Annotated in this window: 37 protein-coding genes and 6 pseudogenes (1 of these 43 running past the window's edge); 21 read left to right on the plus strand and 22 right to left on the minus strand. The window is 69.6% G+C overall.

The annotated features are described in order from the left end of the window. Positions 1-42: 42 nt before the first annotated feature. Positions 43-476 (minus strand): annotated as a pseudogene (locus AB0L21_RS21955) (transposase); the annotation flags it as partial. Between the two features lie 52 nt (positions 477-528). On the opposite strand from AB0L21_RS21955, the gene AB0L21_RS21960 reads away from it, so the two are divergent. From AB0L21_RS21960 to AB0L21_RS21975, 4 genes are all read left to right on the plus strand, one after another. Beyond that, complete coding sequence (locus tag AB0L21_RS21960; RefSeq protein ID WP_365785824.1) at positions 529-837, plus strand: hypothetical protein; 309 nt, start codon at positions 529-531, stop codon at positions 835-837. A 7-nt stretch (positions 838-844) separates the two neighbouring features. Further along, positions 845-967: a hypothetical protein gene (locus AB0L21_RS21965; protein ID WP_365711026.1), complete on the plus strand. Its 123-nt coding sequence runs from the start codon at positions 845-847 to the stop codon at positions 965-967. Between the two features lie 211 nt (positions 968-1,178). After that, positions 1,179-1,712, plus strand: a complete 534-nt coding sequence (locus AB0L21_RS21970) for a nuclear transport factor 2 family protein (protein ID WP_365785826.1) — start codon at positions 1,179-1,181, stop codon at positions 1,710-1,712. Positions 1,713-2,231: 519 nt separating this feature from the next. Next, positions 2,232-3,113: an aminoglycoside phosphotransferase family protein gene (locus AB0L21_RS21975; protein WP_365785945.1), complete on the plus strand. Its 882-nt coding sequence runs from the start codon at positions 2,232-2,234 to the stop codon at positions 3,111-3,113. Positions 3,114-3,489: 376 nt separating this feature from the next. On the opposite strand, the gene AB0L21_RS21980 is transcribed toward AB0L21_RS21975, so the two are convergent. Then, a complete protein-coding gene (locus AB0L21_RS21980; RefSeq protein ID WP_365785828.1) occupies positions 3,490-4,449 on the minus strand; it encodes a D-2-hydroxyacid dehydrogenase family protein in 960 nt (319 codons plus the stop codon). Position 4,450: 1 nt separating this feature from the next. After that, the gene (locus AB0L21_RS21985; protein WP_365785947.1) at positions 4,451-5,134 is read right to left on the minus strand and encodes an enolase C-terminal domain-like protein; all 684 of its coding nucleotides are present in this window, start codon (positions 5,132-5,134) and stop codon (positions 4,451-4,453) included. Positions 5,135-5,446: 312 nt separating this feature from the next. Here AB0L21_RS21985 and AB0L21_RS21990 point away from each other — a divergent pair, with 312 nt between their 5' ends. Further along, on the plus strand, positions 5,447-6,865 hold the full coding sequence (locus tag AB0L21_RS21990; RefSeq protein WP_365785830.1) for an FG-GAP-like repeat-containing protein: 1,419 nt from the start codon (positions 5,447-5,449) through the stop codon (positions 6,863-6,865). 381 nt (positions 6,866-7,246) lie between these two features. On the opposite strand, the pseudogene AB0L21_RS21995 reads toward AB0L21_RS21990, so the two are convergent. The 5 genes and pseudogenes from AB0L21_RS21995 to AB0L21_RS22015 form a co-directional block, all read right to left on the minus strand. Beyond that, positions 7,247-7,507 (minus strand): annotated as a pseudogene (locus AB0L21_RS21995) (integrase core domain-containing protein); the annotation flags it as partial. Positions 7,508-7,612: 105 nt separating this feature from the next. Beyond that, positions 7,613-8,350 carry a class I SAM-dependent methyltransferase gene (locus AB0L21_RS22000; RefSeq protein ID WP_365785832.1) on the minus strand — a complete coding sequence of 246 codons (738 nt, stop codon included), beginning with the start codon at positions 8,348-8,350 and terminating at the stop codon, positions 7,613-7,615. Positions 8,351-8,492: 142 nt separating this feature from the next. Next, a complete protein-coding gene (locus tag AB0L21_RS22005) occupies positions 8,493-8,849 on the minus strand; it encodes a nuclear transport factor 2 family protein (protein ID WP_365711018.1) in 357 nt (118 codons plus the stop codon). Between the two features lie 50 nt (positions 8,850-8,899). Further along, a pseudogene (locus AB0L21_RS22010) lies at positions 8,900-9,204 on the minus strand (IS256 family transposase); the annotation flags it as partial. After that, positions 9,201-9,332: pseudogene (locus AB0L21_RS22015) on the minus strand (IS5/IS1182 family transposase); the annotation flags it as partial. The pseudogenes AB0L21_RS22015 and AB0L21_RS22010, both read right to left, overlap by 4 nt. Positions 9,333-9,367: 35 nt before the next feature. Here AB0L21_RS22015 and AB0L21_RS22020 point away from each other — a divergent pair. Next, positions 9,368-9,844: a hypothetical protein gene (locus AB0L21_RS22020; RefSeq protein ID WP_365785834.1), complete on the plus strand. Its 477-nt coding sequence runs from the start codon at positions 9,368-9,370 to the stop codon at positions 9,842-9,844. A gap of 192 nt (positions 9,845-10,036) precedes the next feature. On the opposite strand, the gene AB0L21_RS22025 is transcribed toward AB0L21_RS22020, so the two are convergent. Continuing rightward, entirely contained in the window at positions 10,037-10,654 is a 618-nt protein-coding gene (locus AB0L21_RS22025) for a hypothetical protein (RefSeq protein WP_365785835.1), read from the minus strand. A 710-nt stretch (positions 10,655-11,364) separates the two neighbouring features. Between AB0L21_RS22025 and AB0L21_RS22030 the strand changes: the two genes are divergently transcribed. After that, positions 11,365-12,051, plus strand: coding sequence for a DUF4253 domain-containing protein (locus AB0L21_RS22030; RefSeq protein ID WP_365785837.1), 687 nt, complete (start codon positions 11,365-11,367; stop codon positions 12,049-12,051). A gap of 44 nt (positions 12,052-12,095) precedes the next feature. Here the strand turns inward: AB0L21_RS22030 and AB0L21_RS22035 are convergent. Both AB0L21_RS22035 and AB0L21_RS22040 read right to left on the minus strand, forming a co-directional pair. Next, positions 12,096-12,356 (minus strand): annotated as a pseudogene (locus AB0L21_RS22035) (transposase); the annotation flags it as partial. 209 nt (positions 12,357-12,565) lie between these two features. After that, positions 12,566-13,591: a helix-turn-helix domain-containing protein gene (locus tag AB0L21_RS22040; protein ID WP_365785839.1), complete on the minus strand. Its 1,026-nt coding sequence runs from the start codon at positions 13,589-13,591 to the stop codon at positions 12,566-12,568. 699 nt (positions 13,592-14,290) lie between these two features. Here AB0L21_RS22040 and AB0L21_RS22045 point away from each other — a divergent pair. Then, positions 14,291-16,699 (plus strand): M4 family metallopeptidase, encoded by a 2,409-nt coding sequence (locus AB0L21_RS22045; RefSeq protein ID WP_365785841.1) that lies wholly within the window; start codon positions 14,291-14,293, stop codon positions 16,697-16,699. Between the two features lie 715 nt (positions 16,700-17,414). Beyond that, positions 17,415-20,288: a S8 family serine peptidase gene (locus tag AB0L21_RS22050; protein WP_365785843.1), complete on the plus strand. Its 2,874-nt coding sequence runs from the start codon at positions 17,415-17,417 to the stop codon at positions 20,286-20,288. Positions 20,289-21,018: 730 nt separating this feature from the next. Here the strand turns inward: AB0L21_RS22050 and AB0L21_RS22055 are convergent. After that, the gene (locus AB0L21_RS22055) at positions 21,019-21,222 is read right to left on the minus strand and encodes a cold-shock protein (protein ID WP_365708026.1); all 204 of its coding nucleotides are present in this window, start codon (positions 21,220-21,222) and stop codon (positions 21,019-21,021) included. Between the two features lie 753 nt (positions 21,223-21,975). Between AB0L21_RS22055 and AB0L21_RS22060 the strand changes: the two genes are divergently transcribed. The 3 genes from AB0L21_RS22060 (at position 21,976) to AB0L21_RS22070 (ending at position 24,295) form a co-directional block, all read left to right on the plus strand. Beyond that, positions 21,976-22,611, plus strand: coding sequence for an NAD(P)H-binding protein (locus AB0L21_RS22060; RefSeq protein WP_365708028.1), 636 nt, complete (start codon positions 21,976-21,978; stop codon positions 22,609-22,611). 287 nt (positions 22,612-22,898) lie between these two features. After that, positions 22,899-23,429, plus strand: coding sequence for a VOC family protein (locus tag AB0L21_RS22065; protein WP_365785845.1), 531 nt, complete (start codon positions 22,899-22,901; stop codon positions 23,427-23,429). A gap of 221 nt (positions 23,430-23,650) precedes the next feature. Further along, positions 23,651-24,295 (plus strand): RraA family protein, encoded by a 645-nt coding sequence (locus tag AB0L21_RS22070; RefSeq protein ID WP_365708032.1) that lies wholly within the window; start codon positions 23,651-23,653, stop codon positions 24,293-24,295. Between the two features lie 81 nt (positions 24,296-24,376). Here the strand turns inward: AB0L21_RS22070 and AB0L21_RS22075 are convergent, their stop codons facing one another. From AB0L21_RS22075 to AB0L21_RS22095, 5 genes are all read right to left on the minus strand, one after another. Beyond that, the gene (locus AB0L21_RS22075; RefSeq protein ID WP_365785847.1) at positions 24,377-25,852 is read right to left on the minus strand and encodes an alpha-L-fucosidase; all 1,476 of its coding nucleotides are present in this window, start codon (positions 25,850-25,852) and stop codon (positions 24,377-24,379) included. Next, a complete protein-coding gene (locus tag AB0L21_RS22080; RefSeq protein WP_365785849.1) occupies positions 25,819-27,309 on the minus strand; it encodes a glycoside hydrolase family 43 protein in 1,491 nt (496 codons plus the stop codon). The genes AB0L21_RS22075 and AB0L21_RS22080 overlap by 34 nt, the downstream gene beginning before the upstream one ends. A gap of 157 nt (positions 27,310-27,466) precedes the next feature. After that, positions 27,467-30,709, minus strand: a complete 3,243-nt coding sequence (locus tag AB0L21_RS22085) for a glycoside hydrolase family 2 TIM barrel-domain containing protein (protein WP_365785851.1) — start codon at positions 30,707-30,709, stop codon at positions 27,467-27,469. Positions 30,710-31,057: 348 nt separating this feature from the next. Next, positions 31,058-32,818, minus strand: coding sequence for a cellulase family glycosylhydrolase (locus AB0L21_RS22090; protein ID WP_365785853.1), 1,761 nt, complete (start codon positions 32,816-32,818; stop codon positions 31,058-31,060). Between the two features lie 83 nt (positions 32,819-32,901). Then, positions 32,902-35,844: a glycoside hydrolase family 3 C-terminal domain-containing protein gene (locus AB0L21_RS22095; RefSeq protein WP_365785856.1), complete on the minus strand. Its 2,943-nt coding sequence runs from the start codon at positions 35,842-35,844 to the stop codon at positions 32,902-32,904. Between the two features lie 438 nt (positions 35,845-36,282). On the opposite strand from AB0L21_RS22095, the gene AB0L21_RS22100 reads away from it, so the two are divergent. The 7 genes and pseudogenes from AB0L21_RS22100 to yicI all read left to right on the plus strand — a co-directional run bounded on the left by AB0L21_RS22100 (position 36,283) and on the right by yicI (position 47,379). Continuing rightward, complete coding sequence (locus AB0L21_RS22100) at positions 36,283-37,968, plus strand: extracellular solute-binding protein (RefSeq protein ID WP_365785858.1); 1,686 nt, start codon at positions 36,283-36,285, stop codon at positions 37,966-37,968. Between the two features lie 80 nt (positions 37,969-38,048). Then, complete coding sequence (locus AB0L21_RS22105) at positions 38,049-39,056, plus strand: ABC transporter permease subunit (RefSeq protein ID WP_365708046.1); 1,008 nt, start codon at positions 38,049-38,051, stop codon at positions 39,054-39,056. Next, a complete protein-coding gene (locus AB0L21_RS22110) occupies positions 39,053-39,994 on the plus strand; it encodes a carbohydrate ABC transporter permease (protein ID WP_365785860.1) in 942 nt (313 codons plus the stop codon). Before AB0L21_RS22105 ends, AB0L21_RS22110 begins: the two co-directional genes overlap by 4 nt. Before the next feature lie 228 nt (positions 39,995-40,222). Beyond that, positions 40,223-42,574 (plus strand): xyloglucanase, encoded by a 2,352-nt coding sequence (locus AB0L21_RS22115; RefSeq protein WP_365785862.1) that lies wholly within the window; start codon positions 40,223-40,225, stop codon positions 42,572-42,574. Positions 42,575-42,709: 135 nt separating this feature from the next. Next, positions 42,710-44,689 carry a beta-galactosidase gene (locus AB0L21_RS22120; protein ID WP_365785865.1) on the plus strand — a complete coding sequence of 660 codons (1,980 nt, stop codon included), beginning with the start codon at positions 42,710-42,712 and terminating at the stop codon, positions 44,687-44,689. 93 nt (positions 44,690-44,782) lie between these two features. Then, positions 44,783-45,100, plus strand: a pseudogene (locus AB0L21_RS22125) (family 1 glycosylhydrolase); the annotation flags it as partial. Beyond that, positions 45,097-47,379, plus strand: a complete 2,283-nt coding sequence (yicI, locus tag AB0L21_RS22130) for an alpha-xylosidase (RefSeq protein ID WP_365785867.1) — start codon at positions 45,097-45,099, stop codon at positions 47,377-47,379. The pseudogene AB0L21_RS22125 and the gene yicI, both read left to right, overlap by 4 nt. Positions 47,380-47,671: 292 nt before the next feature. Here the strand turns inward: yicI and AB0L21_RS22135 are convergent, their stop codons facing one another. Together AB0L21_RS22135 and AB0L21_RS22140 are read right to left on the minus strand one after the other, a co-directional pair. Continuing rightward, a complete protein-coding gene (locus AB0L21_RS22135; RefSeq protein WP_365785869.1) occupies positions 47,672-48,769 on the minus strand; it encodes a hypothetical protein in 1,098 nt (365 codons plus the stop codon). Positions 48,770-49,257: 488 nt separating this feature from the next. After that, a complete protein-coding gene (locus AB0L21_RS22140; RefSeq protein WP_365785871.1) occupies positions 49,258-50,079 on the minus strand; it encodes an SDR family NAD(P)-dependent oxidoreductase in 822 nt (273 codons plus the stop codon). A gap of 198 nt (positions 50,080-50,277) precedes the next feature. On the opposite strand from AB0L21_RS22140, the gene AB0L21_RS22145 reads away from it, so the two are divergent. After that, entirely contained in the window at positions 50,278-51,723 is a 1,446-nt protein-coding gene (locus AB0L21_RS22145; protein ID WP_365785873.1) for an NAD(P)/FAD-dependent oxidoreductase, read from the plus strand. A 34-nt stretch (positions 51,724-51,757) separates the two neighbouring features. Here the strand turns inward: AB0L21_RS22145 and AB0L21_RS22150 are convergent, their stop codons facing one another. Next, a complete protein-coding gene (locus AB0L21_RS22150; protein ID WP_365785875.1) occupies positions 51,758-53,821 on the minus strand; it encodes a chorismate-binding protein in 2,064 nt (687 codons plus the stop codon). A 168-nt stretch (positions 53,822-53,989) separates the two neighbouring features. On the opposite strand from AB0L21_RS22150, the gene AB0L21_RS22155 reads away from it, so the two are divergent. Next, positions 53,990-55,150 (plus strand): FAD-dependent monooxygenase, encoded by a 1,161-nt coding sequence (locus AB0L21_RS22155; RefSeq protein WP_365708062.1) that lies wholly within the window; start codon positions 53,990-53,992, stop codon positions 55,148-55,150. Between the two features lie 31 nt (positions 55,151-55,181). Here the strand turns inward: AB0L21_RS22155 and AB0L21_RS22160 are convergent, their stop codons facing one another. Next, positions 55,182-55,385 (minus strand): tautomerase family protein, encoded by a 204-nt coding sequence (locus AB0L21_RS22160; RefSeq protein WP_030647055.1) that lies wholly within the window; start codon positions 55,383-55,385, stop codon positions 55,182-55,184. 111 nt (positions 55,386-55,496) lie between these two features. Then, positions 55,497-57,671 carry the 3' portion of an excinuclease ABC subunit UvrA gene (locus tag AB0L21_RS22165; protein ID WP_365785877.1) on the minus strand. Its footprint extends 120 nt past the window's final position, so only the last 2,175 of its 2,295 coding nucleotides appear in the window; the start codon falls outside the window, past its right edge; it ends in the stop codon at positions 55,497-55,499.

Consider the following 57,671-nt stretch of genomic DNA (forward strand, 5'->3'; position numbering starts at 1 on the left):
TCCTGCGGTAGGCACGGTGAATCGGAAGTAAGCGAGCAGGGCTCAGGAGCGGAGCCACAGCCGGATCGCGGTGACGGTCACCGTGCCGTGGAAGACGTACGCCCGTTTGTCGAAGCGGGTGGCCACGGCGCGGAAGCCTTTGAGGAGATTGATCGTTCGCTCGACCTCGTTCCTGCGGGCATACCGGGCCCGGTCGAAGCCGACGGGCCGACCACGCTTGCTGCCACGGTTTTGCCGATGGGTCCGCTGGCGCTCGGGGAAGGTGTGCTTGATCTGCCGACGTCGCAGATAGCGGCGGTTGCGGCGGGAACTGTACGCCTTGTCGCCGCCGAGGTGGTCCGGCCGAGTGCGAGGACGCCCACCGGCCGGGCGCGGCACACGGACACGCTCCAGCACGTGGATCATCCCAGTCCGTCGCCTGCCTGCCCCGGTGTGATCAGCACGGCCAGCGGATGCCGCCCGCCTTCACCCACGAGCTGCTGGTCGCGGTCCTGCGCGACCGCCGGGCGTGACCCGCTGGACCAGCAGGTGACCGAACTCATCGGCGAGCTCTCCGCCCGCAGCACCGATTTCAGCACCCGCTGGTCCAAGCACAACGTGCGCCGCCATTCGCGCGGACGCAAGGTCGTACACCACCCGGTCGTCGGCAGGATGGACCTCGCGTACGACGACTTCGCACTGCCCGGCGACCCGCACGTCTCCATCACCACCTACACCGCGGATCCTGGTACGCCCAGCGCTGACGGTCTGACCCTGCTGGCGACCTGGGCCGATACGCAGAAGCAGCCGCAGACGGCCAACGCCGAAGTACGCTCCGATCGCCCCCGTCACCCTTAGGTGCTCGATCTGCTCGGCCGGTCACCTCCCACCCGTCGTGGTCCACCGCGACGGCACGGTCCACGCGCCGCGGCTCGACTGCGATCCGCCACTGGGCGCGGCTGATCCCTCTCCGAGACGCATGAACTGAACCTGCCGGACGAGAACCTTCCCGTGTTCTTCGACGGGCTCATCCAGTCCGCCACCCGCGGCCTGCGCGGACAAAGACCGCTACCCAGTCCGCCGGCGGGCCCCGAGCAGGTGGACGTGCCCCTGCCCAGAGCCCTGCGCGGTCAGCCGCTGACCATCACCCTGACCGCTACGGCATGCGTCTCGTCCGTCGCTGCCCAGTAGAGGCGCTCATGGGTTTCGTGATCGCTCGCGCGAGTATTGAGGTCAGCCTGTTCGAGTCCGAGTTGGTCGAGCCGAAGGCCTGCGCTGTCTTCGCCGGAGTCGGGTATCTCGCCGAGGCCCGCTGCTGCTCGTCCCATAAGCTGATCTACGCCCAAGTCCTGGACAGGAAGCGTGAGATGACAGACGACGTACGAGTTCTGGCGCAGCGCATGTATCAGGCGTTCAACGCCCGTGACCTCACGGCGGCAACGGCGATCTTCTCCGCCGACTTCGTGAGCCACCCGTTGGGGACCGTCGGCGTCGACAGCGTGGTGAAGGCGTGGAGCGGGCTCCACGCCCTGTTCCCGGACATTCAGGTCATCGTCGAGGACATGCTCGTAGAGGCAGACAGAGCCGCAGTCCGTACGAGCCTGCACGGCATCCCGGCGGAAGCTGAGGGACAGGCTTTCCCTCTCCCCTCGATGATGGAGATCTTCCGGGTGCAGGACGGGCGCATCGCCGAACTGTGGGGCCTGTCTTCACTCAGCCGCCCTGGACGCTGAACTCAGCGTCCAGCCTCCTCCAGGAGCGTGGGCGGAATGGGTGATGGGGCTGGGGCATGTCAACGGTCCCTTCTCGCCGCGATCCGTTCGATGGCCCGGCGATCGACACCATGCGTGATGATCACGCCGCCGATCGAGGCGGGACGGTCTGTCCGGAGACCGGGAAGGTGCCGTCCTGGTGGTGTCGTTCCAGATACGCGACGTGGGTGCGGATGAAGGGTTCCGTCTCTTGTTCCGTGGCCGTGTAGTGCGGTGTCAGCGGACGCAGCGTGATCCTCTCCGGTTGAGCAGTGGCCGGAGAGGATCATGCCACCGTCGTTCCGTTCGGGCGGGGCCCACGGATCCGGCGGGCCGGTAAGCGGCCATCACTGCGGCGGATCGGCGGGGCTGGTCGTGTTCCGGGGGTCACCGAGAGCACGAACAGGCGAGCATTGGCGTGTGCCGAGCCACGACAGTTGGCACCTGGCCACGCTGGTTGGTAACGCCCTCGCTCATGTATGCCAAGATTCGAGGGTGGAGATGAACGATGTCACGCGTGCCATCGCGGCTGCGACTTCGGTCGCCGCATCGCTCGACCTGCCAGCCGACGACGCAATCGTTCTCCACAACTCGAACAAGCTGGCACTGCGGCTGACTCCATGCGACGTCTTCGCCCGGGTCGCCCCTGTGGGGCAAGAGGTTGCGCAGTTCGAAGTCGAGCTCGCTCAGCAGCTCGCCGAGGTCGGATGCCCGGTGTGTCCCTTGGAGCCTCGGGCGGACCCGCGTGTGTACACGCGCGATGGCTTCGCAGTGACGCTGTGGACCTACTACGAGCCCGTGACACCTCACACCTCACCAGTCGACTACGCCAAGGCGCTGGAGCAGCTGCACGCCGGCATGCGCAAGGTCGATGTGCCGAGCCCGAGGTTCACGGACCGGATCACGGAGGCGGAAGAAGTTGTCGCCGACCCGGATCGCTCGCCGGAGCTCGCCGACGCGGACCGCGTGTTCCTCAGCGGCAGGCTGGCAAGCCTGCGACGAGCGATCGACGACCGCGGCGCCGTGGAGCAGCTGCTCCACGGCGAGCCGCATCCAGGCAATGTGCTCAGCACGGAGAACGGCCCGTTGTTCATCGACCTTGAGACGTGCTGCCGTGGTCCCGTCGAGTTCGATCTCGCTCATGTCCCCGAGGCGGTCTGCGAGCACTACCCAAGCGTTGACCGAGGGCTGCTGGACGAGTGCCGGCAGCTCGTTATCGCGATGGTCGCCGCGTGGCGTTGGGAGCTTGGCGACCAGTTTCCGAATGGGAGGCGATTCGGAGAGGAATTCATGCGCTTGCTGCGCGAGGGTCCTCCTTGGCCGACACTCGACACGGTGACCAGGCGACTGGACGGTCCGCAGAAATCACCGAAGGTCACGTGAAAACGGCAAGGAACCAAGCGACGAGAGTGTCGCCGTTACCACCCCATGCGCACCGGCCTTGCTGCCGCGCGAACCGTGACGCCGATGCCAACAAGCGTCGCAATTCATTACAGACGCCAAGGATCTTGGCCAGCCGTTGCCAACTAGCGTGGCCAGGCCGTTGGGAGCGTTATCTCCTGTCGATCACCGTGGACCGGGATATGATCACCAGTAAGGCGGGGTCGTAGCACAGAGGTAGTGCGCCGCGACATCATCTCGGAGGACGTCGGTTCGAATCCGACCGCCCCGCCCCTTCCTGCATGCGCACCCCGCCGGGACGGAACGTCGCCCGCGCGCCCGGCCGGCCACCTGGCGGGTGGCCGGCCGGGGCATCCGGTCAGCCGAGCCGGCGTACCGGTTCGTCGGCGAGGAACGCCTGGATGTCCTCGACGGCGTGGCTGTAGTACGCCGCGTAGTTGGACTGCGAGACGTAGCCGAGGTGCGGGGTGGCGAGCAGCCGGGGCGCGGAGCGCAGCGGGTGGCCGGCGGGCAGCGGCTCGGTGTCGAAGACGTCGAGGCCGGCGCCGGCGATCCGGCCCTCGCGCAGCGCGGCGAGCAGTGCGTCCTGGTCGACGATGGCCGCTCGTGAGGTGTTGATCAGGTAGGCGGTCGGCTTCAGGAGGGCGAGTTCGGCGGCGCCGACCAGGCCGCGGGTGCGGTCGCTGAGCTTGAGGTGGAGGGAGACGAAGTCGCTGCTGCTCAGCAACTCCTCCTTGGACGCGGCGAGTTCCACGCCCACCTCGTCGGCCCGTTCCTTGGCCAGGTTGTGGCTCCAGGCGCTGACCCGCATGCCGAAGGCCAGGCCCACCTGGGCCACCCGGCTGCCGATCTTGCCCAGGCCCAGCAGGCCGAGCCGGCGGCCGTGCAGGTCGGCGCCGACGGTGGACTGCCAGGGGCCGCCCGCGCGCAGCGCGTTGTTCTCGGTGACGAGGTTGCGGGCCAGGCCCAGCAGCAGCGCCCAGGTCAGCTCCACCGGCGGGGTGGAGGAGCTGGCGGTGCCGCACACGGTCACCCCGTTGCGCTCGGCGGCCTCGTAGTCGATGACCGAGTTGCGCATGCCGGAGGCGATGAGCAGCTGGAGCCGGGGCAGCCGGTCCAGCAGCGTGGCCGGGAACGGGACCCTTTCGCGCAGGGTGACCACGATCTCGAACTCGGCCAGACGGGCGGCGAGTTCGTTCTCGTCGGCGATGTGCTCGCGGAAGATGACGACCTCGACACGGTCCTCGACGGGACTCCAGTCGGCCGAGTCCAGAGCCGCGTTCTGGAAGTCGTCGAGGACGGCACAGCGCAGTCGCATGTCAGTTGTCTCCGTACTCCGTGCTGGTCGTGGTGGCGCCGAGACCGGGAGCCGTCGGCAAACCGATCACACCACGGTCGACGGCCGCGCCGGTGAACGGGTCACTCACCGGTCCGAGACGGCCGTCCAGGTCCAGTTCGTCGGCGAGCGGCGCCAGTTGAGCCATCGCGGTCACACCGAGGGCGCTCTCCAGCTTGCAGCCCAGCATCACCCGCAGCCCGGCGCGGCGGGCGAGTGTCACGGTCTCGCGGGCGGCGAGCAGCCCACCGCACTTGGCCAGGTTGACGTCGACGCCGCTCACCCGGCCGCGCAGCCGCGGGATGTCCTGCGGTCCGGCGCAGTCCTCGTCGGCGTAGACCGGCACCGGCGAGCGCTCGTGGACGTACCGCGGGGCGTCCGGATCGCCGGACGGGACCGGCTGTTCGAGGAGTTCTACGCCGTGCTCGTGCAGGGTGCGGGCGACCCGCACCGCCTCCTCAAGGCTCCAGGAACCGTTGCCGTCGACGCGGACGCGGCCGCCGTAGACCGATCGCAGCAGCCCGGCCCGGCTGCCGTCGTCCCGGGTGGCAGTGGCTGGGCCGACTTTCCCGCAGGTGGGCGACCGGAGGTTGGGATGCCAAGGGGGGAGCGCGTGGCCAAGGCGGTGGCGACGAGCCGCCTCCGCCGGACGACGAGTGCGTCGCAGGGCTGAACATGGTGGCGGGTTTCGACGACGACTTGGCCAGTGAGGTAACCCGCGTCAAGAGCCGTCTGCACGGGCTGCTGACTTCGCTGCGCCCTGGAGCGGGTCTTGCCCACCTCTCTCTGACCGGTCACAGCCCTCGTGCGTGGTGGGACCGGTGCATGGTGGTCGCGGTACAACCATCGGTGGCGGTGAGGCGTCTGTTGTTCGTCACGCATCGCGTGATCGAGCCGCTAGCCCGCAGGACACGGGGTTGCCGGCCATCATTCCGGTTCGCGGGTGCCGTCGGCGTCCGCGGTGAAACAGGAGGTCTTCGTGCGTCACTCAGTCCGTCTTGCCGTGGCAGCGGCCCTGGCGGCCTCTCTGACCGGCGCTCTGGTGGCCGTCTCGGCCGGCCAGGCCGTCGCCGCCGGGTCCAAGCTGGCCGATGACTTCAACGGCGACGGATACCGCGATCTGGCCATCGGCATGCCGGGTAAGACGATCAGCGGGAAGCAGGACGCCGGTGCTGTTCTCGTCACCTTCGGCTCCGCCCACGGCCTGACCGGCAAGCACGTCTCCATCACGCAGAACTCCGCCAACGTCCCCGGCACGCCCGGGTACCAGGACTTCTTCGGCAGCAGCCTCGCCAGCGGCGACATGAACCGCGACGGGTACGCCGACCTGCTGGTCGGCAGTGAAGGAGATGCGTCGGGGAACGGCTCGGTGACCGTGCTGTGGGGCGGCACGTCACCGTTCAGCAGCGCCCTCGCGCTGCCCTCGGGACCGTCGTACCCCTCGCGCCTGTTCGGCTCCGACATCGCCGTGGGCGACTTCACCGGAGACTCCCGCCCGGACATCGCCGTCAGCGGGCAGACATCCCTGCGGCTGTACTCCGGCACGTTCACCCGCAGCAAAGCCCCCGCCGGCGACGACGTTTTCGGCCCCGACTCCACCAGCGGCGGGCACCTCGCAGCCGGCGACTTCACCGGCGACGGCAAGGACGAACTGGCCGTGGTCCAGCAGAAGACCACCGTCGTCTACGGCCAGGAGCCTGGCACCACCGACGCCGACTCCTTCACCGCCCAGGCCAGGCTCGCCGGCGGAGACCGCGTGGAAGCCGGAGACCTCAACGGCGACGGCCGCGACGACCTCGTCATCGCCCTGTCCGACCCCCGTCTCAATCCCAACGGACTGGCCGATCCCAGCAACGGCTCCGGCTACATCACCGTCCGCTACGGCGACCCCCGCATCAACGGCGGACTCGCCCCCTCAGGCCGCGTCTACCACCAGAACACCGCCGGCATCCCCGGCGCCAACGAGAAGGAGGACGAGTTCGGCGCGGCGATGTCCATCGCCGACATCAACGGCGACCACCGCGCGGACCTCGCCATCGGCATCCCCTACGAGTCCCTCGGCCGAGCCTTGAGGGGAGGCGACGTACTCGTGCTGCGCGGAAGCGCCGGCGGGCTCACCACCACCGGCGCCGCACGCTACTCACAGGACACCACCGGCATCCCCGGCAGCGCCGAGTTCAACGACGTCTTCGGCTCCCAGGTCCGCCTCGCCGACTACAACCGCGACGGCAAGGCAGACCTCGCCGTCTCCGCCCCCGGCGAAAACGAGGACGACGGCGCCGTCTGGCAACTGCGCGGCACCAGCGGCGGCCTGAGCACCAGCAGCGTCAGCGTCTACGGTCCCAAGGAATACGGCGTCTCCTCCGGCTCCGGCATCGGCGAAACCCTCCTCGGCTGAAGCTGGAGCATGAAGAGGCCGACGCAGCCCTCACGCACCTGTTGAAGGCGAGCGAGTACGTCATCGGCCATCTGGCCGTCCACGATGCTCGTCAGCACCGCCGCTGGGACCTGTTCCGGGTCCCGGTACGCTGCGCCCGCGCATCATCCTGATCCGGGTTGCAGTAGAGGTCGGTCGTTGAAGTTGCCATGAGGTCAATGGAGGCGTCCGACCCAAGCTGAGGTGCCGTCATCGCAACCTGTCACGGGATATTGTCGCAGCCTTCTGGTGGAGGACGATGCCGACCCTGAACTGCCACCTCTTCGCTGCCCGCCGGCCTGGCGGCACGGCTGCATCGACGAGCTGCTCCGAAACATCGCCGGCGAAAAGATGGCGGGCGTCCGAGTGTCGTCGGCTGGTGTTGGATCGAGTGGTCCAGCGGAAGAAGGACCGCCAGGCGGCAGGCGCGGGCTCCGTCGAAGCGGCGGGCGCCACGGAACGTCTCGCGTTTGAGGGTCGCGTTGAACAACTCGGCGAGAGCGTTGTCCGCGCTGGTGCCGACCGCACCCATGGACTGCTTCTCTCCCAACTCGGCACGGGAGCCGGCGAATTCCCGGGAGCTGGACTGGCTCCGTAATCGCTGTGGAAGACGGCGCCGGCCAGGCTGCCGCGGACCCAGCCCGGGCAGCCTGAAGCGCGTCGGCGGCCAGCGAGTGCGCATGTGGACCGAATGAGGCTTGCTGAGGTGGCGGGGCGGTTCACTCCGGTTCAGTCGGACGTCCGGCGCAGGATCAGGCAGAGGAAACCGAAGGCGTCCCGGTATACGCGCAGCCATTGGTCGCGGTGGGTGGTGGCTGCTGCGAGCGCCTGGGAACTGTCCGGATCGTTGGGGTGGTCCAGGGCCCATGAGGCCAGTGCCCCCGTCCAGGCCCATTCGTAGTCGTCAAGCTCTCGGCGTGTGCTGATGTGCCCGTAGACGGGTGTCCACCCATCGGCGATGACGCGGTCCACAGTGGTCGGCAGGTCGGCGAGGTTCCCGAGCATCTCGACGGCCTCGGAGGAGGGCTCGCGGGCCCAGAATCCGTCACCGATCAGGACGCGTCCCCCGGGAGCCAGGTGCTTGCGTGCCGCCGTGAGGGTAGCGAGCAGGCCACCGAAGGCGTGCGTGGCGCCGACGCTGAGCACCAGGTCGAACGCGTGGGAGGCGGCGAAGTCGGCGGCGTCCTCGTGGTGGAGGACAAGGCGCTCGTGCACGCCAAGGGTGCGCGCGGTCTCAAGAGCATGCGCCAGCGAGCTCTCGGAGACATCGACGCCCTCGGCCCGCAGTCGCAGATGCGTGGTCAGGGCACGCACGAGCCACTCTCCGCCGCCGCAGCCGAGGTCGAGTATGCGCTCATCGCCGCGTGAAATGCCGCGGTCCAGCAATCGGCGCACCGAGTCGTCGTCGAGCGGGGCCGCAATCGGATGATCCGCATGGGCAAGCCTGGAGATCTGTTCACGGTTCACCGGCCGAGCCTGACAGGGGCGGAGGCGGCACGCACCTGCTTTTCCTCCAGAGCCGGAACGCTGCGCCGGCAGCCACCGATCCACAGGGTTTGAACAATTACTCGGGGCTGGAGCAATCGTCAAGAATTGTGGATCAGGAGCGTCAGGGAGTGCTCCGGCGGTAGGTCCACATCTCGGTCATCTGACCGTCGAGGAGCCGGATCAGCCAGATGAGATGGCTGTCGATCGTGCCTGGGCGACTTTCGTGGCCGACACCACCGACCACTGACAGCAAATCGTCGGTGCCGAGAATCGTGTCGATGTGGAACCGGAGTCCTGGTCGGCTGGCGTGGGTCTGCGTGACGGCGCGTTGAACGTCGGTGGGCCCGGTCACCTCTGGGTGTGCATGGTCGGTCCAGTCCGGGCTCAGCACTTCCGAAGCGATCGAGATGTCGCCCGTGTTCCACATCTGGAAGTACCGCTGCACGACGCGGTGGGAGGGGGCCGCTTGCGCGTCCATCGTGTTCTCCTCTGCTCCTGGGGGGACAGCCTGCGAGATGAACCGTAAGATCACGCGGCTGGCGTGTCTGTGCGTTCGGCCAAGACGCCGTTCTCGAATCGGGCGCCGGAGCGGACCAGGGCGACGAGGTGGGCTCCCGTGATCGCGCGCCAGCGGGCCTGGGCGGAGTCGACGAGCTTGAATACCATTGCGAGGGCCGCGGCCGGGCTGCCGGCGCCCCGGGTGACCTTCGTTCGCGGCTTGACGGGGGAAGAACGTCGACTCGATCGGGTGTCCGCAGGTGGACCCAGTGCTCGGCTGGGAAGTCGTAGAACGCCGGCAGCTCTTCCCGGTCGTTGGTGATCTTCGCGACGGCCGGCCCTTGCGGACCGGGTCCACGCCCTCGCGTCGTAACGCGGTGATCGGGTTGCCGAACTGACGTCGGCTCAGCCCGGTGAACGGGGCTGTCCAGGACGGCTCGGACGCCGTGATCACACCAGCCAATGCCAGATCGTCTCAAAGATCGGCGGCATGGCACGATGACCGTCATGTCAGGTCAGGTCTGGGTGTCACTCATATCGCTGGGCGGCGTTGTCCTCGGCGGCGTGTTGTCCTACCTCGTTCAGCACAGGACTCAACTCTCGGCGGAACGCGCTGAACAGCAACGGCAGCAGATCGCCTTGTCGGAGGCCCGGCGCGGGGAACGGCTCGCGCTGCTGGAGCGGTTCATCGAGGTGGGGGCCGAGGCCGAACGCTGTGCCTTCAGCCGGCCTTCCGAGTGGGAGCGCACCGACGCCTGGTTCCTCACGGCCCGGGACGTCATGAACAGGCTGTGGGTTGCGGAGCGGCTCATCCGCATCCACTTCCCCCTGCCCGTACACGACGCGGCACGCGCGTACTTCCTCGACCTCAACCGGACGGTGTGGGAAGGCTTGCCTGACGGCGAGAGCGTGCGGGACTACTTGGAGGACAACCGGCTGGCGTTTCTGGACGCGGCCCGCGCGGTCATGGGGTAGCACACTGCCGACCCCGGAGATCTTTTACGGGACAGGCCTTAGGTGATTCGAAAACCGGTGCGTTGGTGTGAACGGCGCGGAACCACCAGAGTTGGCGCCGCGTGATTTCCGGGAGACCGCGGAGGCCCCCCGGGGGCCTCCGCCTGCTGCCGCTTGCGTCCTGGTTACCCGAGCTGTACGGCCGCGACATCCTCATTCTTCATGGGTGTACCTGCCGGGCTTGAGTTTGAAAATAAACTGTCCGGTGCCGTAGCAGTCTCCACGCTCTCCTCTTTGGCCGCCGTCTTCCCAGTTGACGGCGAGCTGAATGGGCTTGTCAGGCCGTACAGGAACCGTCTTGTTGACCTTGAATTTGGTGATCTTCAGCCGGTTGGGCCGGTATCGGGGAATTTGCCAGTATTCCTTGAGCCAGACCTGCTTGCCGTCGGTCCCCCTCGACAACTTGAGTGATCCATAGGTAACTTCTCGCCCCCCTTGCTGCCAGAGATCGAGGGACCTGACTTGGATACTCTTCTTCGTGACCTTGCCGAGATGCCAGACGACGCTCTGGAAGAAGTACGCCGTGGACCTGCAGGTCCGCAGGTTACGTCGATCCCGGCCGACGAGAGCGCTATGGATGGTGTTCGGCCTTGAGCGGATCTCGGCGACGGTGGTCGTACCCGGCTTGGACGGCCTGGCGGTGATGTCGGCGGTGGTGGTCGGCCCCGGCTTGGACCCGGCTTCTGCGATTCCACTTGATGCCAGTAGGGTCGTTGCCGCGATGAGGAAGCTGCCGCAGACTTGGACGCCACGCCCAGTTACCTTATTCATGTCATCCCTTCGTGGAAATCTTCATCCGATATCGAAATCAGTTCGAGTCCACCTGCACGGCCTTTCGGCTCCGGTCCGGCTGACACGACGGTCGTGCAGCCAACGCGTCCGTCAAGGCAAGGTTGCTCCTCAGCTCGCGCATGCGCCCTTCCGTGATCCCCTTACATCTCCGGGAGAGGGGGAAACGAAATTTCAGGTCAACCCGAATGCCATTCCGATGCCCGACTCTGCTCATAGAATTCGCCATCACGCTGGTATCGGTCCCGTTCGCCAGCGCGCGCTTTCACGATAGGTGACAGCGGCATGGATTTCGTTAGCACTGAGTGCACGCCTAATTGGCGATACGTCTACTACTCGGCGATGCGTGGACTGACTGGGCCGCGGTACTCCTTGGGTGGCAGGCCGTAGACGGATCGTGCGCTTGCAACGCCTAACACAATGGGGTGGATCAAGGCTGACGGCCATGCGGAGGGGCAGCTCAGACAGCGCTGAAGCCCACGGCACGCTGCGGACGTTGCCGTGCGGGCATACCTCGGAACCCGCGTCTTCCCGGATCAGGGACGGGCGGTGTCAGTGACCGCGGCTAACGTGCGCGCATGTTCTCATCACTGCCCGATGGGCTTCCGCCAGGCCGTTGCCTCCCCGAAGTCGTCCGAGGTGACGCCCCGCCACCGCGCATGTGGCTGTCCGAGGAACCAGTTTCGGATCCCGTGGAGTCGTGGTCGCACTGCCAGAGTGCACGGGAGGAATCCGGACTGTGGCCACTGCTCGTCTCCACCCTTTACGGACCTGGGCGGCCCACCGCCCTCGCGGCCGTCGACGCCCTGGACCTTCAAGACGTGCTGGAACGGGACTGGCGCTCCTATCGAGCCTTCCAGCTCAGGCAGCTTGCGGCGCCGCAAGAACCGGAAGACCTGCCAGAGGGCGTCGAACCCTGGGACGAGGATCCCGGGGCGCCGTTCGACCGCTGGCCCGGCCTGGCGGCCGGCATCCCCTCCCTGGCCGGAGCCGACTCTGATGCCGCCGCCCGCACCGCCATCGCCCGGCTCATGGCCGGCCCTTACCGACTGCCCAAACCTCACCTGGCCCTTGTTCCGGCCACCCGCTCCGCCGACATTCCCGCGGTCATGGGCTGGCAGGCGGAGGCTCCTTTGCCCCTGCTGTGCGCCCTGCTCCGCAGTTGGGAGGACCGCTTCGGTGCGCGGGTCGTCGCCTTTGACGGCGCAATGATTCACGTCTCCGTCGCCCGCCCGCCCCGGGACGCCGATCACGCCACCCACCTCGCTCTCGAACACGTGCTGACGGGCGCCGACAACGTCAACGACGGCACCGTCCCGTATCCCGACTACGCCGCCTCACTCCTCAACTCTGCCCTCTGGTCCTTTTGGTGGGACTGACAACGGCCGACGCAGCGAGGTGAGCTGTCGGTGTGTGATCAGGTGCGGCCCCACACGCCGGCCCGCGACCAGATCATGAACCGACGGTGGGCGGTCGACTTCGATATGCCGAAGCACGGCGGCTAGGCCCGCCATGCACAGCCGCAGACCAGCACGTAGATGATCGCAGCGAACAGCGTCTCATCAGGCGTGTTCTGTTTCCCGCCGCCCTGCGGCCGTACCTGTTCCTCCGGAATCAACGGCCTCGCAAGCTCCCACAGGCCATTGGGAACAATCCAGCTCCATGTACCCCGCCCCGCGCCCAACTGCCATGGAGGACACGGTCAAGACGCCATCTCGTTCAACGAGTTCGATAGGTTGCCGTGGTGGGGATCGTTGGGCGGCTGGTGCCGGATGAGTTGTGGGAGCTGTGCCAGCATGTGGTGCCCGGAGGCGCTTTCACGGCTCGCTGGGACGAGCCACTCGTCGTTGACCTGTCGCCGTAAGAACATCCTTCGCCCCTCGATCGCGATCGTCATTCCCCTTCGCCCTCGTTCGTGGGCTGCGTGCATGCCGAAGGCTCCTCCAGCCACCCCCGGCGAGCAGCCTGGACCGCGGCCTGGAAGCGGGTGGTGGCGCCCAGTTCGGTCATGAGATGGCGAATGCGGCGCTGGGTGGTGCGCTGGCTCCAGCCCTGGGCGCGGGCGATCGCCGTGTCCGAGCAGCCTGCGGCGAGCAGCTTGACGAGGGCGAGGTGGTCGGGATGGCCGGAGGTGGCGGGTGGAGCCGTGGGCGGTGTGGGGGCCTGAAGGGGGGATCCGCGGTCCCACTCCGCTTCGAAGAGTGCTTCCAACGCGGTCAGCATCGGTGAGCGGTTGATCAGGTACGCGGCGAGGTGCCCGCCCGGGGCGAGGCTGAAGGGGATGACCGCCTGCGCGTCGTCGACGATCACGAGTTTGATCGGCAATTGTGGTCGCACGCGGGCCTGTTCGCCGGTGCGTATGCTCGGCAGGATGTCGTCCCGGAGGCGGCCCGGCCAGGCGACCGCGCCCCGGTCGTAGAGTACGCGGTGGGTGACGCCCGAACGCTGTCTGCGGCGCTGGTCGTCCAGATTGCTGCCGGGGCGGTCCACGTAGGGCGGCCGGTCGAAGGTGCGGATCTGACGGCGGGCGCCGGCGGTGAGCCTGCGGACGGCGGCGCTGATGTCGTCACGGCCACGGAGCACTTCTACCGCGACGTCCGGGTCGGCGATCCGCTGCGCCTCGCGGTGTCTGTCGGCCAGTTGGCGCACCAACGCGCGAGCCGTGTCGAGCTGCCGTTCGCGTTCCTTGATCAGTTCGGTGACCGCGACGTCGGGGGCGGTGGCGGCGAAGCGTGGAGGGCGGCCGGCCGATCTGGTCGCGAGACCCTCTTTCACCAGGATGGACAGCAGCCGTCCCGCCGCGCTCGTACTCGTCCCGCATGCGCTTGCCACCTCGGAGGCGGTGCTGTGGGGCAGACCGATCAGCGACGTATAGACACGCTGTGCTTCATCGCCGAGTCCGACGACGTCAAGTTCCATTTTCCCTCCGGTAGTCCGGCCGTCGACCGCGGGACCGCCGTCCTTGTCGCATGTCTGCGCGACGGAGCCAGTCCCACGGCCCGACCGCCGTTCTGAACGGAGACCGGCGCTGTCTTGTTCCGTTCTCGCCGCTGATGCCCCCATGCCGGTCATGGCCGGCGGTCGGCGGGACACCACGGACCTCGGCCTGGGACCAGGGGCGCGGACTGGACAAGCCGCTCCGCGGCCGTTCGGCGCTCCTGGCGCGCCGACGCGTAAGTGCCACGTCCGCGCTGCCGAGGGCTCGGCCTGTACGCAGCTCTGCTTCCTGCCCGCCGACAAGAGCGGGAGGAGTACCGCCGTGATCTCGACGCCACTATGGCGCGGCAGCTCGATCCGAGCCGTGTATACCCTCTCGGTTTCCGGCGGCGTCATCTTGTGTTTCCGCTCCGCCAGTTGCTGGCCGATAGCTGCCACCTGGCGGTAACCGGCCACCTCGACACCCTAGCGCCGCTTCCGCGTGCATTGGCATCTTCACTCCGGTGAGGCGGCGTTGACCGTCAGATGGCGCTCGATGCACATCCCTTGGAATGTGCATGGCGAGTGTGGCGCGCTGGTGCGCCACGCGTCTGACGTCCCGCTACCGAGGCTGTGGCCTCCTGCCTCCCCGTATCAGCGGCCGTCCGCGCCGGCAGACGGCCGAACGGAAGGACTCTTGGGTTGAATCACTCCCGTGACAGGGCCGCGTCCCCGCAGGGTGCGCGCGGGCCCCGACTGCGCCTGGCCGCGACCGTGGTGATCACGGCCGCGGCACTCGCGTTCTCCGCGCTGCCCGGCTCGGCCGGCGCCGTCTCCATGTCCCACGCCCCCGAAAGCGCCCGCACAATGGGAGCGCTCCCGCAGATCAAGGCGGCATCCCGGCCGGGGTCCGGGACCGTCCACCTGTCGCCTGGGCAGCGTCGGCGGCTACTCGATCAGGCGGCCAAGGCGGCGCCAGGCACCGTCCGCGCACTGGGGCTCGGCCCTGAGGAGAAACTGATCCCGAAGGACGTGATCCAGGACGCCGACGGCACGGTCCACACCCGCTACGAGCGCACCTATGCCGGGCTGCCCGTCATCGGCGGCGACCTGATAGTCCATCAGCGGCGAGATGCCCGCACCGTCACCTACGCCGCCAAGAAGAAGCTGACCCTGCCGACGACCGTGGCCAAGGTGCCGGCCGCCACGGCGAAGAAGGCGGCCCTGAGCAAGGCTATGGCGAAGGGCACCCGCAAGGCGGCCACGCACGCGGCCCCTCGCAAGGTCGTCTGGATGATGGGTGCCCAGCCGAAGCTGGCTTGGGAGACGGTCGTCACCGGCGTGCAGCAGGACGGCTCCCCCAGCGAACGCCACGTCGTGACGGACGCCGCGAGCGAGGCCACCCTGCAGAACGCCGAACACGTGGAGTCCGCCCAGGGCAACAGCCTCTACAGCGGGCAGGTCACGATCGGCTCCACCCGCCAGGATGACGGCACGTATGCCTTGATCGACCCCCAGCGCGGTGGTCACCGGACACTCGACTCGAGTGTCACGTCCAACGGTGTCCTGTTCACCAGCAAGGCCGACGTGTGGGGCGACGGAACGGCGGCGAACCCCCAGACCGCGGCGGTGGACGCCGCGTACGGCGCACGGACGACGTGGGACTTCTACCTCGACCGCTTCGGCCGCAATGGCATAGCCGACGACGGCCGCGGCAGCACCTCCCGAGTCCACTACCAACAGCAGCCAGGGATCCCCCTCGCCAACGCCAACTGGCAGGACGGCTGCTTCTGCATGAGCTACGGCGACGGCGCGGACGGGCACCACCCGGTGACGTCCCTGGACATAGCCGCCCACGAGATGACGCACGGAGTCACCTCCTCCACGGCCGGACTGGGCGACTACGGCGAATCACCGGCGCTCAACGAGGCGATCAGCGACATGATGGCCGCCGCTGTGGAGTTCTACGCCGACAACCCGAACGACGTGCCCGACTACACGATGGCCGAGCTGGACGATCTGCACGGTGACGGCAAGCCCATCCGGTACATGGACCTCCCCTCCAAGGCCGGCGTCAGCGCCGTCGGCTCCCCACCCCTGGACTACTGGACGCCTCAGGCGAAGTCGGACGAACCGCATATGGCGGCCGGGGTGGGAGACCACTTCTTCTACCTGCTCGCCGAGGGCAGCGGGAAGAAGACCATCAACGGCGTGACCTACGACAGCCCCACCTATGACGGGTCGCCGGTGGCGGGCATCGGGCTGGCCGACGCCGCCGGCATGGTGTACCGCGCGCTCACCGTCTACATGACCAGCACCACCGACTACGCCGGTGCTCGCACCGCGACGCTCCAGGCCGCCGCCGACCTGTACGGTTCGGGCAGCGACGCCTACGAGGCCGTCGCCAACGCCTGGGCGGCCGTCAACGTGGGGACGGGCTTCGTCCATCACATCGCCGTCGAGCCGCCGCCGACCGAGCCGGTGGCGGTTGGCCAGCCCGTCAGCCGCCAGATCACAGCATCCAGCAGCCGTCCCGGCGCGCTGACCTACTCCGCCAAGTCGCTGCCCCGGGGCCTGACTATCGACCACGCCACCGGTCTCATCACCGGTACGCCCGACAAGGCCGGCGACTACAGTTCGGCCGTCGTCATCACGGACGCGACCGGGGACACCCGGAACCTCTCGTTCACCTGGACCGCTCTTGAATCGGGCGGACACTTCTTCGTCAACCCCACCACCTACGTGATCCCCAGGTGGGGCACCGTCGAGTCCCCGCTGATCGTCCGGGGGAAGCCGGGCGACGCGCCGAGTGACCTCAAGGTCACGGTCGATCTCGACCACGGGTTCAGCAACGCCATGGTGATCGACCTGATCGGCCCCGACGGCACCGTCATCCACGTCAAGCCCTGGGGCCCCTGGGTGCTCACGCCCGAGCTGCACGAGACCTACACGGTCGACGCCTCGGCGGTCACCACGGCCGGCACCTGGAAGCTGCGCGTCACCGACGGCACCCCGGGCTTCTACAACCTGGACCCGGGTCATCTCCAGCGCTGGAGTCTGGACTTCTCGGGCGCCGGCCCCGCGGTCGCAACCGGCTCGCCCGCCCGGTAGAGCGCGTGACGGCCACCGCTTGACAACCAGGGGTCGCTCCCCCCCCTGACGATCACGCGGTGGCCGCGTGCGTTGAAGTGGGCCGCGCGGTTCGAGGAGCGAACTCCGGTCCGGTGCGGGCCACTTCGGCACCGGTACCGGTTCTACGAGGCGTGGCGCCTGCGCGAGCGGAAGGCACGGCCCGTCCCCCGTTCGTGATCAGCAGAAGCTGCTCGCACGAGAGTGGCGCGTGGGCCGTGACCGGCGCCGAGGTGAAGCACCCCGTCCATAAGCCGGGTGCGCCCTCGACGGGGTCCCCCTGCTTCCCGCAGAAGTACAACCACTGTGGCCACGTGAGCACCGGAAACAACCCGTAACACCTCGTTAACTGACGTCAAGTTAGGTAGGTCGCGCTCCCCCCTCACATCCCGGGAGAGAGCGTCGACGTTCATGGGATCGCTCCCATCAGGGAGCTACTGGAAGGAGTCTCGTGGCCAGGAGCACACGAACTCAGCGACGGAGGCTGGCCATACCCCTGCTGGCCTTCGTCCTGGCCGGCGGCGGCACGGTCGCCACCGGGGGTACGGCAGCGGCGGCACCCGCCGAGCCGGACACCTCGGTGGGCAGCGGTGTCAGCTCTGGATTGCGACCCGAAGGAGATCGGGTCGACCTGACCGGGGGCGCCGGCCGGTTCAGACCGCGCCAGACCGGTAAACCCGATGCGAAACACAAGGAAATGCCCTCCGGCCGCGCTCCGTACATCGTGGAACTCGCCGAGGCACCGGTGGCGACGTACACGGGCCGGCTCTCGGGGCTGGCCCGGACCCGCCCGGCACCGGGCGAGCAGCTGGAACCGCAGTCGGGGGCGGCGAAGGCGTACCGGAAGCACCTGGGTACCCAGCGGACGGCCGTGGCCAAGGCGGCCGGCATCACGGTCAACGAGGTCTACACCACGGCCTTCAACGGATTCTCCGCCACGCTGACCGCCGCTCAGGTCGAGGAACTGAAGGCGGACAAGCGGGTCCGTTCGGTCACCAAGTCCCGGGTGGTCAGTACCACCCAGGCGCCCGTTGGTGACACCACGTCGCAGCCGACGACCGGCACGGCGACGGGCACGGTAAAAAACGCCAGGACCGGGGCATCGGCCACCGGCGCCCGGGCAACCGGCTCGCCGGCGACCAGCGCGCAGAAGTCCGCCGCGCGGAAGCCGGGCAGAAGCACCGGCGCCGGGGTCGTGATCGGCGTCCTGGACACCGGGATCTGGCCGGAGAGCCCGTCGTTCGCCCAGCGGATCCCGACGGCCCCGGCGGGCTGGCACGGCACCTGCCAGACCGGCTACACATTCACTGCCCAGCACTGCAACGGCAAGATCGTCGGCGCCCGGTACTTCGCCGACACGCTCCTCGCGGCGTCGGGCGGCACGCTGCCCGAGGGTGAGGTGCTCTCACCCCGGGACATGGTCGGGCACGGTACGCACACGGCGTCCACCGCGGCCGGCCTGCCCGTCGACAACGTCACCATCTCGGGACGGAACTTCGGTTCGGTCTCCGGTGTGGCCCCGGACGCGCAGATCGCCGTCTACAAGGTCCTCTGGGGCGGCTCGGGATACGACGCCGACATCATCGCGGGCATCGACGCGGCGGTCGCCGACGGCGTACAGGTGCTCAACTACTCGATCGGAACGCAGTTGGGGGACAGCGAGCCCAACACCCCGATCGGCAACGCCTTCCTCAACGCCACGCTGGCCGGAGTCTTCGTCACGGCCGCGGCCGGCAACAGCGGCTTCAGCAGCGCGGTCAGCAACACCCAGCCGTGGGTCACCACAGTCGGCGCGGCGGTGACCCACGTGAACGAGGGAACCGTCCGGCTCGGCGACGGCACCTCGCTCACCGGCGCCTCGCTGGACGTGCTCCCCGGTGGCCGATCCCTGCCGCTGGTCTTCGGCGAGCAGGCCGGCACATTGGAGGAGGGCTCGGCGTACTGCGAGCCCGGCAGTCTGGACCCGGCGAAGGTGAAGGGGAAGGTGGTCGCCTGCGCCCTGGACAGCCCCTACGGCGCGGTGGAGGAGCTCAAAGCCAAGCGCGCGGCGGCCATGGTCCTCTTCGACCCCAACGGCAACTTCCGGGTCAACAGCATCTACGACTTCCCGGTGCTGTATCTGAACACCAGGGACCAGGCCGGCAAGATCTTCAACTACCTGATGAGGCACCCGGCCGACGGCACCGCACAGCTGACCTCGGGCAGCCACGGTTCCGGAGCCCCAGGTGTGCCGGCCATCGCGGACTACTCTTCGACAGGGCCGGACAAGACGCACCCCGGGCTCATGAAGCCCGATCTGGTCGCCCCCGGCAGCGACATCATCGCGGCCGTCTCCCCGCCGGGAAACTTCGGCCGGCAGTACGACGCGTACTCGGGGACCTCGATGGCGGCCCCGCACGTGGCCGGTGAGGCCGCGATCCTGCGGGCCGAGCATCCCGACTGGTCGCCGGGCGCGGTTGCCTCGGCGTTGCACACCACAGCCGGCACCGTGGGCAGCACCAGCCCGCTGGCCCAGGGCAGCGGGCTGCCGTCACTGAAGCGGGCGGCCGATCCGGGGCTGGTCATCGAGCCGGACGCCAAGAGCCTGACCGCCTTCAGTGAAGCGGCTCAGCCCGACGGCCGCGAGCTGAACCTGCCGTCGATCGGGCTGCGCGAGTACGACGGCACCAAGCCGGTGGTGTTGACCCGCAAGCTGACCAACGTCGGCAGCAAGCGGGAGACGTACCATGCCTCGACGAGCGGGCTGGGGGGCATGCAGGTGAGCGTCGCACCAGCAACGGTGACGGTGGCGCCGGGCGAGACCGCCTCGGTCACCATCACCCTGCGGCGCGGCAGCGCACCGTGGGACCGCTACGTCACCGGCGCGATAACCTGGCGCGGCACCGCCCACCAGGTACGGATCCCGGTCGCCGCGCGTCCGTGGGGCATCTCGCCCCGGCAGTACGACGACAACCTGGAAGAGTTCGGCCGGCTCGCCGACGGCACCTACGGCATGTTCGAGCCGGGCTTCACCGGCCCGGTCTCCGGCCGGTCGACCGGCTACGCCCCCATGCAGCGGGAGTCGTACTCGATGCAGACCGGGGTCAGCGGCGGGGTCTTCGACCGGAAGGCCCTCGGGGTGCAGGCGCACTCCTTCAAGGTGCCGGCGGGCAGCGCCGGAATCGTCGTGGACACCGCGACCGACGACCCGGACACCAACCTCGACCTCTGGCTGTACAAGGGCGACAAGCTGGTCTACCGGAGCGCCGCCGGCTGGAGCAGCTCCGAGAAGGCCTGGGTCTTCATGCCGGAAGCGGGCACGTACACGGCGTACGTCTTCGCACAGGACTCCGGCAGCCCGGTCGTCGACTACCGGCTCGGCCACGTCGTCCTCAGCCGTAACGGCCACTACAAGCCCGCGACGCTGGAACTGCCGACCGCGGTGGAGCGCGGCACGACACCGCAGTACAAACTGCGGCCGGGCGCTCCGCTGAAGCCTGACGTCGAGTACTGGGCGTACACCGAGCTCCGCACCAACGGGCAGGTGATCCCAGGTCAGTTGGTGTCCACGAACCAGTACTCCTGGGAGTGACGCGGTAATCCCCCGGGGGCCGTGGCTCCCGAGCGGCCGGTGGGGCGGGGCCGAGCGGCTCCCGCCCCACCGGCTCGCTCACGTCCCGCACTCCCCGGAGCCGGCATCCTGCTCCTCGGCACGGCGGGGCGCAGGTGGTGGCGCATGGTGGCTGGGGAGCGGGCCAGGCTGCGCGGGGGTTCGGTGCGGCCGTGCAGGCGGGGTGTGAACCAGTAGGGGGTCAGCCGGCCCGGCCAGGCCGGCAGCCGGCGCCGGACCGCCGGCGCCAGACCCTGGCGCAGCGTCACCGCACACGCCGGCCGCAGACCGCCGCCGGCAGTGTCACGGCGCCGGCGGGGCAGCAAGACCGCGTGGCCGCCGACGAGGTCGTCGCCGAACTGCCCGCGCACCTGGGACGTCCACCACGTCAGCAGCCGCTCCACCCCGCTGCGCGCCGTTGCCGCAGCGCACGTAAATGCCGCAGGTACCGGCGTGCGGGTACCAGTACCCGACCTCAAGGCGGACGGTCTCGTTGATACGCAGGCCCACCCGCCGCCACAGCGACGCCGCCGTACAGTCGCGCGCCGCCGCCAGGAACCCCTTCTCTCCGGCGGAGGGCGGGACACGCACCCCGATACGGGCCGGCGCGGCGAGGCCGGTCGAACTCGTCGACCGGCCGCACCACCGGCCGGCCCGTCACCTCCTCGATGTCCTGTGCGTGGCGGGCCTGGAGAAGACGGGCAACGCGGGATCAGACGGGGCGGATGTTCTCCGCCTGCGGGCCCTTCTGGCCCTGAGTGACGTCGAACTCGACCTTCTGTCCCTCGTGCAGCTCTCGATACCCCTGGCTGGCGATGTTGGAGTAGTGGGCGAAGACGTCGGGGCCGCCGCCCTCCTGCTCGATGAAGCCGAAGCCCTTCTCGCTGTTGAACCACTTGACAGTGCCCTTGGCCATGACCGTCTCCTTCGAGGGAAACCGGGCCCGCACCCTGCGCGCCCGGGAGGTGATCGCCCTGGTCCGGAGAGGTGCTGAACAGCAAGAACGCCCGTGATGGCGATCACGGGCGAACGGGACTTCGGAACCACGACTGCTGAATCACCACGCTATACCGGCGTGGCGGCAGCCGCTACCGACGACACGGCATCAACGCCCGCCGTGTCGGGGCACACCTGGCATCGACCCCCGCTTACCGCGACCCGGACCCGCCGGAGCCGCACGCGTCGATCCACGGTCAGCCGTCCAGTCGATCAGCCCGGCCGCCCGCACCGTAAGCACGGACCTGCGCCACCAGCCGGCGATGGCCGGCCACCCGCTGCCGCGGGCGCCCGTCCGCAGACCGCGATGCCTGAGCCGTTCCAGCGGGGGACGGCACAGCCGGCGGGGTCGGCTCCAGGACACCTTCACGGCGGCGGCGGGCCGGACCGCGTCAAGGGCCCCAGAAGCACGTCGACCCCTGCAACCCGCAGTTCCTCTGCCAGGGCCTGTCCCCCGCCTCCGTCACCCCGGGCATGCCTCACCACCTTGAGGAACCCCCAGCCGCGCGTCGGCTGGGGTTCCTCTCTTACCACGACAACGACACTTCGTGATGGAGTCGCACCGAACTGGTGCACCGAGCTACCACGCGGCAGCTCGTTCGCCTGGATGCGTCCCGCACCTCCCCATGTTTGACTGGACACACCGCGCGTCCTGCACAACAGGAGCCCTGATATGAAGATCCTTCTGCTTGGCGCTACCGGCATGGTCGGCAGTGCCATCGCAGCTGAGGCCGCCGCTCGCGGCCACGACGTGACGTGCGTCAGCCGCTCCGGCGAGGCTCCCGTTCCCGGCGTGACCTCGATCGCCGCCGACGCGACGGACGGATCCCGGGTCGCCGCTCTGGCCGCCGGACACGACGCCATGGCCTCCGCCTTGGTCCCACTGCGTGACGGCAGTGACCCGAAAGAACCCTTCCTCGCCCTGAACCGTGCGCTGGTCGAGGCCGCGCGGACCGCCCATGTCTCCCGGATGGTCGTCGTCGGCGGTGCGGGAAGTCTGGAAGTGGCCCCTGGAGAGGCACTGGCCGACCAACCCGGCTTCCCTGCCGAGATTCTCGGTGAAGCACTCGCCCACCGTGACGTACTCGCCTTTTTCCGTACGGTCGATGATCTTGACTGGACGTATGTGTCGCCGGCAGCAGAGATCACCTCAGGTGAACGCAGCGGTAACTACCGCGTCGGCGGGGATCAGTTGTTAAGCGACGACGAGGGCCGCAGCCGCATCGGCATCGGGGACTACGCTGCCGCCTTCATGGATGAACTTGAGAGCAACGCACATCCGCGCACCCGCATTTCAGTCGCCTACTGAACGCGGGCGAGGTGGGTGCCCGTGGGAAATGGCGCACTGTCGCTCCAACGCTCCCATCCCGGTAGGAATCGAGACGACCAGACTCCCGGCGCCACCGCCGAACTCAGCCTCCACGCCGGGCGACTCGCCGTGCAACTGCGCGGCAGTCGTCCGCCACGGCAACCGGTGGTACCGCGTTGCCGACCCGTACGTCAAGGTGTGGACTGGAGGTCTACCGCTTCGCGAATGGCTCGCGGGTGGTGCTCGTTCATCCACACTTCCGACTGCCAGACTCACCGGAGGCATTCATGAGCGACGCACAGACAAGCACAAACACGGAAAGCACGACAAACACGGAAAGCACGACTTCCGACGCCACGGCCATTCCATTCCGTCTCGAGGTCATCGTCATCCCGGTGGCCGATTACGACCGGGCCAAGAACTTCTACGTGAATCTCGGCTGGCGGGTGGACGCCGACATCGACCTGGACACCGGTTACCGGATGATCCACCTCACTCCCCCGGGTTCGCACGCCTCAATCGTGTTCGGCACCCAGGTCACCGCCGCGCAGCCGGGGTCCTTCGATGGTCTGCTCCTCGCCGTGGACAACCTCGACACAGCACGTGACAAGTTGATCTCGCAGGGTGTAGAAGTCAGCGAAGTGTTCCACGACGCCGGTGGCGGCCTCGGCGGCGGCTTCCACATCGGTGAAGAGGGGCGCGCCTACGGGCACGACCCAGAGCGCCGCTCCTACGCCTCGTACGCCTCTTTCCACGACAGCGAAGGTAATCGCTGGATACTCCAGGAGATCACCGAGCGGCTGCCGGGCCGCGTCTGAGGCGCGAAGCCACGGTCACGTCAGCCGACTGCGAAGGGCCGGCCACACCGAGTTCCGTGGCGGCCAGTTGCCGCTGTCGGCCTGCCTCGTATCGGCACTCAGCCCGTGACGCCTGGTTCAGCGGCGGCCCGAGGCAGCCCTGAGGAGCCCTGTGCGCAGTCGCCCTCGCGTGCGGTTCGACGCGGCACAGGCACCATCTCAGGTAGGCCGGGAGGAGAAGCATGAGCAGCCATGACGCCACGGAGTTCGCGGCCGGGGCCGCCCGGCTGGGTTGTGCGACCCTGGTTGATGCGATGGGTCGCGTTCACAGCCACCGCGCGCACATTCTCGCTCTGTCCAGTCCCGACCCCACCAGGCCGCTGTTCGGCCCAGCTGCCACCATGGCATACCTGCCCTACCGGGATGATCTGCCACAGGCTGACATCGGCTTCGGTGAACTCTTCTACCAGGCCGTTGGCGACGACCCTGCCGGCCGGGTACTGGTGCTCTCCAGTGGTGGTCACCGGGACGCCTCACACGGTGGCGGTATGAAACTGTCCCGGGTCCTTCATCAGGGCCTGGCGGGCGTGTTGGCGGACGGCAGACTGCGGGACTACACGCAATTGCGCCACCATGGATTCGCCACGTGGTGCCAAGGCGAGGCAACGCGCTGGGGCGGCGACACCGTCGTACCGTACGCGGCCGGCGTCGCCATCGAAGTCGCCGGTGTGTGTGTCGTTCCCGGTGATTACGTCTACGCCGACTCGGCGGGAGCCGTAGTGATTCCGCGGACCAGTGTGGAGCGGGTCTTCCAGGAGGCGAACAAGATCGAAGCGGAGGAAGCCGGGTTCGCCGCACGGGTCCGCGACGAACGCCGCCGGCGGTGACCGCGCGCGGACATTCGTCCGGGCACGAGGGCGGAGGCGCGCACCGCGTCCCCGTGGCGCTCGCCTTCGCCGCGTCGCTGGTCAGGACTCCCCGGGGCTGACCTTCAGCACCGGCATCGCCGGGATCGGTGTGCCTTCGGGGAGGCGCACGGTCAGTTCGTGCGGGCCGCGCTCGAATTGCAGCGGATCGGGGTGGCCGAGCAGATGCACGGCGCCGATCCGCTGGTTGTAGAGCGTCAGGTCCTGGCCCAGAGAACGCACATGGATCCGGCCGTCCTGGGCGCCGCCGAGCGCCGTGACGTACAGGTGCTCGGCCCGCGTCGTGAACCGCAGGTCGGCGGGGCCGTAGCCGGGCTGGTCGTTCTCGGTGAACTGCCCTTCCTTGACCCGCGCCGGCCCTTCGCCGTAGACGACCCACGGCCGGCTGGCGTAGATCGCCTCACCGTTGACCGCGAGCCACGCGCCGATCTCCCGCAGCAGCTCGGCCTCCGCCTCCGGAATGCTGCCGTCCGCCTTCGGGCCGACGTTGAGCAGCAGGCACCCGTTCTTGCTGACCACGTCCACGAGGAAGGCGAGCAGATCGGCGCCGCTCTTGTAGTCGTGCCCTTCGACATGGCCCCAGGAAGTGCGCGAGACCGCGGTGTCCGCCTGCCACGGATCAGGACGCAGGTTCGCACTCGCGCCGCGCTCGACGTCGTAGACCGCGGTGCCCGGGGCGAACGCGTCGTGCTTGTACGCCAGCACCGGCCCGCGCTGCCACGAGGCGGCCTTGTTGTAGTAGTAGGCGGCGAGCTTGGGCAGGTAGGGCTTGAATGCGGGCTGGTGGATCCACCAGTCGAAGTACAGAAGCTGCGGCTGGTAGCGCTCGACCAGTTCAGCGGTGCGCGCGAGCCAGTCCTCGAGGTACTGCGGGCTCGGCGGCAGCTCCTGAGGCTGGGCCGGGCCGTAGAGGTCGGCGTGGCGGCCGGCACGGACATCGGATTCGAACCCCATCCCGCCGTTCAGGAACCACCAGTGCTCGGCACGGTGCGTCGACAGGCCGAACGCCATCGACTGCGCCCGCACCGCGGCTGCCAGTTCCCCGACGACGTCCCGCTGCGGGCCCATGGCGACGGCGTTCCACGGGTTGAGAGCGCTGTCGTACATGGCGAAGCCGTCGTGGTGCTCGGCCACCGGTACGACGTACTGGGCTCCCGCCTCGCGGAACAGGGCGGCCCAGGCGTCCGGGTCGAAGTTCTCTCCGGTGAGCTTGGGGATCAGGTCCTTGTAGCCGACCTTGTCCTGCGGGCCGTAGACCTCCCGGTGGTGCTCGTACTCCGGGGAACCCGGTATGTACATGTTGCGCGGGTACCATTCGTTCCCGAAGGCCGGGACACAGTACGGACCCCAGTGGATGAAGATCCCGAACTTCGCATCCCGATACCAATCAGGAACCTGATACCTGGACAGGGATTCCCAGCTCGCTCCGTAGGGGCCCTCCCCCAGGGTCTGGTCGACGGTGTTCAGAACGTCGGTCACAGTCGTCATCGGGATCCTCCGGAAACGTAGTCGAACCATGCGAAACGAACCGTGCCGGCCGTCGCGTACATGCCGATCACCCGGCCGGTGAAGCCGCCCGCCACTTCGGTCGACAGGTATCGGCCGTCGAGGGTGGCCAGGTCCGTGGCGGCGCCGCCGGGCTGGGCCACGCCGAACGACACGGTGTCCGGACCGCCGCGCGCGTCCCGCGGCTGCTCCTCGGCGGTGCGGACGGTGAGCTCGACCGGGCCGGCCGGCAGGGGCCGGGATGCCACGACCGTGCGCAGCGGGCCGATGCGAGCCACCACCCGTACCTCGCCGTCAGCGACTTCGATCCCGTAGTGGTGGTGCTCGTCGAGCCGGACCGCCAGGCCGCCTTCGCCCTCCGTCGCGTCGATCAGGGCGCTGGCAGAGCACGACAGGTGCTGCTGGCGGCGGCCGACGAAGACGACGTCATCAGCGTCCAGCGACTCCCCTCTCGCCCGCAGGGTCAACCAGCCGGGCCGGTCCCGCGTGGTGACGAGTTCCTCGGGCCGGTCCCGCAGCGAGATCCACTGCGGCCGCAGCGCGCTGCCGTCGAAGTCATCGCGGACCGGCTCGGCCACCGGCTCTTGGAGCGGCCACGGGATCCCCGACAGATCTGTGACGACCTCGCCGACGACCGGCCAGCCGTTGATCCACTCGACGGGGGCGAGGAACGTTTCCCGGCCCAGGACGTGCCATCCGGGCGTGCCGCCGCCGGGCCGGGTCCCGAGGAACACCAGCCACCACGAGTCGTCAGGGCCCTGCACCAGATCCGCATGGCCGGTGTTCTGCACCGGATGCTCGACGCCGCGGTGGGTGAGGATCGGGTTGGCCGGGTTCGGCTCGAACGGTCCGCTCGGCGACGGCCCCCGCGCGATCGACACGGCGTGCCCGCGCTCGGTGCCGCCCTCGGCGATCATCAGGTACCAGTACTCGCCGATCCGGTACAGGTGCGGGGCCTCCGGCGCCTTGGCACCGCGCGTTCCCGACCACACCCGCGCGGGCTCACCAAGGGCTCTGCCGGTCTCAAGGTCCAGACGCACCTGCCCCACACCGGCCACGGTGCACCAGCAGGTGCCGTCCTCGTCCCACGCCAGGTCCGGGTCGATGCCGGGCACCCCGGGCAGCATCACCGGCTCGGACCAGGGGCCGGCTGGATCGGTGGCGGTGACCAGCAGGTTCCCGCCCTCGCTGACATTCGTGGTGATCAGCCAGAACCGGCCGTCGTGATGCCGAAGCGTCGGGGCGTAGATCCCTCCGGACGACGGGGCCCGCGACAACCGCAGTTGGCTCGGGCGATCCAGCACGTTGCCGATCTGCCGCCAGTTCACCAGGTCGCGGCTGTGGAAGATCGGCACCCCGGGGAAGTACTCGAAGCTGGAGCACGCGAGGTAGTAGTCCTCTCCCACCCGGCAGATGCTCGGGTCGGGATGGAACCCCGGAACGATCGGGTTCGAAGCGGTGTTGCCCACGATCAAGCCCTTCGGAGAGCAGTGAAAGTCTCTTGGGAGTGGTGATTGAAGCGGTTCGACAGCGCGCTTCAGACAGGATTCATCGGTAGGTCTCGCCTTCAGGGCGAGATTCGGGGATGCGAAGAGCCTCGGCGTCGAGGCGCTTCGCAGCCCCTCGTCAGTCGTCGTCGGGCACAGGCGTGAGGGTCAGCGCGAACTCGGCCGCGCGTGCGGTCAGCCGGTGCTGTGGCAGCACGCCCGGCCCCACGGCCGCGGTGCCGAGCCCCTGGACCGCGTGGTCCGTGTGCAGGTGGATCACGGGTTCGGGGATGAGGCCGGGCTGGTGGCGGGCCTCGGCGAGGTGCTGGTCGCTGTACCGGCGGACCGAGATGTTGAGCACGGGATCGCCCTCGATGCGCACACCGGTGCCGGCCGTTGCGGCCACTTCGGCCCAGCGCACATCGGCACGGTTGCCGTTCTCCTGTGGGCGCACGTACGGCGTCTGGAGCTCTTCGACCGTGGCGTGGAACCGCCCGACGCGCATCGCACGGCGGGAATCGGGGTACGCCTCGCCGGGACCCGCGCCGAACCAGGTGACCTCGCTCCAGCTCCCGGGCAGCAGCCAGCGCAGCCCGAGCCGGCCGAGGGAAGGGGCCTTGTCGCGCAGCCGCAGTTCTTCCTGCCGCTCGGCGGGGAGGTCGGGATCGACCATCGGTTCGCTGAAGGTGTCGCCGCGCTCGGGCCAGTGGCCGACCGGTTCGGTGGCCACGTGCAGCCGGAGCGCGTCGGCGTCGGCGGTCCAGCGGTACGTGGTCAGGTAGGCCGAGCGCCCGGCGGCGCCGGCGCTGCGTACGACGACGGTGAGCGTGTGGGAGCCGGCGTCGAGCGATACGGTGCGGTGCCGCAGCCGGTGCAGGCCGAGCCCGTGCCAGTAGTCCGCGTCGTGCTGTGGATAGCCGCGGTCGTTGTCGGTCGGAGCGCGCCACAGGTCGAGCCAGGGCCCTAGCACCGGCTGGCCGCCCAGGCTGAGCAGCGTGCCGGTGTGCGGGTCGAAGCGCCCCGGGCCCAGCGCGATCGCGTCGTCGCCGGGCTGCACGGCTGCCGGAGAACCTGCCAACACGGCGTAGGCCGGGTGGCGCGACGCCGCAAGCCGGACCTGCTCCCAAGCCACGGCGTGGCCGCGGGGCGCCCACGCCGTCGCGGCGGCCAGTTCGGCGCGCACCGTGAGCCACAGTTCGCCGTCGTGACCGGCCAGCGCCTTCACCTCGGAAAGCGGTACGTCGATGCTCTCACCGGCAGCGACCGGCGGTATCAACAGCTCACCGTCCGCCACCGGTTCCCCGTCGGCCTCGACACTCCAGACGAACCGCAAGGAGGAGAGGTCCTGGAACTGGTAGCGGTTGTGGACCGTGATCACGCTGCCGTGCTCGGCAATGCTGAAGCGAACCGGCTCGATGACCTTCTTGTATTCGAGCAGTCCGGGCGAGGGCGTGCCGTCGGGGAAAACCAGGCCGTCACAGATGAAGTTGCCGTCATGCAGGTCCTCGCCGAAGTCACCGCCATAGGCGAAGAACTCGCGCCCCTCGGCGTCGACGGTTCGCAGGCCCTGGTCCATCCACTCCCAGACGAACCCGCCTTGGGCGCGCGGATACCTGTCCCACAGGGACGCGTACTCTTCGAGCCCGCCAGGCCCGTTCCCCATGGCGTGGGCGAATTCGGTGAGCAGGAACGGCTTGCGATTGCGCGGCTCGTCTGCGGAGTCACCGTGCCCTTCGCGCCGGGGACAGAAGGTCTCACCGGGCAGCACACCGCCTTTCGCGATCCGGGCGACGTCAGCGGGCGTGCGGTACATCTCGCTGTAGACGTCGGTGTAGCGCGACAGGCGGTCGCCTTCGTAGTGGATCGGGCGGGACGGGTCGCGGTCGCGGGTCCACGCGGCCATCGCCTCCAGGTTCGCGCCGTCGCCCGCCTCGTTGCCCAGCGACCACAAGACGATGCTCGGGTGGTTCTTGTCCCGTTCCACCGTGCGTTGCATGCGGTTCAAGCACGCCTCCCGCCACGCGGGATCGTCCGACGGATTGCGTGCCCACAGCTCGGGCCCGGGCCGCTCGAAGCCGTGCGTCTCCAGGTCGCATTCCAGGACGACCCACAGACCGAGCTCGTCGCAGAGGTCGAGGAAGTCCGGATGCGGCGGGTAGTGAGAGGTGCGTACCGCATTGATGTTGTGCTGCTTCATCAGTTCCACGTCGCGGCGCATCGTCTCGCGGCTGACCACCCGGCCCCGGTCGGGATCGAACTCGTGCCGGTTGACGCCGCGCAGCACGACGCGCCTTCCGTTGACCGTCAGCACACCCTCGCCGCCGATCGCGACGGTGCGGAAGCCGATCCGCAGCTGGACCCGTTCGCTGTCGGTGGCTACTTCGGCGTCGTACAGGAAGGGGTCCTCAGCGCTCCACGGACGAACCCGGTCGAAGGTGAAGGGTTCCTCGACCGGCGCGGCTTCGATGCCGAGCTGCGGGATGCTGACCCGCGCCTTCGCGCCCGCGTCCGCATCCACATCACAACGCAGTCGTCCCTCGCCGGTCGCCGCGTCGTAGTCGGCGTGCACGAACACGTCGCGGATTCCGCCGACCGGCCGGGCCAGCAGCGTCACCTCGCGGAAGATTCCGGACATCCGCCAGGTGTCCTGATCTTCCAGGTAGGTGCCCGACGAGTACTGATTCACCCGGACGGCCAGCACGTTGCGGCCGGCGTGCAGCACGCCGGCCGCGTCGAACTCCACGGGCAGTCTGCTGCCGCGGCTCACGCCGAGTTCGACGCCGTTGAGCCACACCCGTGCGCAGGAGTCGACGCCCTCGAAGCGCAGGACCGCCGGGGAGCCTTCCCACGACGGCGGAAGGTCGAAGACCCGCCGGTAGTCGCCGGTCGGGTTCTCGTCCGGGACGAACGGCGGGTCCAGCGGGATCGGGTAGTTGATGTTCAAGTACGCGGGCCTGCCGTATCCGTGGAGCTGCCAATGCGAGGGCACCGGCAGCCGGTCCCACATGGCGTCATCGAACTCCGGTCCCTCGAATCCGTCCGTCTCGACCGCGGCGCTCGACGCCAGTCGGAACGCCCACTCACCGCTCAGATCCATTCGATCGGCATCGGAACGCAAGGCCGCACGCGCCGTCACGGCGCCGCGTCCCGGTGAGTACTCTTCGAAATAGCGCATCGAAGTGCGACTTCCCTCTCTGTAGTCAATCGCTGGCAAGTCCCGAGCGCGGCCATGACGCGGCACGGCCGGGGGAAGCGATGGTCGTGGCGGGCTGGTGCCGCCACCACGTCGGCGTTTGCTGCTGGGAGGTTTTGACCTGCCTGTCAGTAGATGCGAATGCCGGTCAGCGCGGCGCCGGGGACCGGGCAGGAATTGGTCCTCCACATCCCACGCGGCCTCGTCGGCGGGGAACTGGAAGAAGAGTGGCCGCTCGGGGGCTCGCCCGCGGTGTGGGCCGCCTCCGCGAGTCGGTGGATGTACGGTCGCAGGCGTTCGCGGCTCGCCGAGGCGGTCGTCTGCCGGCGACCACCGGCCTTCCCGTGAGCCGGGTGGCGGCGGATTCCGGGTTCGGGACCGCTCAGCCGGTTCGACCCCGTCTTCACCGACGCGTGCGGAGCCCTCCCACACCCTTTCGGCGCGAGCGGCGAGATTGGGGCCCGGCGCTGTGCAGTGGCCCGGCTCCTGATCGGGAGCCGGGAGCCGGGCCATTGCGCTGAGACGAGGTGGTCGAGGTCAGGCGGTCGAGCCGGTGACCGTGGTGCCCGACTTGGTGACGGTGTACGTCGTCTTGGCGCCGCTCCAGTAGTAGAAGGTGAGCGTCACGGTCACGCCGTCGTTGATCGCTTTGAGGAAGTCCGGCGTCATGGTGATGGTGTTGCCCGCGGCGTCCGGAACGAACGAGTATCCGTACTCCTGGTACGTCGTCCAGGACGCCGGGCCGGCGCCGCTGCCGTCGGCGTACGTGGCTTCCATCTCCGCCAGTATGTCGCCGTTGAACCGGGTAGGGATGACCAGGCCCTTGGTGGTGTCTCCGGTCGCGTTCGCCTGAGTCACCGGGCCGTACGTGATGACGTTGATGGTCCAGGGCACTCCCTTGGAGAACCGGACCGTCAGCGTCGAGTCGACGCCGTACGCCTGGCCGCCGACCAGCCGGGCGACCGTGGCGGCGGTCAGTGTCAGCTGGTCGCCGTCGATGGTGTAGTCCGTGTCCTTGACCAGGTTCCAGTCGCCCGCGCTCAGTCCCCTGAGGGTGGTGCCGTTGAGGTTGAGGCTGATCGTCCGCGCCGTGATCGGGCCGGACTCGGGTATGAACAGCTGGTCCGAGGACGCCGTGCCCGAGCGTGTCTTCCAGCTCGACCGGATCAGCGCCCACAGGGCCGGGTCGCGGGGCTGGAGCGTGCTGCGGTCGATGAAGTTGCCGACGTCCCACAGGGCGGTGGTCACGTGGTGGATCCGCGCCTCGTAGGCGAACATCTCGAAGAACTTCTTGCCTTCGCCCGGCTCGATGGCGTTGTAGTTGTTCCACCAGATCGGGTACTTGAACGTGCCGTACTCGCCCATGTACACCGGGACGCCCTTGGCGACGAACGTGTGGTAGATGCGGGAGTAGAGGTCGAGCATGTCCTGCTGAACCCGGGCGTCGAAGGTGTCGTATCCGGCGATGTTCACGGTGAACGGCCAGAAGCCGTAGTTGTGCACCGTGGCGACCAGGTTCGCGTCGTGCAGGGACGCGATCTCGGCGGCCAGGGCGTCCATTCCGTCCTGATCGTTGTTGATCGGGAACAGGACGAGCAGACGGGTGTCATTGCCGCCACCGGAGTGGCGCACGACGTCGAAGAACTCCGTTTGCAGCTCGTCCAGGAGCTTGCTGCTCTGGGCGGGCGTGGCGTTCTTGAACTGCGGCTCGTTGACGCCCTCGAACAGCAGCCTGCGCGGCTCGTCCTTGAACGTGGTCGCGATCTGGCTCCACGTCGCCTTGAAACGCGCCACCACGTTGTCGTGGTCGGTGGCCATGTTCTCGATCCACTGCCACGAGTCGTGATGCACGTTCAGATCGACGTAGAGGCCGTCCTCGACGGCCCAGTCGACCACCTGCTTGACTCTGGACATCCACTTCGGGTCGATGGTGTACGGCGCGGTGGCGGACTGGTGACCGCTCCAGGTCACCGGGATGCGGACGCTGCGGAAGCCCTGCGCCTTCAGGGTGTCGAACAGCTGCTTGGTGATCAGCGGCTGGTCCCACGAGGTCTCGTCCGGTATGGCGTCCATCGTGTTGCCCACGTTGAAGCTGGGCTGCATGGCCGCGACCGCGTCCATCGCCGGGTTGCGGGGTGCGGGCAGGACAGCGTCCTGCGTGGTGCTGTCGGACGCGGCCGACGCGCCGGCGGGAAGCGTACCGGCGCCCAGGACCGTACCGGCGAGAAGGATGACACTGGCTGTGCCGGCGGCGAACCGCCATCGGGTCGCTGTTGCTTGTCGTCGAACGTGCCGCACGATTTCCTCCATCGGGGTCGCGTCATGTCAGAAGATGTGGAACGCGGTGGTGCGGATCGTGTTCTTGCCAGGTCCCTGCGTACTCACCGCGTCCCGCCGGCGATCGCGGCCAGGTGGACACCGCCCCGCAGAACGAGATGCAGATCGTGCACCCCGGTCACCTCCGCGGGCATCGGTGCGCTGACCGTGCGCCAGTCGTACCGGCCGTCGGTGCCGACGGGGACGTGGAGGCCGGCGAGCAGGGTGCCGGTACCGGGACCGCCGTCGGCGTAGATCTCGACGGTCGCGTCCTCTTCTGACGCGCGGGACACCTCGGCCGTGATGACGCGCGGTCCGTCTGCCGGGCCGCCCAGGTCGACCGAGCGGTAGCGCAGTCCGCAGCAGGTTTCGCCGGTTGCCGGCGTGACGGCCTCGCCCTTGTCCCGGGTGGCGTCGACGAGCGTGCCGCCCACGCACTCGTCGAAGTCGACGGCTTCCAGTCGTCCGCCGATGAGCCTGCGGACGGGCAGGGCCGGCCCCGTCACGGTGAGGGGCGCCGTCAGGGCGATGACTTCGGCCGAGTGCCCGATCAGGATCTCGTACTGTCCCGGCTCCACGGCGAAGGCGCCGGTTGAGACGGACCAATGGGCCAAGGCCGCGACGGGCACACCGAACTCCAGCCGCCGCCGTTCACCGGGGGCGAGGGAGACCTTGCGGAAGTCCGTCAGTCGGCGTCTGGGCGCGCGGTGGCGGGCGGCGAGTGCGCGGGTGTAGAGCTGGACGGTCTCGGTGCCCGTGCGCGTTCCGGTGTTGGTGAGTTCGACGCTCACGGTCAGGGTGTCGTCCTGCGCGGCTTCCCGGGCGGACAGCCGCAGGCCGGAGTAGGCGAAGCTGGTGTAGGACAGGCCGTGCCCGAAGGGGTACAGCGGTGCGGCGTCGTGGTACTGGTACGTCCAGCCGGCGCTGATGATGTCGTAGTCGAGGCGGCCGGGCAGCGGGTCGTCGCCGCGGTACCAGGTCTGTGGGAGCCGTCCGGAGGGTTCGGCCTCGCCGAGCAGGATCGCGGCGAGTGCACGGCCCGTCTCCTGCCCGCCGTGGGAGGTCCACACCACGGCGGGCAGGTGCTTGTCGGCCCAGTCGACGGCGTACGGGTAGCTGCTCATCACGACCAGCACCGACTCGGGGCGCTCGGTGGCGACGGCGCGCAGCAGTGCCTCCTGCGCGGGCGGCAGCGCGATGCCCGTACGGTCCTCGGTCTCACGGCCGTTGATGTGCGGGTCGTTGCCGAGGACGACCACGGCGACGTCCGCTGAGGCGGCGGCCTCGACGGCTTCGGCGATTCCGTCCCTGACGACTGTTCGGGTCCAGCGTTCCGCCTTCTCGGGGGCTTCGGCAGTGAGGGTGACCCGGCCGGTGGCGGGGTCCACGGCGGCGTAGCGGCCGTTGCTGATGTTGCGCAGCAGTTCCGTACCGTCCGGCTGTGCTTCCAGCCGGAAGGTCTCGTGGACGAACCAGCCGTTCGGCTGCGTCTGGTCGGCGGCGAGGGTGAGGTCGTCGTCCTTGAGGGTGACGTAGCGCTCGGTGCGCGCGTTGCGGAGGGTCAGCACGCCTTCACCCCAGTCGAACAGGTCGTGGCAGGCGTTGTCGCCCGCCTCCTGCTCGTCCGAGGGAGCTCCGGCCACCATGGGCCCGCCGGGGCCGAGCGCCGGCACGCGCAGGAGGCCTCCGGTGGAGGCGGCGCGCAGCGTGATCCGGTCGACTCCCTCCGCGCGGACCGCTTCCGCGCCGCGCTCCCTGAGTGCCGCCCCGAGGCCGTTGGCGATGGTGATCCGGTACGGCATGGTGCCGCTGTACCAGTCCTCGAAGAGGGTGTCGGCCAGCGGGCCGACGAGCGCCACGCGCCGGCCCGGGGCCGGTGACAGCGGCAGTGCGCCGTCGTTCTTCAGCAGCACCACCGACTCCGTGGCGGCGCGCAGCGCGAGCGCACGGTGTGCGGGGCTGTCCACGACGTCGTCACGGATGCCGGCGTAGGGGTCGAGGTCCGGATCGAACTCGCCGAGGCGGAAGCGGATCGACAGGTGGCGTCGCGCGGCGCGGTCGATGTCGGCCTCGGTGAGCAGCCCGCGGCCGACCGCCGTGCGGAGTCTGCCGAGGGTGATGCTGCCGTCCTCGCGCTGTTCGGTGATGCTGTCGACGCCGGCGCGTACGGCCGCCGCGTGGGAGGTGGGGTGGTCGTCGAAGTAGTGCTCCGATTCGACGAGGTTGGTCACGGCTCCGGCGTCGCTGCAGACGAACAGCTCGTGGCCGGTGGGCTCGGCCCAGCGCCGTACCTCGGTCTTGAGCAGTGGACTGACGTGGCAGGGGCGGCCGTTGATGAGGTTGTAGGCCGGCATGACGCCGGTGGCGGCGCCGGACGCGATCGCCGGGCGGAAGGCGGCGAGGTCGTATTCGTGCAGCACCCTGGGCGGCACCACGGAGGAGGTGATGTCGCGCTCGTCCTCGTTGTTGTAGGCGAGGAAGTGCTTCAGCAGCGGTGCCGTGCGCAGATAGACCGGGTGGTCCCCGGCCAGCCCGCGGCAGTAGCTGACGGACAGCCGGCCGGTGAGCAGCGGATCCTCCGCGTACCCCTCCTCGTTGCGGCCCCAGCGCGGGTCGCGCAGCAGGTTCACCACGGGGGCCCAGACCTGGAGGCTGTGCCGGTGGCCGTCGACGGCGGGGCGCTGGTGGAAGGCGCGGGTCTCGGTGCCGACGGCCGTGGCGACCTCGTGGAGCAGTTCCTCGTCCCAGGTGGCTCCCAGGCCTATGGCCTGCGGGAACACGGTGGCCGGCCCCAGCCAGGACACGCCGTGCAGCCCTTCGGTGCCGGTCTTGAAGGGGGCCAGCCCGAGGCGGGGAACTCCTGGTGAGTACTGGTAGAGCAGCTCGATGCGCTCGTCGAGCGTCAGCCGGGAGACCAGGTCGTCGACGCGCTGTGCGAGGGGGAGCGCGGGGTCACGGAACGGCAGGTCGGTGACGGGCGGCTCGGGGCCGGTGGCGGCGGTACTCACCTGAGATGTCCCTTGCAGGAGGTCGAAGGAGAACGCGTGGGAAGCGTGGGCGACTGCGGGCCCGGGGGGCGTACGGCTTTCCTCGATCGCACGGTCGCAAGTCGAAGCGCTTCGACATTGGCATGACGCTGAGTTGTGTGTCAATCACATGTCGTCCAGTTGTCGCAACTCGTTTTTCCAGCGTTGGCGTCGCCCAGAAAAAGCAGCTCACCTGTGGAAAATCCGTAGGGAGGACGATGCGCCCCGCCACCTCGACCATGCTCGTTACCAGAAAGTGACCTGACGGCCCGTTGTCGTGTCCGGTAACGCAGCCCTACTGTCACCGGACGTCGAAGCGCATCGATTCGGTTTCTCCCGCCGTCCGACCACAGGCCGCCGGACGACTCAGCGTCGGCCCGCCCGCCGGTCGGGCCCACGAACACGAAGGGCCGCAACGACATGAGCATCGAGATGAACCGCCGAGCCGTCCTGCGAACAGCCGCCGGCGTAGCGGGCGCCGCCTCTCTCTCACCGCTGCTGGCCGCCTGCGGCGGCAGCGGCTCCGCTGCCGGCAAGGGCGGCACCAGCAGCAAGAAGGGCCTGGCAGCCGCGCTGCCCGCCTATGTGCCCAGCACGGTCGTCAAGCCGGACATCGCGTCCGTCAGACTCCCCAACGGAGCGGTCACGGAGCCGGGTTACCTCGCCTTTCCCTCCGAGCCGGTCACCACGGTGAAGAAGACCCCGGGCAAGGGCGGTCACTACACGTCCACCACGCCGCTGTGGGGGACCATCCCGCCCGCCGGCAACCAGTACTACCAGGCCATGTCCCAGGCGCTGGGCACCACGATCAAGATGCAGCCCGCCAACGGGAACACCTACGGCACGTCCCTGGCCACCCTCTCCGCCTCCGGCAACCTCCCGGACTGGGTGCAGATCCCGAGCTGGATGAACGGGCAGGTCCAGACCGGTGGGCTGGTGGGCCGGCACCTGGCCGACCTGACGCCCTACCTGTCGGGCGACAACGTCAAGGAGTATCCCAACCTGGCGGCCATCCCCAGCAGTGGCTGGATGGCGGGCGCCTGGGAGAACAAGCTCTACGGCATCCCGTGCTTCACCAGCGGCACGAGCTTCAACCAGATCATCTTCTACCGGCAGGACGTGTTCCAGGACCACGGCATCGACGCCGCCGACATCAAGTCCGCGGACGATCTGATGCGCGTCGGCAGGGAACTCACCGACGCCAAGGCGGGGCGCTGGGCGTTCGACGACATCTGGACGTACTTCAACTGCGCGTTCGGTGTGCCGCAGAAGTTCCGAGTGGACGGCGGCAAACTGGTCCACAAGTACCGGACGCCGGAAATCCTCGAGGCCCTCGCCTGGCACCACAAGCTGGCGAAGTCCGGCTTGATGAACCCGGACGCGCTGGCCGGCAACGTCAACGACAGCAAGACCCGGTTCTACGCCGGCAAGACCGTCATCATGGGCGACGGCATGGGTGCCTGGACTGTCGGCGACGCGCAGTCGGGGCAGGCGGCGAACAAGAAGTACCGGCGCGGCCTGCTCCCGGTCTTCGCGGCGGACGGCCACTCCAAGCCGTACGTCTACATCGGCGCGGGAACCGGGTACGTGAGCTATCTCAACGCGCGCCTGAAGCCGAGCCAGATACGCGAGCTGCTCTCCGTGGCCAACTACCTGGCCGCGCCGTGGGGTTCGGCCGAGTACACGATGACCCTCTACGGCGTCAAAGGCGTGGACTACAACCTGGTCAAGGGGGTTCCCGTCGCGACGCCCACCGGGCAGAAGAACGTGCAGCAGGCCACGTATCCCTTCCTGGCCGCGTGCCCGAACACGGTGACCAGCCCGGGTTACCCGGAGATCACCAAGGAGCAGTGCGCCTGGCTCAGGGCCACCGCGCCGCTCGCGGTCAAGCCGGTCTTCTGGAACCTGAACGTCACCGTCCCGGCCCGGTACAACACCGCCGACACGGCGCAGGCCGTCGAGGACACCATCATCTCCGTCATCCACGGGCTCAAGCCGGTCTCGGCCTTCCAGGAGGCGGTCAGCACCTGGCGACGCAACGGCGGTGACCGGCTGGTGGGCTGGTACCAGGACTCGGTCCTCGCCACGTACGGCACCCACCCGTAGCGGTGAAGCGCGCTGTGACCAGGCCGCCGGCGCGACGCAGAGCGCGACCGGGGCGGACCGAGCCGAGCACAGGAGGAAGGGTGCACACCACAGTCGTCGACGTCAGCCCGGACAGCCCGCAGCACGAGCCGCGACGCAGAGCCGCCGGGCGCCGGGCGGCCACGGCGGACGCCGCCCCGAAGCTCACCTTCAGGGTGCGGCTGCGCCGCGACAGATCGCTGATCCTGATGACCCTGCCGGTCGTCGTCCTGCTGCTGGTCTTCAACTACGTGCCGATCCTCGGGAACGTCGTCGCCTTCAAGTACTACGACCCGCTGGTCGGCGTGCTCGACAGCGAATGGGTCGGACTGGACAACTTCCGCCAGTTGTTCGGCGATCCCCTCTTCTGGCAGGCACTGAAGAACACCCTGGAACTCAGCCTCGTCCAGCTGGTGCTCTTCTTCCCGGTGCCGATCATGCTCGCGCTGCTGCTGAACTCGGTGCTCAGCAGCCGGATCCGGTCGGTCATCCAGTCGGTCACCCTGCTGCCCCACTTCTTCTCCTGGGTGCTGACGATCACCCTGTTCCAGCAGATGCTCGGTGGGGCCGGGCTGCTCAACCAGTTCCTGCGCAACCACGACATGACGCCGTGGAACATCATGACCGACCCGCACACCTTCCCACTGCTGGTGACCTCGCAGGTCGTGTGGAAGGAGTCCGGCTGGGGCATCATCGTCTTCCTCGCCGCGCTCGCCGCTATCGACCAGAACCTCTACGAGGCGGCGGCCGTGGACGGCGCGGGCCGCTGGCGCCGGCTGTGGCACATCACGCTGCCGGGCATCCGCGCGGTCACCGTTCTGATGCTGGTGCTGCGCCTCGGCAACATCCTCAGCGTGGGATTCGAGCAACTGCTCATCCAGCGGGCGGCGGTCGGGCATGACGCGGCCGACGTCCTCGACACCTTCTCCTTCTACTACGGCATCGCCACCAACAACTACGGCTACGGCGTGGCAGCGGGCATCTTCAAGAGCGTCATCTCCCTGCTGCTGCTGTGGGGCGCCAACAAGCTCGCACACGCCCTGGGCGAGGACGGACTGTACCGCCGATGAGCATTCTCACCGCAGCCGCCACGGCTGCCCGCCGCCGCAACCCCGCCCACCCGGTGTGGGAGGAGCCGCCGTCCGTCGCCGGTCAGGCCGGCAAGTCGGCCGTCCTCGTCGTCATCCTGCTCGCCATCCTGGTTCCGCTGTGGTCCGTGGTGATCACCAGTCTGTCCACCCAGGCGGCGGTCAACGAGGCCGGGGGCATGGTCCTCGTCCCGCGCGACCTGACCCTGAACGCCTACGACACGATCCTGCGCGGCGGCCCGGTCGCCCGGGCGCTCGTGGTGAGCCTCGGCATCACCGTCGTAGGCACCCTGTTCTCGATGGTGATCTCGGTGCTGTGCGCCTACGGGCTCTCCCGCAGGGGATCGCTGGGCCACCGCACGATCCTGATGCTGCTCATCGTCACCATGTTCGTCAGCGCCGGGCTGATCCCCAGCTATCTCGTGGTCGTGGGGCTCGGCGGCTACGACCAGTACTGGGCGCTGATCGTGCCGAGCTCGGTGAGCGTGTTCAACATCATCGTGCTGCGTGCCTTCTACTCCGGCACCGCCACGGAACTCATCGACGCCGCCCGCATGGACGGCGCCGGCGAGTGGCGCATCCTCTGGTCAGTGGTGCTGCCCACGTCGCGCGCGGTCACCGCGGTGGTCACGCTGTTCTACGCCGTCGCCTACTGGAACTCCTTCTTCAACGTCATGCTCTACATGCCGCTCGACAGCAGGAAGTGGCCGTTGCAGTACGTGCTGTACCAGTACGTCAGCCTGGGCTTCAACTTGCCCGGCCAGACCAACTCCGGCTTCGGCGACGGAAAGTCGCTGACGGCTCCGCTGTCGCTGCAGATGGCGGTGGTCGTGCTGACACTGCTCCCCGTCGTCGTCGCCTTCCCGTTCCTTCAGAAGCATCTGGCCAAGGGCATGCTCACCGGCGCGATCAAGGGCTGAGGGCCACGACGGCTCCAGCACCCCCCTCATGCTCGCGGGACGGACGGCGGTGACACGCCACACCGACCCCCGCCTCCCCGTCACCGGCCACGACCGGCTCACGGACGGTCGGCCGGCCCGGACGGGCTGACACCATCCGCCCACCCTCCCCGACCACGCCAGAGCCGCCGGACTGCTGCTTGTGCGCAGGCCCCGTACGGACCCGGACCCGAAAGGCAAGGACCCGCCATGCCCCATGCCCCGCACCTCTCCCGCCGAGGTCTGCTGGCCGCCGGCGCGGCGGCGGCCGCCCTCCCTGTGCTCGCCCCCTCCGCCGCGTCCGCCCGCCAGGCCGGACAGGCCAGAGCGGCCGGATCCACGCCCTACACCTTCCGCAACGCGGAGACAGTCGGCGGCGGCTTCGTCACCGGCATCGTCTTCAACCAGCGCGAACCCGGACTGGTGTACGCCCGCACCGACATCGGCGGCGCCTACCGCCTCGACACGGCGTCCCGGCGGTGGCTGCCCCTCACCGACTGGATCGGCTGGGACGAGTACGGACACACCGGCATCATCAGCATCGCCACCGACGAGGTCGACCCCGACCGCGTCTACCTGGCGGCGGGCACCTACACCCTCCCCGACTGGGACCCGACCATGGCGGCGATCCTGCGCTCGACCGACCGCGGCCGAACCTGGAAGACCACTCCCCTGCCGTTCCGGCTGGGCGGCAACATGCCCGGCCGCGGCATCGGCGAACGGCTGGTGATCGACCCCAACCGCAACAGGATCCTCTACCTGGGAGTGCGCGGGGGCCACGGGCTGTGGCGCAGCACCGACCACGGCAAGACCTTCGCGAAGGTGACCAGCTTCCCCAACCCGGGCGACTTCGTCATCGACCCCGCCGACCCCGACGGCTACAACGGCGACAACCTGGGCGTGCTGCAAGTCGTCTTCGACAAGCGCACCGGCAGAGCGGGCAGGGCCACCCGGACCCTCTACGTCACCGTCGCCGACAAGGACAACATCCTCTACCGGTCGACCGACGCGGGAGCGACCTGGGAACGTGTACCCGGTCAGCCCACCGGCTTCATCCCGCACCACGCGGTCTTCGACCACGTCGGCGGCCACCTGTACCTGGCGACCAGCAACACCGCCGGCCCCTACGACGGCTCCAAGGGCGACGTGTGGAAGCTGGACACCGCCACCGACACCTGGACCCGCATCAGCCCGGTCCCGTCGACCAGCGACGACAACAAATACGGTTACAGCGGCCTGACCATCGACCGGCAGAATCCGGACACCCTGATGGTGTCCACCCAGGTCAAGTGGTACCCCGACTGCCTCCTCTTCCGCTCCACCGACGGCGGCGCGACCTGGACCCGCGCGTGGGACCTGGGCGCGAGTGGCGAACGCACCCTGCGCTACGACATCGACATCTCCGCCGCCCCCTGGCTGACCTGGAACGCCTCGCCGTCGCTGCCCGAGATGGCCCCCAAGCTGGGCTGGATGATGGAGTCCGTCCAGATCGACCCCTTCGACTCCGACCACTTCATGTACGGAACCGGCGCGACGATCTACGGCGCCGACAACCTGACCGACTGGGACAGCGGCGGCACGGTGCACATCTCCGTGCGGGCCCAGGGCCTGGAGGAGTGCTCGATCGGCTGCGTGATCAGCCCACCCGTCGGTCCCGCTCACCTCTTCTCGGGCGTCGGCGACGTCGGCGGCTTCCGCCACACGGATCTGCACAAGGCGACGAAGATGTACGACAACCCGACCTTCGGCGCCACCCCGGCCCTGGACTACGCGGAGCTGGCGCCCCACACCATCGTGCGGGTCGGCAACCCCACCAGCGGCTGGACCCAGCACTTCGCCATCTCCACCGACAGCGGCAACACCTGGACGCCGTCGGACAGCGAGCCGTCCGGCGTCACCGGACCCGGAGTCGACGACCAGGCCGTCGCCATCAGCGCCGACGGCAGACGCATCGTCTGGTCACCGGCCGGCGCGCCGGTCAGCTGGTCCGACGACCACGGTGCCACCTGGACGGCGTCGAAGGGGCTGCCGGCCGGGGCCCCGGTGCGCTCCGACCGGGTGAACCCCGCGAAGTTCTACGCCTACGCCTCCGGCGTCTTCTACCTCAGCACGGACGGCGGCAAGAGCTTCACGGCCACGGCGGCGACCGGTCTGCCCACCGCGGGCAACGTCCGGTTCAAGCCGGTCCCGGGCCACGAGGGCGACATCTGGCTGGCCGGCGGCACCACCAAGCCCACCACCCCCACACCGTACGGGCTGTGGCGGTCGGCCGACTCCGGAACGTCCTTCACCAGGTTCGATGCGGTGGACGAGGGCGACGTCGTCGGATTCGGCAAGGCCGCGCCCGGTGCCGCGTATCCCGCCGTGTACACCAGTTCCAAGATCCGAGGCGTGCGCGGCATCTTCCGGTCCGACGACTCGGGCCGGACCTGGACCCGCGTCAACGACGACCGCCACCAGTACGCCTGGACCGGCAACACCATGACCGGAGACCCCCGGGTCTACGGCCGCGTCTACTTCGGGACCAACGGGCGCGGAGTCCTCTACGGCGACCCGGTGTGAGGTCCGGCTCCCGGTCACCGCGCTCCGCACCCGCCGTCCCGACCGCCCTCTGCCCGGAAGCACCGCCCGACTCTCCGAACAGAGGGTCGGGCGGCCCGGAAACAGCGCCCGAACCCTCCGTACGAAGGCACCGTCATGACCACACGCAGCATCACCGACCGCCTGGGCGGGCTCGCCTTCGGCGGGGACTACAACCCCGAGCAGTGGGACGAACCGGTCTGGAAGGAGGACGACACGCTCATGCGCCAGGCCAGGGTCAACCTGGCCACCATAGGTGTCTTCTCCTGGGCCCTGCTGGAACCGGAGGAGGGACGCTACGACTTCGCCTGGCTGGACGCCCACATCGACCGCCTGCACGCAGGCGGCGTGGCCGTCGACCTCGCCACCCCGACGGCCTCCCCGCCGCCCTGGTTCACCCTGGCCCACCCCGACGCGCTGCCGGTCACCCCGGACGGCACCCGACTCACCCACGGCAGCCGCGACACCTACTGCCTCACCGCGCCCGCCTACCGCAGCGCGGCCCGCCGGATCGCCTCAGCCCTGGCCGAGCGGTACGGCGACCACCCCGCCCTCGCGCTGTGGCACGTGCACAACGAGTACGGCACGCTCTGCCACTGCGACCACACGGCCGCGGCCTTCAGGGTGTGGCTGCGCGCCCGCCACGGCTCGCTGGACGCCCTCAACGAGGCCTGGGGAACAGCGTTCTGGAGCCAGCACTACACCTCCTGGGAGCAGGTGCTGCCGCCGCGTGCGACACAGTGGCACAAGAACCCCGGCCAAGCACTGGACTTCCACCGCTTCTGGTCGGACGAGATCATCGCCGCCTATTGCGAGCAGCGCGACGCGATCCGCGCGCACAGCGACCGGCCGGTGACGACCAACCTGATGCTCCCCGCCTACCAGAACATCGACCTCTGGGCCCTCGCCCGCGAACTCGACATCGTCACATCCGACCAGTACCCGAGCGCTCCCGGCCTGGACGCCGCCGCCGAGGCCGCCTTCCACGCCGACCGCACCCGCTCCCTGGCCGGCGGCGGCCCCTGGCTGCTGATGGAACAGGGCACCAGCACCGTCTACGACGGTGACCGGGTGCTTGCCAAGGAGCCCGGGGAGATCCTGCGCCACACCCTCGGGCACATCGCCCGCGGTTCGGAGGGCGCCCTCTTCTTCCAGTGGCGGCAGTCCCGGGCCGGCGCCGAGATGTGGCACTCGGCGATGATCCCGCACGCGGGCCCCGACAGCCGGATCTTCCGGGAGGTCACGCAGGTCGGCGAGGCGGTCGCCCGGCTCGGAGAGCTGGCGGGATCGACGGTCACCGCGCCGGTGGCCGTCCTCCACGACTCGGACGCCTGGTGGGCGTTGAGTACGGACGGCCTGCCCTCCCCCGACCTCGACTACCACGAGGCACTGGGCCGAGCGCACCGAGCTGTGTGGGACGCGGGCGTCACGGTCGACTTCGCCCACCCCGAACACGAATTGGGCCGCTACCGGCTCGTCATCGCACCGGCCCTGTTCCTGATGTCCGACGCGGGAGCCGAGAACCTGCGCCATTACGTCGAGGGCGGTGGGACGCTGCTCGTCCAGCACGCGAGCGGATGCGTCGACGAGCGCCTGCACGCCCGGCTGGGCGGCTGTCCCGCCGGGCCGCTGCGCGAGGCGCTGGGCATCCGCGTCGAGGAGTACCGGCCGCTGCGGCGCAAGGAGCGGATCGCCCTGTCGGACGGGTCGTACGGCACCGTCTGGAGCGAGTCCGTGCGCGCCGAGGGCGCTGAGACGCTCGCCGCCCACACCCACGGCATGCTGGCGGGCAGCCCCGCGCTCACCCGGCACCGCTATGGCACCGGGCAGGGCTGGTACCTCTCGACCCGCCTGGAGGAGACCGGCTACGGCGCCCTGGTCCGCCGACTGCTGAAGGAGGCCGACGTCGAACCCGAACTGCCAGGCCTGCCGCCCGGTGTCGAAGCCGTCACCCGGCACGCGCCCGACGGCCGCCGCTGGCGCGTCCTGATCAACCACCGCACCGACACCCTGCCCCTGCCGGAGCCCGCCCACGACTTGCTCACCGGTGCCGTGGCACACGAACTGCCGCCCGGTGGCTGCGCGGTGCTCGCGTGAGCCGCGACCAGCAACTGATGATCACCCCGCCGCTTCGCCGTCTCTGCATCCGGAGGAAGTCCCATGCCTCTCACCGACGTCGGCCTTGACGCGATCTGGATCACCGAGAACGGCTCGGCGGAGGCCGACACGGTCGCGCCCGACGGCCAGGTCCACGACCCCGACCGTATCGCCTACCTCGCCGACCACCTCACCGCCGTGGCCGACGCCGTCGCCGCCGGTGTGGACGTACGCGGCTACCACGTCTGGTCGCTGCTGGACAACTTCGAGTGGGCACGCGGCTACGAGCAGCGATTCGGCCTCGTCCACGTCGACTACGACACCCTGACCCGCACCCCCAAGGACAGCTGCCACTGGTACCGGGGCCTGATCGCCGCACACCGTGCGCGCACGGAGGAACCTGCCCGATGAAGTTCACGGACGGCTACTGGCTGATGCGTCCCGGCTGCACGGCACGCTACGCCACCGAGGTCGCCGACGTCCGCGCCGACGACCACCGGATGACCCTGTACGCGCCCGTGAAACACGTGAGCCGGCGCGGTGACACCCTCAACAGCCCGCTGCTGACAGTGGAGTGCTGGTCCCCGGCCGAGGGGATCATCGGCGTGCGGACGACCCACCACGCCGGATCGGCGTGCCGGGGACCGGAGTTCGCGTTGCCCGGCGCCGAAGCGGACGCCGGCAAGGTGCGCCGGGACGGAGCGGTGCTGGAACTGGCCTCCGGTGAACTGACGCTGCGCGTGGACACGCAGCAGCCGTGGCGGCTGGAGTTCACCGCCGGCGGCCGCGTGCTGACCTCCGCAGGCGAGCGCGGCACCGGCTTCGTCACCGACGCCGAGGGCCGCCACCACATGCTCGGCCGGCTCTCCTTGGGAGTCGGAGAGCTGGTCTATGGCCTGGGGGAGCGCTTCACCCCGTTCGTCAAGAACGGGCAGAGCGTGGACATCTGGCAGGCCGACGGCGGCACCAGCAGCGAACAGGCCTACAAGAACATCCCGTTCCACCTGACCAACCGCGGATACGGCGTCTTCGTCAATCACCCGGGCAGGGTCAGCTACGAGGTCGGCTCCGAGTCGGTCGGCCAGGTGCAGTTCAGCGTCGAGGACCAGTCGCTGGAGTACTTCGTCGTCCACGGCCCCACCCCCAAGGAGATCCTCGTCCGCTACACGGCTCTCACCGGACGTCCGGCTCTGCCCCCGGCATGGGCACTGGGGCTGTGGCTGACCACGTCCTTCACCACCGAATACGACGAGGCCACCGTCAACCGCTTCGTCGGCGGCATGGCCGAACGCGGCATCCCACTGAGCGTCTTCCACTTCGACTGCTTCTGGATGCGCGAGTACCAGTGGTCCGACTTCACATGGGATGCGGAGACCTTTCCCGACCCCGAGGGCATGCTGGCCCGGCTCAAGCAGCAGGGCCTGCGCATCAGCGCGTGGATCAACCCGTACATCGCACAGAAGTCGCACCTGTTCGACGAGGGCATGCGCGAGGGCTACCTGGTACGCCGCGCCGACGGCAGCGTATGGCAGTGGGACCTGTGGCAACCGGGCATGGCCCTGGTCGACTTCACCAACCCGGCCGCCCGCGACTGGTACACCGGCAAACTGCGCACCCTGCTCACCCAGGGCGTGGACTGCTTCAAGACCGACTTCGGCGAACGCGTCCCCACCGACGTCGTCTGGCACGACAGCTCCGACCCCAAGCGGATGCACAACTACTACACCCACCTCTACAACCAGGCCGTCTTCAACCTGCTGCGTGAGGAGCGCGGCGAGGGCGAGGCTCTGCTGTTCGCCCGCTCCGCCACCGCCGGCGGCCAGCAGTACCCGGTCCACTGGGGCGGCGACTGCGAGTCCCACTTCAACGCCATGGCCGAGTCACTGCGCGGCGGGCTCTCCCTCGGCCTGTCCGGATTCGGCTTCTGGAGCCACGACATCGGCGGCTTCGAGGGCACCCCCACCCCCACCGTTTTCAAGCGCTGGGTGCAGTTCGGCCTGCTCTCCTCGCACAGCCGACTGCACGGCAGCAACTCCTACCGCGTCCCGTGGGACTACGGCGAGGAAGCCGTCGAGGTCACCCGGGAGTTCACCCGCCTCAAACACCGCCTCGCCCCCTACCTCCAGCGCGCCGCCCAGCAGGCCCACACCACCGGCATCCCGGTGATGCGGGCCCTGGTGCTGGAGTTCCCCGACGACCCGGGCGCGGCGGCACTCGACCGGCAGTACATGCTCGGGGACGACCTGCTCGTCGCGCCCGTCTTCACCGACGACGGCACGGTGGAGTACTACGTGCCCGAGGGGACGTGGACGAACGTACTGACCGGCGACCAGGTCACCGGCCCGCGCTGGGTACGCGAACAGCACGGCTTCCACACCCTGCCGCTGCTCGCCCGCCCCGACTCGGTCATCCCGCTCGCCGCCGACGACCAGCACCCCGTCTCGGCCTGGGCCGACGGCGTCGAGTTGCGGGTCCACGCCTTCGCCGACGGCACGGAACACACGCTGGTGATCCCCCGCCCCGACGGGCCGGGCGAGACGGCCCGCTTCCACCTGCACCGCGACGGCGACCGCCTCCGCGTCACCACCAACAGTCCCCACCCCTGGCAGCTCCGGCTCGGCGGACCGGACGGAACCCTCCACACGAGCCCCGCCGGCACCCTGGAAGCCGACCTGCCCTACCCGCGCTGAACCGAGCACTGAGGCAGTTCCCCTGTTCGCCCAGCAGGAGAGCAGGGGAACCACCTCAGTGGCCGTTCGCCGCTCCAGCCAATGCCCCGCAACCGGAAGTGTGCCGCCGTACAGAGCCAGACCAAGCGCCACATATCCCCCGAAGCTCGCCCTCTGACCTCACACGCTGCCCGCGCCGGCTACGCGAACACCAGGCTTCGACACCCTGCCGCTGCTCGCCGACCGCGTCGGTGCCGTGGTAGCGCAGGCGCCTTTCAGCTCCGGCACGGGGTCGGGCGATATCGGCTACGGCCTACCGGCTCTCGCCGCGCCACTCGCCCACACCGTCCCAGGCCAACTCCAGGTGGCGGGCGTGAGACCGGCCGAGCTCGCGGTCCACGACCGCGTGCGCCTGGAGCATGCTGCGCAGCCCGCCCATCCCGTCCAACTCGGCGCCTATCGTCCGGGTTCGTGGATCTGCTCCGCCTCCGGTCAGGAACCCGCGGGTGACGGCGATGGCGAACAGCTCGTCCAGGAGCTGGCTGGTGCGGGCCTCCTTGCCGGTGAGGGCCTCGGCGTGGGGCCGCGGCAGCAGGCCGTGGTCGTGCCACATGGCGGCTCGGCCACCGTGGTCGTCGGGCGAGCCATAGCCGAGGATGGCCTGCCGGCCGCCGCAGAAGTGGAGGCGGTCGGCGGTGCGCCAGATCCGGTAGCCCGTGAACACGCCTCCGTAGAGGGCGGAGATCTGGGCGCAGAAGCTGTCAGGGATCACTTCGACCACGAAGTACGCGAAGTCCTGCCGGAGCAGGTCGCGTTCGAGGTTGACGCGGAGGATGCCGGTCGCCTCCTCCGCCGTGCCGCTGCACAGGCCCCTGCTGGACCACGACTTCGCGACGGCGCGGAACTCGGCCCTGAGCCTCGGCCCGTCGATGACGGGCACGGCCGGGACTGCCTGGTCGACGACCGTCTGAAGCGCCACCGCCACGCTGTCGGTCTGCGTCTTCCCGAAGGCTGCCTCCGCGGGTCGCGGTGGTGCCATTCCCAGGCGGTTCGCGGCCTCGTTGCGCATGGGGTTGTCCGGGTTGCTGATGGACGCGTAGACCTCGGTGAGGATGGCTTCCTCGCTCATGCCCGTGACGGCCATGGCCCGGCGCATGGTGACCTTCTCGTCCTTGCAGTCGACGCCCTGGCTGAAGTGGCACGTGCCGTCCACGCCGTGCGGCAGGTGGAAGACGTAGCCGCCGGCCGCGAGCGAGCCGCACACCGGGCAGTACCGGAACCAGGTGTCGACGGGGTCCGGATCGTCGCCCTGAGCGGCGGCCGGTTGCGCCGGCGGATCCGTGCGCTCCGGCGGCTCTGGCTTGCGTCGTCTCCTGAAGCGCACCGTCCTCCGCTCCGCCGCAGTCGGCATTCGGGCACCTCACCGTAGCGCCGAAGGAGGGGGTGAGGACAGACCCTCTGGTGCGAGGCGCCGGAGAAGAAGCAGCGGCCAACTGTGATGCCCGGAGTGGCCGACTGGCGGCGCCAGGGAGCGCCTGAAGCGAATGAGCCCCGGCCGGCATGCCGGCCGGGGCGAACCCGCAAGGGGTGTGACCGTGAAGGGCGGTCGCCTACGCGGCGAAAGGCAATGCGAGGCTTCAGCCGAACGATCGTCCTCGCATGCGATGGATGAGGCCCGGGGACACTGTCCCCTTCACCGTCACGCCCGGTTCAACCACACCCGCCCGGCGAACATTCCCGCGTTCGTGCTGCCCGTCCCGCATCGCATCCGCGCCCGCTCGGCGCCCTGCTCGTCCCGCCGCGGCGATCACTCGCTCTCGCTCGTGGGGCGTCACGCGCCCGTATCGGCCCGGCCGGCCGGCGGTGTGCGGGGACACGCCGGTGCCGGCGGTGAGTCTGTCAGGGACGGGGCCAGTCGTTCCCGGCCGCGGCTTCGGTGACGTACTCCCGGAAGGTGCGGGCACGGCGCCCGGTCAGGCGGGGCACCGTGTCCAGAGGCTCGGTGTCGCCCAGGGCGCGCAGTGCCGCGTAGGCGGTGAGGTCCCGTTCGACGGACTCCTCGGAGCGGCCGAAGGACGTCTGCGCGGCGCGGTAGGCGTCGTCGCTGCCGTGGAACCTCATCGGGCGGCCGGTGACGTCCTGGATGACGGTGCACACCTCGGCGAAGGACAGCGCCTGCGGGCCGGTCAGTTCGTACGTCCGGCCGGTGTGTCCGTCCTCGGTCAGAGTCCGGGCGGCAGCGGCCCCCACGTCATCCAGGTCCACGAACCCCTGTCGGCACTCCCCCAGCGGCAGCGCCAGCTCACCGGCGAGGACCGCGTCGCGGAAGGGGCCCTCGTCGAAGTTCTGGTCGAACCAGTCGATGCGCAGGATCGTCCAGGCGGCTCCGGACTTCTTGACGGTGTCCTCGGCTGCGATCAGCCTCTGGTCTCCTATCGCCTCGATGGCGCGACTGGACAGCAGGACGATGCGTTCGACGCCGAGGTCCACGGCCAGGCCGACGAGGTCCGGGTGGACGGGGATGCCGTCGGGGGCCATCAGGAACATGCGGCTCGCGCCCCGCAGGGCCGGTTCCCACGTACGGCGGTCGTTCCAGTCGAATCGGGTGGCGCTGTGCCGGGAGGCGGCTGTGACCGGCGCTCCCAGAGCCCGCAGGTGTGCGGTGACACGCCGGCCCGTGGAGCCGGTGGCTCCGAGGACGAGGATCGGTGCGGTGTCCATGTCCTGCCGAACGACGGCCGGGTGCGAAGGAAACGGCTCCCAGGGGGCGACGATTGCCGACAGGCAGCTACCCCATCGGGTTGAGGCTCAACACGCACGTGACATGGGCGGCTTTACCGCCGAGAACATCCGAATATGATTTCCCCCTGTCAATCATATGAGCGGCAACCGTGCACAGTCACGGGGGAGGGAGACCCGATGGCCGAGGTCACGCAGACCGACGTGCGTCGCGAGTTCGACAGGGGGATGCCGGGGCTCAGGGTGCCTGACAGGGTCGTCGTCATAGGTGCGGGTCTGTCGGGCCTCGCGGTGGCCCATGAGCTGGCCCAGCGAGGCACCGACGTGACGGTCCTGGAGGCGTCGAACCGTGCGGGCGGGCGGGCGTACACACTGCGCGAGCCGTTCGCGGACGGTCTGTACGCCGAGGCCGGCGCGATGACGCTGACCCCGCACTGCCATTACGCCATGCACTACCTGCGCGAACTGGGGGTGGAACTGGAGACGGCCGACCTGGTCGGCACCCAGTTCTCGTACTTCGTCGGCAACCGGTTCTTCGGTCCCGACGCCGACTCGCTGGACCGAGCCGGGCTCCCGCTCGCCCCGCACGAGAAGGGGCTGAGCGTCGCCGACATGATCGACCGCTATGTGCGCCGCGCCTACGAGGCGCTGGAACCCGACATCACGGCGGCGGACTGGGCGCCGACCCCCCTGCTCGAACCGTACGACCGGCGCTCGGTGTACGAGGTGCTGTCCGGGCGGGGTGCCTCGCCGGCGGCGATCGACCTGGTGGAACCGCACTTCCTGGAGATGCGCGGCGGGGACCTCAAGACGGCTTCCGCCCTGTCCTGGCTGCGGCACGAGTCCAGCCCGCACTCGCTGTCCAACGCCGATCCCCGGTGGTCGAAGGTGAAGGGCGGAACCGATCGCTTCCCCCAGGCGTTCGCCGAGCGGCTGAAGGGCCGCATCCGCTACCGCGCTCCGGTGGTGCGGGTCGCCCAGGACGACGAGGGCGCGCGTGTCACCTTCCTGGACGGCACCCGCATGCGCTCCGTGGACGCGGACCGGGTGGTGGTGACGGTGCCGTTCAGCGCGATCCGGCACATCGACTTCACGGACGCCGGGCTGTCCGACGCCAAACAGGCCGTGATGCGCCGGGTGAAGTACTCGTCGATCGTGCGCGTCTACCTCCAGATGCGCCGGCGGTTCTGGCCCCAGGACAACGCGAGTTTCTCCACGGATCTGCCGGTGCGGTGGGTCCGGGACGCCACTCCCCGGTTGCCCGGGCCCCGCAAGATACTGGAGTGCCTGATAACCGGCTGGCGGGCCCGGGCGCTCGCCGTGCTGAGCCCCGAGGAGCGGATCCGCTTCGCCCTGGAACAGGTCGAGTCGATGCTGCCCGGTGCCCGCGAGCACTTCGAGACCGGCACCTCAGTGGTCTGGGACCAGCAGCCGTACATCGAAGGCGCCTACATCCTTCCCGAGGTGGGGCACAGTTCCCTGATGCCGGCCATGCGCCGGCCGGAGGGCCGGATCCACTTCGCCGGCGACCACACCTCGTTCGAGCCCAACGGCGGCTCGATGACGCTCGCGCTGGAGTCGGCCGCGCGGACCGTGCTCGAACTCGGGAGCACGGCGAACGCGTGAGCGGCCGGGGCCCCGCCCGCCGGCGCCCGCTCGCTCAGGGCAGCAGGAGATCCAGCAGCTCCGCCCCCTCGACGCTCAGCACCGATGCCGGGAGGAAGGCGACGCCGCCGGTTCGAGGGCCCCGCATGGCCACCAGTTCGCCGTGGGCCGGGCCGTACCAGAGCGTCAGGGACAGCCGCCGGGCGAGGGTGTCCGTGTGCGGGCCGGCCAGCACGGTGTGCGTGCCGCCGTATCCCACCGTCGCGCGTCGGCCGAACACCTCGATCTCCCGCTGGCCGGCGGCCCCGTCCCGCGCTCGCGCGGCCCCGGCCAGACCCAGCTCGGCGAGCAGGAGGTGGAAGCCGAGCCCGACCCCGAACGTGGGTGCTCCGCTGGACAGCAGGGCGGACGCCATGGCGCGCAGAGCGGCGACGCGGTCGTCGCCGCGGGCCAACGGGTCACCGGGGCCGGGGCCGAGGACGACCGTGGTTCCGGGCGCGACGGTCCCTGGCGCAGCCGCCGCGGGGTGCGCGGAACGCACCTCGACGGTGCGGCCCAGTCCGCGGAGCATGGCGGCCAGCGGCGCCGTCTCCTCGCCCGCCGTGTCGACGAGCAGCACCGGTGGCCGTGGAGCGGGCCGGCCGCCCGGCCGCCGTGGGCGTTGCCAGTAGGCGGACAGACGGGCGCGGCGCCGGTCCAGTTCCGCGGTCACCGACGGGCACCAGGCCGGGTCGGCGGGGGGCGTGGGCTGCCGGCCGGCGGCCTGGTGGTGCCGCGTCCGGTCACCCGGCACTCGGTCTCCCTCGCCGGTGGCCGGGCCGCCGGCCGCCTCCGGGCCACGGGGACCACGGCCCGCCCGCCCGTGGCTCACGGCGCCGTCCTCTGGGGTCGGTCCACCGCTCGCGAGCACCGACACCAGGGCCGCGGCCTTGGCGCGCGTCTCGGCCGTCTCGTCGGCGGCCACGGAGCGGGGCCCGACGGTGGCTCCGACCGACAGCTTCAGCCGGCCCTGCCCGGACACCTCGAAGGTGCGGATGAGCACGGCCGTGTCCAGTTCCTCGTTTCCCGCGTCGTCCTGGCCGAGCAGGGCGATCAGCCCGCCGTAGTAACCTCGCCCGGTCGGTTCGCGCCGGGCGATGACGCGACAGGCGTCCGCGAAGGGGCGGCCCACCGCGGTCGCCGCGAACAGGGAGCCGGCGAGCGTGTGCCGGGCGGGCAGCGCGGCGGTGGCGCTGATCCGGCACTCGGTGTGCAGTACGCGGGCCAGTGGTCGCAGACGCGGTCCTTCCAGGCGTACGTCCCCCTCGCTGATCCGGCACAGCATGGCCAGTTCCGCGTCGACCACGGCCCCCAGTTCTTCGGACTCCTTGCCGTCACGCAGGAAGGCCACCAGGTCGGCGGGGTTCGGCCGGCCACCGGGCGGAAGGCGGAGCGTGCCGCACATCGGGCGCATCACGACCCGGCTGTTCCGGAGTGTGACGTGACCCTGCGGTGAGGCTCCGGCCAGTGCGGCGCCGTGGGGGCCTCCGGTGTACACCGCGAACGTCCAGTACGCACCGTGTTCCGCGGCCAGCAGCCGGCGGAACAGCTCGCCCGCCACGGCGGGGCCGTGTCCTGGCAGCCGGGCGGTGAAGTCCCTGCGGATCAGGACGTGCAGACCGGTACGCGCCACCTCGTGGGCCACGAGGTCGCGCACCAGGTCGGTGTAGTCCTCGTCGGAGCCGTCGAAGCCGGCGCCTTCCCCGAGGAGGTCTCCCGGGGGCCGCACCGTGGCGAGGGCCGCGGTGAGCGCGGCATGGCCGGCCGTGTGCCGCCGGCGGATCCGCAGGACCCTCAGTGGTGTGCCGTCGTCGTGGCAGTCCAGCCCTCTTTCGGTCAGGCACCGGTACGGCAGCAGGGCCAGTGTGTGGGGTCCCCCGCCCGGCAGGGCCGGGCCCGACGGCAGGTCCGTCACCCGTCGTACGGTGTCCATGGTGCCGACGAACACGTCGAACGGGCCGGTGGTGGTCCCGTCCGGCGCGGTACGACGCACGAGGGCGAACGGCGGCGGGTCCAGGGCGCGGAAGAGGCCCGCCAGGTCGGCCGCCGGGAGCGGGGTGGATGTGGGGACGTCCGGCATGTGGCATCCTTCCGCCAGCATGTGATTACGTGTGGGCAACGATCTGTTCGGTCATTCCCGGAACTCGCAGAGCAGGAAGGGGGATTGACACCAGATCATTTCTCTTCGGATACCATTTACTGGTCTCTGCACATCCATCCATCTCTCTCGGAGCCCCAGTGAGGTGTCATGCGGATAGCGGTGATCGGAGCCGGTCCCGGCGGGCTGTACACGGCCTGCCTGGTCAAGCGCCTGCGGCCCCACGACGTCGTGGAGGTGTGGGAGGCCAACGCGGCCCACGACACGTTCGGGTTCGGCGTCGTCTTCTCCGACGGCGCCCTCGGCGGCATCGAGGCCGCTGACCCGGCTCTGTTCGAGGCTGTCGGGGCGGAGTTCGCCCGGTGGACCCGGATCGACGTCTGCTACCGGGGCCGGGTCCAGCGCAACGAGGGGTACGGGTTCGCCGCGATCAGCCGCCACACCCTGCTCCGGCTCCTGCAGGAGCGCTGCGCCGACCTCGGGGTGCGTCTGCACTTCGGCTCCCCGGCACCCGAGGTGCCCCGGCTGCGCGCGTCCCACGACCTCGTCGTCGCCGCGGACGGCGTGGGATCGCGCACCCGCGCCAGGTACGCGGCCGAGTTCGGCACGGAGCGGGAGCAGGCCGGGTCGCGTTACATGTGGCTCGGCACGGACCGGCCGTTCGACGCGCTCACCTTCGCCGTGGTCGAGACCGAGCACGGCCCGGTGCAGGCCCACGCCTACCCGTACGCCCCCGGTCGCAGCACGTTCATCGTGGAGATCGGTGACGCGGTGTGGCGAGCGGCCGGTTTCCGTGCCGCGGAGCGCCGGTCCGATGACCCGGTGGGCGACCGGGAGAGCATCGGGAGGGTGAGGGAGTACTTCACCGGTCTGCTGGACGGACACGGGCTGTGGGGCAACCGGTCGTACTGGGGTCGCTTCGCCGCCGTACGCAACCGCGACTGGAGCCACGGCAACCTCGTTCTCCTCGGTGACAGCGCTCACACGACGCACTTCTCGATCGGTTCGGGCACCAAACTGGCGATGGAGGACGCTCTGGCCCTCGCCACGGCCCTGCACGACCACCGGACGGTCCCCGAGGCGCTGGCGGCCTACGAGGCCGAGCGGCGGCCCGCCGTGGAGCGGATGCAGCGGACCGCGCTGACCAGCCTGGAGTGGTTCGAGAACATCGACCGCTGCGTGGGGCTGGCGCCGGAGACCTTCAACGCGCACCTGCTGACGCGCAGCGGCCGGCTCACCCGCGACGATCTCCCGGCCGTGGACCCGGAGCACGTCGGGCGGATCCGCCGGCGGTTCGCGGACGCGGCCTGAACCGCGGCGCCCGGGGCGGCCGGAGCACCGCTCAGCCGCCCCGGGCCGCCTTCTTCTCCGCCATCGAGACGCCGCCCACGAACCAGTGCTCGGGCGGGCACGCGTCCACCGTCACCCGGATCGCCTCCCGGGGGGTGCCCAGCGTGGTGTGTACGGCCTCCGTGACGGCCCGGCCGAGGGCGGCGATCTCCTCCTCGCCGCGACCGCTCAGCAGGGTGACGTGGATGAGGGGCATACGGACTCCTTGTCGGGTGGGAGGCGTGCGGGAGGACGGAGTGCGACCCCGGCCAGGGGCCTGCCGGCACGGGCCGGCCCGGACTCGGCGGCGAGCCGTTGCTCCGGGCCGTCAGAGGTGACCGTGTGCGGCGAGGTCCTCGGCCAGACACCGGCCGGTGTGCGAGTCGCGCATCCGCGCCAGGTCCGCCGGGGTGCCCTCGAAGACCACCCGGCCGCCGTGCCGGCCGGCCTCCGGGCCGAGATCGATGATCCAGTCCGCGTACTTGAGCACGTCGAGGTCGTGTTCGATGACCACCACCGTGTTGCCGCCGTCGACGAGGCGGTCGAACAGGGCGAGCAGCTTGCCCACGTCCGTCATGTGCAGGCCGGTGGACGGTTCGTCGAAGATGTAGACGCTGCCGGAGGCGTGCAGCCGGTGCGCCAGCTTCAGCCGTTGGCGTTCGCCACCGGACAGGGTGGACAGGGAGCGGCCCAGCGTGAGGTAGCCGAGGCCGACCTCCGTCAGCAGCGCCAGTTTGCGGCGGACGGAGTCCTCCGCGAAGAACTCGATCGCCTCCTCGGCCGTCATGGCGAGGACGTCGGCGATGTTCCGGCCGGACAGGGTGTGGCGCAGCGCCTCGTCGTTGAAGCGGCGCCCCTCGCAGCGCTCGCAGACGGTGGTGACCGGGTCCATGAACGCGAGGTCGGTCTCGATCACACCGCGGCCCTGGCACTCCGGGCAGGCGCCCGCGGAGTTGAAACTGAACAGCCCGGGGTCGGTTCCGGACGCGCGGGCGAACAGCCGCCGGACGGTGTCCATGATCTCGGTGTACGTCGCGGGGGTGGAACGGGAGGAGATCCCGATCGAGGACTGGTCGACCACGACCGCGTCCTGCGGGTGCCGGGCCGCCAGCTCCCGGGCGAGCGAGCTCTTGCCCGAGCCGGCGACACCGCTCAGCGCCACCAGCACACCGGTGGGCACGTCGACCGTGACGTCCTTGAGGTTGTGCAGCCGCGCGCCGCTGACCGTCAGCCTGCCGTCAGGGGCGCGCAGTCGGCGCTTCAGTCCCGGCACCGCACGCAGGCCGCGTCCGGTCGGGGTGTCCGAGCGCCGTAACCCGGCCGGCGATCCCTCGTAGACCACCTCGCCGCCCTGGCTGCCCGCGCCCGGGCCCATGTCGACGACATGGTCGGCGATGGCGATCACGTCCCGGTCGTGCTCCACCACGAGCACGGTGTTGCCCTTGTCGCGCAGGGCGAGCAACAGCTCGTTCAGACGGCGCACGTCGCGCGGGTGCAGGCCCACGCTCGGCTCGTCGAAGATGTACGTCAGCCCGGTCAGGCTGCTGCCCAGGTGGCGTACCGTCTTCAGCCGCTGCGCCTCGCCGCCGGAGAGCGTGGCCGTCTGGCGGTCGAGGCTGAGGTAGCCGAGTCCGACGGACTCGATCCTGCGCAGGGCGGCGAGCGCCGCCTGGACCACCGGCTTGACCGGTGGAGCGTCGATGCGCTCCAGGCGGCCGATCAGATCGGTGACCTCCAGGGCGGAGTAGTCGGCGATGTTCTCCCCGGCGATCCGCGACGCGAGCGCGGCCGGTCCCAGCCGGGCGCCGCCGCAGGCCTCGCAGGGCCCCTCCGTCACGACCTCCTGCACCGCCGCCCGTTCCTTCGGCTTGAGGGTGTCGAGGCCCGCCTTGAGGTAGCGGCGGGTGAAGCGCAGCACGATCCCCTCGTACTCGTTCTTGTAGACGCCGTGCCGGCCGGCCCGGTCGACCTTGAACCCGGAACCGTGCAGCAGCAGTTCGCGGTCGTCCGCGGAGAACTCCCGCAGCGGCAGGTCGGGATCGAAGAGCCCGGACTCCGCGTACAGCTGCCACGGGAAGGTGCCCACCGCGAAGGGCTGGAAGCGGATGGCGCCCTCGTTGAGGCTCTTGTCCTCGTCCAACAGGCGGTTCAGGTCCAGCCGCACCCTGGATCCGAGGCCCTCGCACTCCGGGCACATGCCGCGTGGATCGTTGAAGGAGTACATGTGTGAAGGGCCCGCGCCGGGCCTGCCGTGCCGGGAGAACAGGACCCGCAGCATGGGGTGGATCTCGGTCATGGTGCCGACCGTGGAGCGCGCGTTGCCGCCGACCGGGCGCTGGTCGATCACGATGGCGGTGGAGAGGTTCTCGATGACCTCCGCGTCGGGCCGTTCGAACTTGGGGAGGCGGTTGCGGATGAACGCGGGGTAGGTCTCGTTCATCTGCCGCTGCGACTCGACGGCGATCGTCCCGAAGACCAGGGAGGACTTGCCGGACCCCGACAC

The organism is Streptomyces sp. NPDC052721, assembly GCF_040678315.1.
Taxonomy (GTDB): domain Bacteria; phylum Actinomycetota; class Actinomycetes; order Streptomycetales; family Streptomycetaceae; genus Streptomyces.

Bases quoted from the DNA above. Each gene is read 5' to 3' on its own strand.
- AB0L21_RS22110 (WP_365785860.1), top strand. From the start codon at position 39,053: ATGAGCATTCTCACCGCAGCCGCCACGGCTGCCCGCCGCCGCAACCCC.
- AB0L21_RS22070 (WP_365708032.1), top strand. From the start codon at position 23,651: ATGAGCAGCCATGACGCCACGGAGTTCGCGGCCGGGGCCGCCCGGCTG.
- AB0L21_RS21975 (WP_365785945.1), top strand. From the start codon at position 2,232: ATGAACGATGTCACGCGTGCCATCGCGGCTGCGACTTCGGTCGCCGCA.
- AB0L21_RS22135 (WP_365785869.1), bottom strand. From the start codon at position 48,769: ATGCCGACTGCGGCGGAGCGGAGGACGGTGCGCTTCAGGAGACGACGC.
- AB0L21_RS22155 (WP_365708062.1), top strand. From the start codon at position 53,990: ATGCGGATAGCGGTGATCGGAGCCGGTCCCGGCGGGCTGTACACGGCC.
- AB0L21_RS22115 (WP_365785862.1), top strand. From the start codon at position 40,223: ATGCCCCATGCCCCGCACCTCTCCCGCCGAGGTCTGCTGGCCGCCGGC.
- AB0L21_RS22060 (WP_365708028.1), top strand. From the start codon at position 21,976: ATGAAGATCCTTCTGCTTGGCGCTACCGGCATGGTCGGCAGTGCCATC.
- AB0L21_RS22140 (WP_365785871.1), bottom strand. From the start codon at position 50,079: ATGGACACCGCACCGATCCTCGTCCTCGGAGCCACCGGCTCCACGGGC.
- AB0L21_RS21980 (WP_365785828.1), bottom strand. From the start codon at position 4,449: ATGCGACTGCGCTGTGCCGTCCTCGACGACTTCCAGAACGCGGCTCTG.
- AB0L21_RS22065 (WP_365785845.1), top strand. From the start codon at position 22,899: ATGAGCGACGCACAGACAAGCACAAACACGGAAAGCACGACAAACACG.
- AB0L21_RS22020 (WP_365785834.1), top strand. From the start codon at position 9,368: ATGACCGTCATGTCAGGTCAGGTCTGGGTGTCACTCATATCGCTGGGC.
- AB0L21_RS22050 (WP_365785843.1), top strand. From the start codon at position 17,415: ATGCCCTCCGGCCGCGCTCCGTACATCGTGGAACTCGCCGAGGCACCG.
- AB0L21_RS22025 (WP_365785835.1), bottom strand. From the start codon at position 10,654: ATGAATAAGGTAACTGGGCGTGGCGTCCAAGTCTGCGGCAGCTTCCTC.
- AB0L21_RS22055 (WP_365708026.1), bottom strand. From the start codon at position 21,222: ATGGCCAAGGGCACTGTCAAGTGGTTCAACAGCGAGAAGGGCTTCGGC.
- AB0L21_RS22120 (WP_365785865.1), top strand. From the start codon at position 42,710: ATGACCACACGCAGCATCACCGACCGCCTGGGCGGGCTCGCCTTCGGC.
- AB0L21_RS22005 (WP_365711018.1), bottom strand. From the start codon at position 8,849: ATGGACGCGCAAGCGGCCCCCTCCCACCGCGTCGTGCAGCGGTACTTC.
- AB0L21_RS22040 (WP_365785839.1), bottom strand. From the start codon at position 13,591: ATGGAACTTGACGTCGTCGGACTCGGCGATGAAGCACAGCGTGTCTAT.
- AB0L21_RS22150 (WP_365785875.1), bottom strand. From the start codon at position 53,821: ATGCCGGACGTCCCCACATCCACCCCGCTCCCGGCGGCCGACCTGGCG.
- AB0L21_RS22145 (WP_365785873.1), top strand. From the start codon at position 50,278: ATGGCCGAGGTCACGCAGACCGACGTGCGTCGCGAGTTCGACAGGGGG.
- AB0L21_RS21970 (WP_365785826.1), top strand. From the start codon at position 1,179: ATGGGTTTCGTGATCGCTCGCGCGAGTATTGAGGTCAGCCTGTTCGAG.
- AB0L21_RS22075 (WP_365785847.1), bottom strand. From the start codon at position 25,852: ATGGTTCGACTACGTTTCCGGAGGATCCCGATGACGACTGTGACCGAC.
- AB0L21_RS22160 (WP_030647055.1), bottom strand. From the start codon at position 55,385: ATGCCCCTCATCCACGTCACCCTGCTGAGCGGTCGCGGCGAGGAGGAG.
- yicI (WP_365785867.1), top strand. From the start codon at position 45,097: ATGAAGTTCACGGACGGCTACTGGCTGATGCGTCCCGGCTGCACGGCA.
- AB0L21_RS22100 (WP_365785858.1), top strand. From the start codon at position 36,283: ATGAGCATCGAGATGAACCGCCGAGCCGTCCTGCGAACAGCCGCCGGC.